The organism is Streptomyces sp. NPDC048389, assembly GCF_040706335.1.
Lineage (GTDB): Bacteria > Actinomycetota > Actinomycetes > Streptomycetales > Streptomycetaceae > Streptomyces.
Genome location: NZ_JBEZKP010000054.1, coordinates 1 through 48,083 on the forward strand (window position 1 = coordinate 1; position 48,083 = coordinate 48,083).

General features: G+C 70.9%; 36 protein-coding genes and 3 pseudogenes. 16 read left to right on the plus strand and 23 right to left on the minus strand.

Annotation, left to right across the window (positions count from 1 at the left end; all coding sequences use genetic code 11):
* The 4 genes from AB0903_RS27805 to rimP form a co-directional block, all read right to left on the minus strand.
* Nucleotides 1-555, minus strand: a 555-nt coding sequence (locus AB0903_RS27805) for a translation initiation factor IF-2 N-terminal domain-containing protein (protein WP_366707391.1), incomplete at its 3' end; no start/stop codon positions are given.
* 150 nt (nucleotides 556-705) lie between these two features.
* On the minus strand, nucleotides 706-984 hold the full coding sequence (locus tag AB0903_RS27810; protein ID WP_366707393.1) for a YlxR family protein: 279 nt from the start codon (nucleotides 982-984) through the stop codon (nucleotides 706-708).
* A gap of 151 nt (nucleotides 985-1,135) precedes the next feature.
* Entirely contained in the window at nucleotides 1,136-2,131 is a 996-nt protein-coding gene (gene nusA, locus AB0903_RS27815; RefSeq protein ID WP_366707395.1) for a transcription termination factor NusA, read from the minus strand.
* A gap of 2 nt (nucleotides 2,132-2,133) precedes the next feature.
* Nucleotides 2,134-2,631 (minus strand): ribosome maturation factor RimP, encoded by a 498-nt coding sequence (rimP, locus tag AB0903_RS27820; protein ID WP_366707397.1) that lies wholly within the window; start codon nucleotides 2,629-2,631, stop codon nucleotides 2,134-2,136.
* Nucleotides 2,632-2,783: 152 nt separating this feature from the next.
* Between rimP and AB0903_RS27825 the strand changes: the two genes are divergently transcribed.
* Genes AB0903_RS27825 through AB0903_RS27835 form a run of 3 tightly spaced genes read left to right on the plus strand, consistent with a single transcriptional unit; the run spans nucleotide 2,784 to nucleotide 4,698 of the window.
* On the plus strand, nucleotides 2,784-3,344 hold the full coding sequence (locus AB0903_RS27825) for a hypothetical protein (protein WP_366707399.1): 561 nt from the start codon (nucleotides 2,784-2,786) through the stop codon (nucleotides 3,342-3,344).
* Nucleotides 3,341-3,802 (plus strand): ferritin-like domain-containing protein, encoded by a 462-nt coding sequence (locus tag AB0903_RS27830; protein WP_366707401.1) that lies wholly within the window; start codon nucleotides 3,341-3,343, stop codon nucleotides 3,800-3,802. The genes AB0903_RS27825 and AB0903_RS27830 overlap by 4 nt, the downstream gene beginning before the upstream one ends.
* Nucleotides 3,803-3,834: 32 nt before the next feature.
* Nucleotides 3,835-4,698, plus strand: coding sequence for an aminoglycoside phosphotransferase family protein (locus AB0903_RS27835; protein WP_366707403.1), 864 nt, complete (start codon nucleotides 3,835-3,837; stop codon nucleotides 4,696-4,698).
* A gap of 623 nt (nucleotides 4,699-5,321) precedes the next feature.
* Here the strand turns inward: AB0903_RS27835 and AB0903_RS27840 are convergent.
* The 7 genes from AB0903_RS27840 to AB0903_RS27870 all read right to left on the minus strand — a co-directional run bounded on the left by AB0903_RS27840 (nucleotide 5,322) and on the right by AB0903_RS27870 (nucleotide 14,833).
* Nucleotides 5,322-7,016 (minus strand): proline--tRNA ligase, encoded by a 1,695-nt coding sequence (locus tag AB0903_RS27840; RefSeq protein WP_366707405.1) that lies wholly within the window; start codon nucleotides 7,014-7,016, stop codon nucleotides 5,322-5,324.
* Nucleotides 7,017-7,081: 65 nt separating this feature from the next.
* Nucleotides 7,082-7,663, minus strand: a complete 582-nt coding sequence (locus AB0903_RS27845) for a GNAT family N-acetyltransferase (RefSeq protein WP_366707406.1) — start codon at nucleotides 7,661-7,663, stop codon at nucleotides 7,082-7,084.
* A gap of 83 nt (nucleotides 7,664-7,746) precedes the next feature.
* Nucleotides 7,747-8,589, minus strand: coding sequence for a GNAT family N-acetyltransferase (locus AB0903_RS27850; RefSeq protein ID WP_366707459.1), 843 nt, complete (start codon nucleotides 8,587-8,589; stop codon nucleotides 7,747-7,749).
* Nucleotides 8,590-8,923: 334 nt separating this feature from the next.
* Nucleotides 8,924-10,093 (minus strand): flavodoxin-dependent (E)-4-hydroxy-3-methylbut-2-enyl-diphosphate synthase, encoded by a 1,170-nt coding sequence (gene ispG, locus AB0903_RS27855; RefSeq protein WP_366707408.1) that lies wholly within the window; start codon nucleotides 10,091-10,093, stop codon nucleotides 8,924-8,926.
* 168 nt (nucleotides 10,094-10,261) lie between these two features.
* Nucleotides 10,262-11,563 carry a site-2 protease family protein gene (locus AB0903_RS27860; protein WP_366707410.1) on the minus strand — a complete coding sequence of 434 codons (1,302 nt, stop codon included), beginning with the start codon at nucleotides 11,561-11,563 and terminating at the stop codon, nucleotides 10,262-10,264.
* Nucleotides 11,560-12,810: a 1-deoxy-D-xylulose-5-phosphate reductoisomerase gene (gene dxr, locus AB0903_RS27865; RefSeq protein ID WP_366707412.1), complete on the minus strand. Its 1,251-nt coding sequence runs from the start codon at nucleotides 12,808-12,810 to the stop codon at nucleotides 11,560-11,562. Before dxr ends, AB0903_RS27860 begins: the two co-directional genes overlap by 4 nt.
* A gap of 64 nt (nucleotides 12,811-12,874) precedes the next feature.
* Nucleotides 12,875-14,833 (minus strand): acyl-CoA dehydrogenase family protein, encoded by a 1,959-nt coding sequence (locus tag AB0903_RS27870; RefSeq protein WP_366707414.1) that lies wholly within the window; start codon nucleotides 14,831-14,833, stop codon nucleotides 12,875-12,877.
* A gap of 473 nt (nucleotides 14,834-15,306) precedes the next feature.
* Between AB0903_RS27870 and AB0903_RS27875 the strand changes: the two genes are divergently transcribed.
* A complete protein-coding gene (locus tag AB0903_RS27875; protein ID WP_366707416.1) occupies nucleotides 15,307-15,603 on the plus strand; it encodes a hypothetical protein in 297 nt (98 codons plus the stop codon).
* A gap of 109 nt (nucleotides 15,604-15,712) precedes the next feature.
* Here the strand turns inward: AB0903_RS27875 and AB0903_RS27880 are convergent, their stop codons facing one another.
* From AB0903_RS27880 to AB0903_RS27890, 3 genes are all read right to left on the minus strand, one after another.
* Nucleotides 15,713-16,408, minus strand: coding sequence for an ester cyclase (locus tag AB0903_RS27880; protein WP_366707418.1), 696 nt, complete (start codon nucleotides 16,406-16,408; stop codon nucleotides 15,713-15,715).
* A gap of 332 nt (nucleotides 16,409-16,740) precedes the next feature.
* On the minus strand, nucleotides 16,741-17,697 hold the full coding sequence (locus AB0903_RS27885; protein ID WP_366707420.1) for an NAD(P)-dependent oxidoreductase: 957 nt from the start codon (nucleotides 17,695-17,697) through the stop codon (nucleotides 16,741-16,743).
* A complete protein-coding gene (locus AB0903_RS27890) occupies nucleotides 17,694-18,365 on the minus strand; it encodes a ScbR family autoregulator-binding transcription factor (RefSeq protein ID WP_366707422.1) in 672 nt (223 codons plus the stop codon). Before AB0903_RS27890 ends, AB0903_RS27885 begins: the two co-directional genes overlap by 4 nt.
* Before the next feature lie 122 nt (nucleotides 18,366-18,487).
* On the opposite strand from AB0903_RS27890, the gene AB0903_RS27895 reads away from it, so the two are divergent.
* Nucleotides 18,488-19,387, plus strand: coding sequence for a ScbA/BarX family gamma-butyrolactone biosynthesis protein (locus AB0903_RS27895; RefSeq protein ID WP_366707424.1), 900 nt, complete (start codon nucleotides 18,488-18,490; stop codon nucleotides 19,385-19,387).
* Nucleotides 19,388-19,922: 535 nt separating this feature from the next.
* On the opposite strand, the gene AB0903_RS27900 is transcribed toward AB0903_RS27895, so the two are convergent.
* A complete protein-coding gene (locus AB0903_RS27900; RefSeq protein ID WP_366707426.1) occupies nucleotides 19,923-21,458 on the minus strand; it encodes an MFS transporter in 1,536 nt (511 codons plus the stop codon).
* Nucleotides 21,459-21,561: 103 nt separating this feature from the next.
* On the opposite strand from AB0903_RS27900, the gene AB0903_RS27905 reads away from it, so the two are divergent.
* From AB0903_RS27905 to AB0903_RS27955, 11 genes and pseudogenes are all read left to right on the plus strand, one after another.
* Complete coding sequence (locus AB0903_RS27905) at nucleotides 21,562-22,428, plus strand: helix-turn-helix transcriptional regulator (RefSeq protein WP_366707428.1); 867 nt, start codon at nucleotides 21,562-21,564, stop codon at nucleotides 22,426-22,428.
* A 415-nt stretch (nucleotides 22,429-22,843) separates the two neighbouring features.
* Nucleotides 22,844-26,251: pseudogene (gene car, locus AB0903_RS27910) on the plus strand (carboxylic acid reductase); the annotation flags it as partial.
* A gap of 106 nt (nucleotides 26,252-26,357) precedes the next feature.
* Nucleotides 26,358-27,071 (plus strand): 4'-phosphopantetheinyl transferase superfamily protein, encoded by a 714-nt coding sequence (locus AB0903_RS27915; protein ID WP_366707430.1) that lies wholly within the window; start codon nucleotides 26,358-26,360, stop codon nucleotides 27,069-27,071.
* 294 nt (nucleotides 27,072-27,365) lie between these two features.
* Nucleotides 27,366-28,538: a 3-deoxy-7-phosphoheptulonate synthase gene (locus tag AB0903_RS27920; protein ID WP_366707432.1), complete on the plus strand. Its 1,173-nt coding sequence runs from the start codon at nucleotides 27,366-27,368 to the stop codon at nucleotides 28,536-28,538.
* A gap of 144 nt (nucleotides 28,539-28,682) precedes the next feature.
* Nucleotides 28,683-29,339 carry an isochorismatase family protein gene (locus AB0903_RS27925; protein ID WP_366707434.1) on the plus strand — a complete coding sequence of 219 codons (657 nt, stop codon included), beginning with the start codon at nucleotides 28,683-28,685 and terminating at the stop codon, nucleotides 29,337-29,339.
* A gap of 28 nt (nucleotides 29,340-29,367) precedes the next feature.
* Nucleotides 29,368-31,251 (plus strand): anthranilate synthase family protein, encoded by a 1,884-nt coding sequence (locus tag AB0903_RS27930; RefSeq protein WP_366707436.1) that lies wholly within the window; start codon nucleotides 29,368-29,370, stop codon nucleotides 31,249-31,251.
* Nucleotides 31,252-31,370: 119 nt separating this feature from the next.
* Entirely contained in the window at nucleotides 31,371-32,675 is a 1,305-nt protein-coding gene (gene aroA, locus AB0903_RS27935) for a 3-phosphoshikimate 1-carboxyvinyltransferase (protein WP_366707438.1), read from the plus strand.
* A 91-nt stretch (nucleotides 32,676-32,766) separates the two neighbouring features.
* Nucleotides 32,767-33,951 carry a chorismate synthase gene (gene aroC, locus AB0903_RS27940; protein WP_366707440.1) on the plus strand — a complete coding sequence of 395 codons (1,185 nt, stop codon included), beginning with the start codon at nucleotides 32,767-32,769 and terminating at the stop codon, nucleotides 33,949-33,951.
* On the plus strand, nucleotides 33,948-34,463 hold the full coding sequence (locus AB0903_RS27945) for a shikimate kinase (RefSeq protein ID WP_366707441.1): 516 nt from the start codon (nucleotides 33,948-33,950) through the stop codon (nucleotides 34,461-34,463). Before aroC ends, AB0903_RS27945 begins: the two co-directional genes overlap by 4 nt.
* A 37-nt stretch (nucleotides 34,464-34,500) precedes the next feature.
* Nucleotides 34,501-34,820, plus strand: a pseudogene (locus tag AB0903_RS27950) (hypothetical protein); the annotation flags it as partial.
* A gap of 299 nt (nucleotides 34,821-35,119) precedes the next feature.
* Complete coding sequence (locus tag AB0903_RS27955) at nucleotides 35,120-36,301, plus strand: transposase (protein WP_366707443.1); 1,182 nt, start codon at nucleotides 35,120-35,122, stop codon at nucleotides 36,299-36,301.
* On the opposite strand, the gene AB0903_RS27960 is transcribed toward AB0903_RS27955, so the two are convergent.
* The 8 genes and pseudogenes from AB0903_RS27960 to AB0903_RS27995 form a co-directional block, all read right to left on the minus strand.
* Nucleotides 36,262-38,235 (minus strand): GAF domain-containing protein, encoded by a 1,974-nt coding sequence (locus AB0903_RS27960; RefSeq protein WP_366707445.1) that lies wholly within the window; start codon nucleotides 38,233-38,235, stop codon nucleotides 36,262-36,264. The genes AB0903_RS27955 and AB0903_RS27960 overlap by 40 nt on opposite strands.
* A 77-nt stretch (nucleotides 38,236-38,312) precedes the next feature.
* Nucleotides 38,313-39,104 carry a BTAD domain-containing putative transcriptional regulator gene (locus AB0903_RS27965; protein WP_366707447.1) on the minus strand — a complete coding sequence of 264 codons (792 nt, stop codon included), beginning with the start codon at nucleotides 39,102-39,104 and terminating at the stop codon, nucleotides 38,313-38,315.
* Nucleotides 39,105-39,508: 404 nt separating this feature from the next.
* Entirely contained in the window at nucleotides 39,509-39,853 is a 345-nt protein-coding gene (locus tag AB0903_RS27970) for a MazG-like family protein (protein ID WP_366707449.1), read from the minus strand.
* Between the two features lie 52 nt (nucleotides 39,854-39,905).
* Nucleotides 39,906-40,019: pseudogene (locus tag AB0903_RS27975) on the minus strand (GNAT family N-acetyltransferase); the annotation flags it as partial.
* Between the two features lie 661 nt (nucleotides 40,020-40,680).
* Entirely contained in the window at nucleotides 40,681-42,126 is a 1,446-nt protein-coding gene (locus tag AB0903_RS27980; RefSeq protein WP_366707451.1) for an aldehyde dehydrogenase family protein, read from the minus strand.
* Nucleotides 42,127-42,299: 173 nt separating this feature from the next.
* Nucleotides 42,300-43,268, minus strand: coding sequence for an EamA family transporter (locus AB0903_RS27985; protein ID WP_366707453.1), 969 nt, complete (start codon nucleotides 43,266-43,268; stop codon nucleotides 42,300-42,302).
* A 143-nt stretch (nucleotides 43,269-43,411) separates the two neighbouring features.
* Nucleotides 43,412-45,007 (minus strand): PucR family transcriptional regulator, encoded by a 1,596-nt coding sequence (locus AB0903_RS27990; RefSeq protein ID WP_366707455.1) that lies wholly within the window; start codon nucleotides 45,005-45,007, stop codon nucleotides 43,412-43,414.
* Nucleotides 45,008-45,180: 173 nt separating this feature from the next.
* Complete coding sequence (locus tag AB0903_RS27995; protein ID WP_366707457.1) at nucleotides 45,181-47,397, minus strand: ATP/GTP-binding protein; 2,217 nt, start codon at nucleotides 47,395-47,397, stop codon at nucleotides 45,181-45,183.
* Nucleotides 47,398-48,083: the final 686 nt, after the last annotated feature.

The window sequence follows — 48,083 nt, forward strand, 5'->3', positions numbered from 1 at the left end:
ACCCCCCTCACGCTGACCCCCCTCACGCTCCCCGCGGTAACGCTGACCCGCGGCCGGCGCCGGACTGCCCGCGCGCGGACCGGGGGTGGCACCCGCGGGACGCGGGGCCTGCGGTGCGGCGGGCTGGGCGGGAGCCGGGGCCGAGAACTCGGCAGCGGGCACCGGGGCCGCCGGGGCGGGCTTGGCCGGTGCGGGCTTGGGACCCGGCGTCGGACGCGGGCCGGAGGCCGGCGTCGAGGGAGGGGTGCTGCTGGCCGGAGCCGGCTTGGGAGCCGGTGCGCCGGGCTTGGGTGCAGCGGGACGTTCCGCCTGCGCCGGGGAGGGCGCTGCGGGCTTCGAGGGCGTCGCCTTGCGGGGCGCGCCAGGCTTTGCTGCGGACTTGCCGGCGTTGCCGCCGGGCCCCTGCAGCGCGTCAGTCAACTTGCGTACAACCGGCGCCTCGATCGTCGAGGACGCCGAACGGACGAATTCACCGAGTTCTTGGAGCTTGGCCATGACGACCTTGCTCTCCACGCCGAACTCCTTGGCGAGTTCGTATACCCGGACCTTAGCCACTTCGCTCCTTTTAGGTCCGGGTTACCGCCGGACCGTCGCTACTTCATGGGCGTACTCATCGCGTACTCATCGAGTGCTCATCGCAATCTCGACCTACTTCCGACTCGCGAGGTACCTGACCGCACGGTTATCCGTGCCGTACTTCTTCTCTTACGGTGCTGCCTGCTCGACATACCGCCGCACCGCGGCGGTCTCCAGCGGTCCCTGGACCCGGAAGGCCCTCGGGAACGCCCGGCGGCGGACCGCCAGGTCGAGACAGACCAAGGCGGGGTGCACGTACGCACCCCGGCCGGGCAGCGTACCGCGATCATCGGGGACGCACTCGCCCTCGATCACCACGATCCGCAGCAGATCGCTCTTGGCCGCTCGCTCCCGACATCCCACGCAGGTTCGCTCAGGGCACACGCGGGCGTGCGTCCGGCCAGACACGGTTAAGTCTACCTCCCCGCACCGACCTCACCCCTTGGGGGCAAAAATCGAACGGTTGTTGTCCTGATCCTGGTGGGCTCTTGGGCGGCACAGGTGAGATCCTGGGTGGCACCCGTCACAGGTGCAACCGGATTCCGCCCCGGGCCATTCCTCAGCCCCGGTCGTCGTCCTGCTCGGTGTCCGGTCGGATGTCGATGCGCCAGCCCGTGAGACGGGCGGCCAGGCGGGCGTTCTGCCCCTCCTTGCCGATCGCCAGGGACAGCTGGTAGTCCGGAACGGTGACCCGGGCCGAGCGGGCGCCGAGGTCGACGACCTCCACCTTGCTGACGCGGGCCGGGGACAGAGCGTTCCCCACCATCTCGGCCGGGTCGTCCGACCAGTCCACGATGTCGATCTTCTCGCCGTGCAGCTCGGCCATCACATTGCGCACCCGGGCGCCCATCGGGCCGATGCAGGCTCCCTTGGCGTTCAGCCCGGAGCGGGTGGAACGGACGGCGATCTTGGTGCGGTGGCCGGCCTCACGGGCGATCGCGGCGATCTCGACACTGCCGTCGGCGATCTCCGGGACCTCGAGCGCGAAGAGCTTCTTCACCAGGTTCGGGTGCGTACGCGAGAGCGTGACGGACGGGCCGCGCACACCCTTGGCCACCCGGACCACATAGGTGCGCAGCCGCAAACCGTGCGTGTACTCCTCGCCCGGCACCTGCTCCTGCACCGGCAGGATCGCCTCGAGCTTGTCGTCCAGCCTGACCAGGACGTTCTTGGGGTCCTTGCCCTGCTGCACCATGCCGGCGACGATGTCGCCCTCACGGCGGGCGTACTCACCGAAAGTGACGTCGTTCTCCGCGTCCCGCAGCCGCTGCTGGATGACCTGACGAGCGGTGGTGGCGGCGATCCGGCCGAAGTCCGACGGGGTGTCGTCGAACTCCTTGGGCTCCTGCCCCTCCTCCAGATCCGCCGGGTCCTCCTTGGCCCACACGGTCACATGACCGGTGTCCCGGCTGAGCACCACCCGGGCGTGGCGGCGGCTGCCCTCGGTGCGGTGGTACGCGATGAGGAGCGCCGACTCGATGGCCTCGACCAGCAGATCGAAAGCGATCTCCTTCTCCTGTGCCAAGCCCTTCAGGAGCTTCACGTCGATGTCCACGGCTACGCCTCCTCTTCCTTCGTGTCCTTGCGGTTGAACTCGATCTCCACGCGCGCCTTGGCGATCTCGTCGAACGCGACCCGGCGGGTGGTGGGTTTGCGCCCCTTCACACCCGGCACCTCGAGATCGAGCCCCTCGTCGTCCACGCCGAGGATGCGGGCGACCAGCTCTCCGCTCTCGTGCAGCTGCAGCTTCACCAGACGGCCGGTGGCACGCACGTAGTGGCGGTGCTCGGTCAGGGGTCGGTCGGCGCCGGGGGAGCTGACTTCGAGGACGTACTCGCCCTCGCCCATCGCGTCCGTCTCGTCGAGCTTCTCGGAGATGGCGCGGCTCAGCTCGGCGCAGGCGTCCAGCTCGACGCCGTCGTCGGAGTCCACGATGATCCTCAGCATGCGACGCCGGCCCGCCCGGGAGACCTCGATCTCTTCCAGATCCAGTTCCGCGGCGCTGACGAGCGGTTCCAGCAGCCCGCGCAGCCTCTCGCTCTGGGTGGTGCTCATCCGGGTGACTCCTCGGCCGCGTGTGCTGTTGTGGGATCGTCGCGTGTCGAAGACAGGGTATCCGGTCGCGGGGGGTGTTGCCGTCCACCCGCGAATGGCCCGCAGGTACGCTCGCCTGCGGCGATGATCACCGCGAACCCGAGGAGACACGCGTGGGGCGCACGGGGACGACACGCAGACGTGCGCTTCTGGCGACGGGGGCGGCAGCGGCGGGCCTGTTGACGGGCTGTTCGAGCGACGCGCCCGCCTCCCGGCGTACGCCGGGGCGCTCCCTCGACGCGGCCCGCGCCGAGGCCGCGCTCCGCGTGCGCCTGGTACGCACGAGCACCGCGCTCCGGGACGAGTACGACGCGGTCATCGCCCGCCATCCCGCACTCGCGGACCGGCTGACGCCGCTGCGTACGGAGGTCGCGGCGCATGTGGCGGCACTGGCGGGGCCGGGGGCGTCCCCCTCGCCTCCGTCCCCGTCCTCGCCGTCGTCCACGGCTTCGCCTTCGCTCTCGCCTTCGGGTGCCGCGACCCCCGCGTCCGCCGCGGCACCCGAGGAGCCCGCCGCCGCGCTGAAGGCGCTGGCGGCCGCCGAGCGCCGCACCTCGGACGGCCACACCGCGGCTCTCGCCGACGCCGAGCCCGAACTCGCCCGGCTGCTGGCCTCCGTCGCCGCGGCGGGCGCCGCACATGCGTACTTGCTGACGAAGGATGACGGCAGATGACCACGGTGGACGCGGACGCGCGCAGCGGTGCGAAGGCCCGGCTGGACGCCCTCCAGGCCGCGCTGGCTGCGGAGCACGCGGCGGTCTACGGCTACGGGGTGGTCGGCGGCCGGGTGGGCGACGACCGGGAGAACGAGGCCGCCGCCGCCCACGCCGCGCACCGGTCACGGCGGGACTCCCTGACGCGTACGGTGCGCGACCTCGGCGGGAAGCCCGCGGTGGCCGCCGTCGGCTACGACCTGCCCTTCCCCGTCCCGGATACCGCCGCCGCGACACGGCTCGCCGCCGTTCTGGAGGAACGCGTGGCCGGCGTCTACTCCGATCTCGTACGGGCCTCGGAGGGGCCCCTGCGTCTGGAAGCCGCCGGTGCGCTGCGCGAGGCGGCGGTCCGCGCCGTGCGCTGGCGCGGCAGCGGCGTAGCCTTTCCTGGGCTCGCCGAGCGGGCCGGCCGGGACTGACGAGGAAAACAGGAAAAGGAAACCACGGACGTATGGCTTTCGAACCGCCGCAGCGGCTGGTCCAGGCACTCGGTGAGAACGACGAGTGGCTGGCCCGGCTGCCCGGGACCGTCCAGGAGACGGTGGCCCGGCGGAAGCTGGACGTCGAACGCGCCGTCGCGCCGGGCGGCCGGAGCAGCCTGGTCCTCCTCGTACGGCAGCATGACGGCACCCCCGCCGCCCTGAAACTCGCCCCACCGGCCGCTGCCCCGGATCTCGAGCGGGCGGCCCTGGAGCAGTGGAACGGCTGGGGCGCGGTAAGGCTGCTGGACGCCACCGATCACGGGCTGCTGCTGGAACGGCTGCACCCCGAGGTCTCGCTCCGGTCGCTGCCGGAGGCCAAGGCGCTGCTGGAGGCGGCGGGCACGGTACGGCGGCTGTGGGTGGAGCCGCCGGCCGGCCACGGTTTCGAGACCGTGACACGGCGCACCGCACGCCAGGCCGACACGATGCGCAAGTCCGGCGAGCCGCTCGTCGCGGCGGCGCTGGCTGCCCGGGACGAACTGATCGCGTTCCCGCCCGAGGAGCTGCTGCTGCACGGCAACTTCCGCCAGGGCAAGGTGCTTTCCGGTGACCGCGTACCGTGGCTGGCGGTGGGCCCGGAGCCGCTGGTCGGCGAACGCGCCTACGACCTGGCGAGGTTGGTACGCGACCGGGTCGAGGACCTCGTCGCGTCTTCCGCGGGCCCGTCGGCGGCGCGCCGCCGCGTCAACAAGCTCGCGGACTCCCTGGAGGTGGACCGGGAGCGGCTGCGCGGCTGGACTCTGTTCCGGGCGGTGGAGTCGGGTACGCGCGCAGTGGCGGCGGGGCGGCGCGCGGAGGGCGAACTGGCGCTGGAGTTCGCGGGCTGGCTGTAGCGCGGCTGCTGCCCGTCCGGGCGGGCCGCTGCGCGGAGCCGGTCCCCGCTCCGCCCCTTCCCGAACCGGGGCAGGCCCCGGACCCCGCTTTACGGGGAGCTCGCCCCCCCGTGCCCCCGCGCCTGGAACTTCCGACGGCGCCGGATGCGCCCTCGCCGGCCAGTCCCATGTCGCGAAGCGCGCCCCGGCCGGCCGGGGCGTTGGTCCGGCGGACCGGTCCGCGGGCTGATGTGCCGCGCCGTGGCCTCCGGCCCGGCCGGCACTCGGGGCCACCGCGCGGAGCGGTACCGGCCGCGTGCGGAGGCCGGGGCGGAGGCCCGGAGCGTGCCGGCACATCCCGCCGGACGGCAGGGCCCGGGGCCCGGCGGCGGGGCCGCCCGAGCGGGTCCGGGCGAAACCCCGGCGCACCCAGCCAGCAGGCAGCACCCAGGGCGCAGCCGGCTCGCCACCAGTCCCCCGAGCCGACACGGCCATCCGGTAGCCACCCAGCCCGGCGCACCCGCAGAGCCGGGGAGCAGGGCCCCGGGGGCGGAGCCACCGAGCGGGCCCTGCGGGGTGCCCACATGCGGTGGAACCGCATGTGGGCACAGCGGAAAGGGGACAGCCCGCGCCGCGAGTCGGCGTCAGGCGCGCAGGCGCGCCACCGCCTCCGCGACCGGCAGCTCCTCGCGCTCGCCCGTCCGCCGGTCCTTCAGTTCCAGCACGCCGTCGGCCGAACGGCGCCCCGCCACCAGGATCTTGGGGACGCCGATCAGCTCCGCGTCCGTGAACTTCACGCCCGGCGAGACTCCGGCGCGGTCGTCGACCAGGACCCGCAGGCCCGCCTCGCCCAGCTGGTTCGCGACGTCGAGGGCGAGCTCGGTCTGGAGCGCCTTGCCCGCGGCGACGACGTGGACGTCGGCCGGGGCGATCTCGGCGGGCCAGCACAGGCCCTGCTCGTCGGCGGTCTGCTCCGCGAGCGCGGCGACCGCGCGCGAGACGCCGACACCGTAGGAGCCCATGGTCACTCGGACCGGCTTGCCGTTCTGGCCGAGGACGTCGAGCTGGAACGCGTCGGCGTACTTGCGGCCGAGCTGGAAGATGTGACCGATCTCGATCGCGCGGTCGAGCTTCAGGCCGGTGCCGCACGACGGGCACGGGTCGCCGTCCTCGACGACCACGACGTCGAGGTACTCGTCGACCTCGAAGTCCCTGCCCGCGACGACGTTCTTCGCGTGCTTGCCCTCCGCGTTGGCGCCGGTGATCCAGGCCGTGCCGGGCGCGACCCTCGGGTCGGCGACGTAGCGGACCTTCTCCAGGCCCTGGGGGCCGACGTAGCCGCGCACCAGGTCCGGGCGGCCGGCGAAGTCCTCCGCGGTGACCAGCTCGACACCGGCCGGGGCCAGGTGGTCGCCCAGCTTGCCGAGGTCGACCTCGCGGTCGCCGGGGACGCCGACCGCGACGATCTCGCCGTCGACCTTGACCAGCAGGTTCTTCAGGGTCGCGGAGGCCGGTACGCCCAGGTGGTCGGCGAGCGTCTCGATGGTCGGGGTGTCCGGGGTGTCCAGCTCCTCGACGGGGCCGTGGTCCGCGCCCTCGGCCGGGGCGAGCGCGAAGGTGACGGCCTCGGTGTTGGCCGCGTAGTCGCAGGAGGGGCAGTGGACGAACGTGTCCTCACCGGCCGGGGCGGGCGCCAGGAACTCCTCGGAGGCCGAGCCGCCCATGGCTCCCGAGACGGCGGAGACGATCTTGTGCTCGAGACCGAGGCGCTCGAAGATCTTGATGTACGCCTCGCGGTGCAGGGCGTACGACTCGGCAAGGCCCTCGTCACTGGTGTCGAAGGAGTAGGAGTCCTTCATCTGGAACTCGCGGCCGCGCAGGATGCCCGAGCGCGGACGCGCCTCGTCGCGGTACTTGGTCTGGATCTGGTAGAGGATCACCGGCAGGTCCTTGTAGGACGTGCACTGGTCCTTGACCAGCTGGGTGAAGATCTCTTCGTGGGTCGGCCCGAGCAGGTAGTCGGCGCCCTTGCGGTCCTTGAGGCGGAACAGCTCGGCGCCGTACTCCTCCCAGCGGCCCGTCGCCTCGTACGGCTCCTTGGGCAGCAGCGCCGGGAGCAGGACCTCCTGCGCGCCGATCGCGTCCATCTCCTCGCGTACGACGCGGGTGACGTTCTCCAGCACGCGCTTGCCGAGCGGCAGCCAGGACCAGATGCCCGCGGCGTTGCGGCGGACGTAACCGGCGCGGACGAGGAGCTTGTGGCTGAGCGTCTCTGCGTCCGCCGGGTCGTCGCGCAATGTCTTGATCATCAGACGGGACATGCGCTGGACCTGGGCCATGGTGAACTCCTGCTCGGAACGTGTGATGTGCAGGAGGTTAGCCGGGGCGTACCGGCAGGCGGAAATCAGTTCCCCGTGCCGCTCTCCCGCCGCAGTGGCAGCGGGGCACCCATCACGGCGTACGGGCTCGGGGCGCTGGGGAACAGGACCTGGCCCGCGAGGTCCTGGTAGCCGAGCTTGCGGTACAGGCCGCGGGCGGGGCTCTCGGTGTCGATCGCGGAGAGGATCGAACGGGGCTGGTCCGCGGCGTCGGTGAGGGCGGTGATCAGTTCGCGTCCTGTGCCGCGCCCCTGGAAGGCCGGATGGACGTGGAGTTCGGTGATGACGAACGAGTCGTCGAGCCAGCCGTCGGTCCCGGTCCTGCGCAGATACGGCTCGACGACGGTGGACCACCAGTGGGTGCGGTCGTTCGGCATGCCGTAGACGAATCCGACGAGCCGGCCGCCGGCCGTCGTGGCGCCGAGCGCGCGGGCTCCGGGGTTCTTCAGGTGGCGCAGCACGATGTACCGCCGGATGTCGATCTCGTCCTCGCTGAGGCCGAAGGCGAGCGCCTGTACGGCGAGCGCCTCGTCGACCCGTGCGGCGAGGTCGAGCGGTCCGACCACGGTGTCGGGGCCGAGGGAGCCGTCCCCGGTGAGTGCTGGCATGGCCGAACCCTACTTGTCGTCCCCGCCGCCGTGTACGGGGCGACGGGGATCGGATCGGCGGGCTCGTGACGGGTCTGCGGGAATCAGAACAGCACACTCATGAACGCGCCGACCTCACGGAAGCCGACCCGCCGGTACGAGGCCCTGGCGGCGGTGTTGTAGTCGTTGACGTACAGGCTGACGACCGGTGACACGTCCGCCAGTGCGTAGCGCAGGACGGCCGCCATGCCGGTCTCCGACAGGCCGCGGCCGCGGTACTCGGGGTCGACCCAGACGCCCTGGATCTGGCAGGCCCGGTCGGTGGCGGCGCCGATCTCGGCCTTGAAGACGACCTTGCCGTCGTCGATACGGGCGAAGGACCGGCCGGTGCCGACGAGTTCGGCGACCCGGGCCTGGTAGAGGAGCCCGCCGTCGCCTGCCATCGGGGAGATGCCGACCTCCTCGGTGAACATGGCCACGCACGCGGGCATGATCACGTCCACCTCGTCCTTGCGGATCCGGCGGACGTGCGGATCCGGCTCGATGTCCGCCGGTATCCGGTCGGTGATCATCAGCGGCTGGTTGGGGCGCACGTCCCTGGCCGGGCCCCAGTTCGGTTCGAGCAGCCGCCACAGCCGGGCGGTGGGCTCCGCGGGGCCGACGATGGACGAGCAGCGGCGCCCTGCCCGGCGGGCGCGGTCGGCGAAGGCGCGCACGGCCTCGGGGGTGGCGCAGATGGGGACGAGGTTGGCGCCGGAGTAGCACAGGGAGCGCAGGTGCCCGTCGGCATACCAGCCCCACATCTCACCGCCGAGTCGCCACGGGTCGAGCCCGGCGACCTGGACGCGGGACGTGACGAAAGCATTCGTCACGGGCTCGCTCTCGAGGATGGCGAGCGCTGCGCCGAGTTCGCCGGGGCCGAGGACCCGGGTGGTGGTCTGCGTCAACACGAGGGCGCCTCATCACACGGTTTGCTGGTCTTGGCACTCTACCCGGCTGGTCCGGGGGGCGGCGCGCGCACGGAAGGACCCCACCGACCGGCAGGGTCGGCGGGGTCCTGGAAAGGCTCCGGGCAGCGGATCAGCCGGGGTCGGGGCAAGCGGTCAGGCGCCGCCCCCGGGAGCGGCAGCCGGTCAGGCGCCTCGCTCGGGGGACGGGCGGATCAGGCGCCGGGTCCCCGACGAGGGCCGGTCAGGCACCGTCCTCGGGAGCGACAGCCGGTCAGGCACCGGGAGCGGGAACGGCAGCCGGTCAAGCGCCGCCCTCCACGGGACGGGCGGATCAGGCGCCGGGTTCGCCCACGGCCACGACGTCCGGCTTGCCGGAGGCGACGCCGTCCTTCTCCATCTGCTCGGCGATCTTCATCGCCTCTTCGATCAGGGTCTCGACGATCTTCGACTCGGGCACGGTCTTGATGACCTCGCCCTTGACGAAGATCTGCCCCTTGCCGTTGCCCGACGCCACACCGAGGTCGGCCTCGCGGGCCTCGCCGGGTCCGTTGACGACGCAGCCCATGACGGCGACCCGGAGGGGCACCTCCATGCCCTCCAGACCGGCGGTGACCTCGTCGGCGAGCTTGTACACGTCGACCTGGGCGCGGCCGCAGGACGGGCAGGAGACGATCTCCAGCCGGCGCTGGCGGAGGTTGAGGGATTCCAGAATCTGGATGCCGACCTTGACCTCCTCGGCCGGCGGCGCCGACAGGGAGACCCGGATGGTGTCGCCGATGCCCTCGGCGAGCAGCGCGCCGAAGGCGACGGCGGACTTGATGGTGCCCTGGAAGGCGGGACCCGCCTCGGTGACGCCGAGGTGCAGCGGGTAGTCGCTCTGCGCGGCGAGCTGGCGGTACGCGTTGACCATGACGACCGGGTCGTTGTGCTTGACCGAGATCTTGATGTCGCGGAAGCCGTGCTCCTCGAAGAGGGACGCCTCCCACAGCGCCGACTCGACGAGCGCCTCCGGCGTCGCCCTGCCGTACTTCTCCAGCAGCCGGCGGTCGAGGGAGCCCGCGTTCACACCGATGCGGATCGGGGTGCCGGCCTCGCCGGCGGCCTTGGCGATCTCCTTGACCTTGTCGTCGAACTGCTTGATGTTGCCCGGGTTGACGCGGACCGCTGCGCAGCCCGCGTCGATCGCCGCGAAGACGTACTTCGGCTGGAAGTGGATGTCCGCGATCACGGGGATCTGCGACTTCTTGGCGATGGTGGCCAGGGCGTCCGCGTCGTCCTGGGTCGGGCAGGCGACCCGCACGATCTGGCAGCCGGACGCCGTGAGCTCCGCGATCTGCTGCAGCGTGGCGCCGATGTCGGACGTCCTGGTCGTCGTCATCGACTGCACGGAGACAGGCGCGTCACCGCCGACGGCGACCGAACCGACCTGGATCTTCCGGCTGACCCTGCGGTCGGCGAGCTTCGTCGGAACGGACGGAATTCCGAGAGAAATTGCAGTCATCTGCTGTGCAACCCCAAGATGTGGATCGAGGTCCCGAGATCGGCGGGCTCCAGCACCCGAGATTACGGCACTGGCGTTCGGCCGGGCACATCGCGCACCGGAGTCCCACCGAAGGTGACGGCCGGACACAAAGGATGTCCGGCCGTCGGGGGTCGCGCGAAGGAGGTCTCAGCTGATCTTCACCGGGTTGACGATGTCCGCCACCAGTACCAGCAGGGTGAAGCAGATGAAGATGCCCGCCACCACATAGGCGACCGGCATGAGCTTCGCCACGTCGAACGGTCCCGGGTCGGGGCGCCGGAAGACCTTGGCGACGTTGCGCCGCACGGACTCCCACAGCGCTCCCGCGATGTGACCGCCGTCCAGCGGCAGCAGCGGCAGCATGTTGAAGAGGAACAGCGAGAGATTGAAGCCGGCGAGCAGCATCAGGAAGGTCGCGACGATGTTGGTCGTCGGCACGTCGAGGTTGAGGACCTCACCGCTGAGGCGTGCGGCGCCGACCACCCCGACCGGGGAGTCGTCCTTGCGCTCGCCGTCGCCGAAGGCTGCGTCCCACAGGTCGGGGACCTTGGAGGGCAGTGCGACGACCGCCTCCGCGCCGTTCTCGATCATTCCGCCCATACGGTCGACGGAGTCGACGAACGACAGCGGGAGGATCTCCGTCCTCGCGGCGAAACCGAGGTATCCGGCCGGGACGAACTCCTCCGGGACGACCTCACCGTCCTCGTCCTTCTTCGCCACCGTGTTCTCGATGAGCGTGGCCTGCAAGACCTGCTCCGTGCCGCCGCGCTCGACGGTGATGGTGGCGGGGCCGATCGTCTCCCGGATACGGGTCGACAGCGTGGCCCAGTCCTCGACGGGCGTGCCGTTGAACGCGACGATCTTGTCGCCCTCGCGCAGCCCGGCGGCGGACGCCGGCGACTGCGGGTCGCTCTTCGCGCAGGTGTCGCGCTTCTCGCTCTGGGCGATGACGCACTGCTGCACGCCGGCGACCTCGGTGGTCTGCGTCGGCGAGCCGAAGGTCATCATCACGCCGAGGAAGATCGCCACCGCGAGGATCAGGTTCATGAACGGACCCGCGAACATCACGATGACGCGCTTCCACGGCTTGCGTGTGTAGAAGAGGCGCGTCTCGTCGCCCGGCTTCAGCTCCTCGTAGGCGGCGGAGCGGGCGTCTTCGATCATGCCGCGCCACGGAGAGGTGGAGCGGGCCTCGATCCTGCCGTCCTGACCGGGCGGGAACATCCCGATCATGCGGATGTAGCCGCCCATGGGGATGGCCTTGATGCCGTACTCGGTCTCGCCCTTGTGCCGTGACCAGAGGGTGGGGCCGAAGCCGACCATGTACTGGGGCACCCGGATACCGAAGAGCTTGGCCGTGGACAGGTGGCCGAGCTCGTGCCAGGCGATGGAGAAGAGCAGCCCGACCGCGAAGAGCGCGATGCCCAGAAAGGTCAAAAGAATCGTCATGCGCGAGCCTCCGCCGTCGCCTTCGCCGCCGTCTCACGGGCCCTGGCCCTGGCCCAGGTCTCCGCTTCCAGGACGTCCGCCACCGTCAGGGAAGTTCCCGGGGGCGGGGTCCCGTGCTCGGCGACCACCTCGGTGACCGTATCCATGATGGCGTTGAACGGCAGCCGTCCGGCGAGGAACGCCTCGACACACTCCTCGTTCGCGGCATTGAACACGGCCGGGGCCGTGCCGCCCAGCTCGCCCACGTGCCGGGCGAGCCCCACGGACGGGAACGCCTCGTCGTCCAGCGGGAAGAACTCCCACGTGGACGCCGTGGACCAGTCGAAGGCGGGGGCCGCGTCCGGCACCCGCTCGGGCCAGCCGACGCCGATGGCGATCGGGCCGCGCATGTCGGGCGGGGTGGCCTGGGCGAGCGTGGAGCCGTCCATGAACTCCACCATCGAGTGCACGTACGACTGGGGGTGGACGACGACCTCGATGCGGTCGAAGGGGATGTCGTAGAGCAGATGCGCCTCGATCACCTCGAGCCCCTTGTTGACCAGGGTCGCGCTGTTGACCGTGATCACCGGGCCCATGGCCCAGGTGGGGTGGGCGAGGGCGTCCTCACGGGTGACGTGCGCCAGCTCGGCCCTGCTGCGGCCGCGGAAGGGACCGCCGGAGGCCGTCACGACCAGCTTGCGGACGTCGGCGCGGGTGCCTGCGGCGAGCGCCTGGAAGAGCGCGGCGTGTTCGGAGTCGATGGGGATGATCTGCCCGGGCTTGGCGAGCGCCTTGACCAGCGGCCCGCCGACGATGAGCGACTCCTTGTTGGCCAGCGCGAGTGTGCGGCCGGCTTCGAGGGCGGCGAGCGTGGGGGCGAGGCCGATGGAGCCCGTGATGCCGTTGAGCACCGTGTGGCACGGGGAGGCGGCGAGCTCGGTCGCGGCGTCCGGACCGGCCAGGATCCGGGGCGGCGGCTCGGTTCCGTACTGCCCGGCGAGCGCCTCGCGCAGCGCGGGCACGGCGTCCTCGCGGGCCACCGCGACCGTGCCCGCGCGCAGCCGGTACGCCTGCTCGGCGAGCAGGCCGACCCGCCCGCCCGCGGCGGACAGGGCGGTGACACGGAAACGGTCGGGGTTGCGCAGGACCAGGTCGATGGCCTGCGTACCGATGGACCCGGTGGAGCCGAGGACGACGATGTCCCGGCGGCCTTCGGCGGCGTCGAAGACGAGATGCGGGTCTGCGAGGGGTGATGGGCTGTCGCTCATCCCTCCATTGTGGCCGTACTCCCTGTCCGCTCGGACAGGGAGTACCCGCGCCGCAGCGCCGCCGTCAGCGGATCGGGCGGTGGACGTTCTCCTTCACCGTCGGGCCGGGGGTGGCATCGGCGATCCAGGGGCCTTCGCCACTCGCGTCGATCACACCTTCCTCCAGCCAGGTGTACGTGCCCGACAGGACGCCCTTGACGACCTTGCGGTCGAGGTCGTCGGTGTTCGACCAGAGGCGGTCGAACAGCTCCTCGACACGGATCCTCGCCTGGTGGCAGAAGGCGTCGGCGAGCTGGTACGCCTCCCGGCCGTGCTCCCCGGACGCCCGGAGCATGTCGGCGCGGACACAGGCGGCGCTCATCGCGAACAACTCGGCGCCGATGTCGACGATCCGGCCCAGGAAGCCCTGCTTCGTCTCCATGCGGCCCTGCCAGCGGGACATGGCGTAGAAGGTGGAGCGGGCCAGCCTGCGCGAGTTCCGTTCCACGTACCGCAGATGGGTGGAGAGGTCGCGGTGGCCGGCGGGGTTGAACTCCGCGTAGGTGCGGGGCAGCTGACCGGGCCCGGTGACGAGCTTGGGCAGCCAGCGGGCGTAGAAGGCGGCCGCGCCCACGCCGGCCTTGGCCTTGGCGGACATCGGCTTGTCCGGGTCGATGATGTCGCCGGCGACGGCGAGGTGCGCGTCGACCGCCTCGCGGGCGATGAGCAGGTGCATGATCTCGGTAGAGCCCTCGAAGATGCGGTTGATCCGCAGGTCGCGCAGCAACTGCTCGGCGGGTACGGCCCGTTCGCCCCGGGCCGCCAGCGAATCGGCCGTCTCGAAACCGCGGCCGCCGCGGATCTGGACCAGCTCGTCGGCCATCAGACAGCCCATCTCGGAGCCGTACAGCTTGGCGAGCGCGGCCTCGATACGGATGTCGTTGCGGTCCTCGTCGGCCATCTGGGACGCCAGGTCGACAACGGCCTCCAGGGCGAAGGTGGTCGCGGCGATGAAGGAGATCTTGGCGCCGACGGCCTCGTGCTTCGCGACGGGCTTGCCCCACTGCTCGCGTACCTCGGACCACTCCCGGGCGATCTTCAGGCACCACTTGCCGGCGCCGACGCACATCGCGGGCAGCGAGAGCCGGCCGGTGTTGAGCGTGGTCAGCGCGATTTTCAGACCCGCGCCCTCGGGCCCGATGCGGTTCTCCGCCGGGACTCGTACCCCATGGAAGCGGGTGACGCCGTTCTCGAGGCCGCGCAGGCCCATGAAGGCGTTGCGGTTCTCGACGGTGATGCCCTCGCTGTCCGCCTCGACGACGAACGCGGTGATGCCGCCCTTGTGCCCCTCCGACTTCGGTACGCGGGCCATGACGACGAGGAGGTCGGCGACGACGCCGTTGGTGGTCCACAGCTTGACGCCGTCCAGGACGTAGTCGTCGCCGTCCGGCACCGCCGTGGTGGCGAGGCGGGCCGGGTCGGAGCCGACGTCGGGCTCGGTGAGCAGAAAGGCGGAGATGTCGCTGCGGGCCAGCCGTGGCAGGTACTTCTGCTTCTGCTCGTCGGTGCCGAACTGCTTCAGCGGCTGCGGCACACCGATCGACTGGTGCGCGGACAGCAGCGCGCCGATCGCCGGGTTCGCCGAGCCGACGAGGGCGAGCGCCTTGTTGTAGTACACCTGGGTGAGGCCGAGGCCCCCGTACTTGGGGTCGATCTTCATGCCGAGCGCGCCGAGGTCGCGCAGGCCGTTGATCACCTCGTCCGGGATCCGGGCCTCCCGCTCGATGAGCGCGCCGTCGATCTTCGTCTCGCAGAACTCGCGCAGCTTCGCGAGAAACTCCTCACCGCGCCGGGTGGCCTCGCCGGTCGGCATCGGATGCGGGTGGATCAGGTCGAGCCGGAAACGTCCGAGGAACAGCTCCTTGGCGAAACTGGGCTTGCGCCAGTCCTGTTCGCGCGCCGCCTCCGCGACCTCGCGCGCCTCGCGCTCACTGATCTTCGGGGGTTGGGGCTTGTGCAGGGGCTTGTCCGTGGAAGCGGACATGAGGCTCACCTCGCCGCGAATCGGGGGCCGCCCAGGGCGTGTACCGGACGGTGCTACTCGTTCGTAGTACCCGATTCGGGGCACCTCCACCAGCCCGCGTACGACAGCCGGAGCCGTGGGGCCGCCGCCGCGCACGGCAACGAGAGCGACAAAGACCCGTCGCCGCAGGCGGCAGCAGGAGCGACGGAGGCGGCCCCGCACACGACAGCAGGAGCGAAACGAGGGCTTCCCCGCGCACGACAGCGGGAGCGACGGAGGCGGTTTCGCGCACGACAGCGGGAGCGACGGAGGCGGTTTCGCGCACGGCCGGCCGCCTGCGCCGACGACCCTCGCGGGCCCGACACCGGACCGGGCCGGACACCCCCGGCCGACCGGGGCGGCCGTACCCGCCCGGCTCAGCCCGACGCGCAGGCTGCTCGCCACGGTGGTCGACTGGCCGGACGGATCTGCACCACTTCGCAAGGGAACTCAGCATGGCGATCATCGTGGTTCTCGATATGCCGGGAATGACCCAGGCCCAGTACGAGCAGAGCGCGGAGAAAGTGGCCGGCCGGCCCGGCCCGGTCACGAGCCCCGCCGACTGGCCGGTGGCCGGTCTCATCTCGCACACCGCCGCCCCCACCGACGACGGCTGGCTCGTCGTGGACGTCTGGGAGTCCGAGGAGGCATTCCGGCAGTTCGGCGAAAGCCTGGTCCCGATCCTGCGGGAACTCGGTATCCCGGACCTTCAGCCGCGGGTCCACCCGGTTTTCAACGTGGTCACCCGGTAGGTGTTCCGCTGCGACCACGGGCGGGAGCGCCCCGGGCAGACGGTGGGCCCGGCAGTGGTCTGCCGGGCCCACCGTCGTTCAGCCCATCCGGGTGCGACGTCGATGTTGATCAGACGTCGACCGCACCGAGCTGCTTCAGGAGGCCGAGGTCGTCGAAGTTCCACCAGCTCTCCGCGATCTTTCCGCCCTCGCACCGGAAGGTTGCGTGGCCGGTTCCCGAGATCTCGCGGTCGGTGGCCTCCATGCCCTGGTACGTGCCTACGTGCCGCCCCTTGAACGACACCCGCACGCACACCGTGTCGCCCTCGGCCACCAGGCTCTCGATGGTGGCCACAGGTTCGAACGCCTCGATGATTTCCCTGTTCTCGGTCTTGGCCTGCGCGAGCCCCAGATCGTACGAGGACAGGGACGGGTCGTGCTCCCGGTAGTCCTCTGTGCAGATGGCGTCCGCCGCGTCGACGTTCTTCGCGTTGATCACGTTCTCGAAGAAGCTGCGGACCACGATCTTGTTCAGCTGCTGGTCCCGCATCACGTCGAGGTCCGTGAACGACGGCTCCTCTTCGCACAGGGCCACCATCTCCCGGAAGATCCGGTCCGTCTCCGGCAGCTGCGAGTTCTTCATCGCCTCCTCGTACGAGGGGAACTCCACGATCTCGACCACATGAGTCGAGTCGGCGCGATCACGCCCCACGATCGAGTGGGTGGCCGTCCGCTTGCCCTGCGTCGACTCGATCCAGGAGTCCATCAAGCTGTTCAACTCGTCGGCTCTGCTCGTCCTGCAGTCGATGACCTGCATGAATGTCATGACTTCTCCCATCGATCGGAGAGCTGGAGACATCTCCAGGCTATGTCCGTCCCCGAACGCATGCCATGTCGGCCGACGCCCTCTCGCCCGGGGCCGGGCAGATACTCGGGCACGGCCGGATGACGTCGAAGACCGAACCGCGCAGGGCCAACCCCGACGCGGCGGACAACGCGGAGCCGCACGAAAGGCACGTCCTGGCCGACGAGGGCTCGCCTCCTTGGCGAAGAGGCCGGGCCCCGCGAGGAGACCGGGTTCGGCCGGCGGGAAGGAACCGGCCCGGATCGAGACCGCCGTGCCTCGCCACGTGACCGGCCGCTGCCGCCGTCGCTCCCCTACCGCTGTGCGAGGAACGAGCGGTACCAGGGCGCTGCGGCCGCGAGGCGCGACAGAGGGCCCGGGCCCGGCAGGCAGGACGTGGCCTGCCAGATCTCCTCGCTCGCGTACCAGTGGTCCTGCGCGAGCAGCGAGAACTGACGCTCGCTCGTGCGGCCGGGAGTGCTCCGCACGCGGTCGAGGCAGGCTTCCCAGGGCCAGTCGTCCTCGGCGGCGGGCAGCACGTCCAGCGCCGCCAGCTCCGCCATCAGATCACCGTTGCTGACGGGGCGGGGATGGCCGGCGTGGTACACGCCGGGCGCCGGTGCGTCGGGAGCCGTCGCGACGGTGGTGATCAAGCGGGCCAGGTCGTTCACGTCCGTCAGGGACAGCAGTCCGCGGCCACCGTCCCACCGGGCCGGAACCCGCTCCAGCAGCTCCGCGAGGGCGGGCACCACCCAGCGGTCGCCCGCGCCCAGGACCAGTCCGGGGCGCAGCACGATCCCGCCCGCGGTCAGCACCGGGGTCTCGCCGGCCAGCCGGGTGCGGCTGGCGGGTGAGACCGGTGCGGGAGTGATCTCGTTCACCGTGATCCCGCGGTGCGGGCCCGGCCCGTAGACCGCGGCGGTGGACAGGTGGACGATGCGCTGCACGCCCCAGTGGGCCGCCTCGTCGACCAGGGCCGCCGTGCCCTCGACGTTGACCGCCGCGCACTGGGCCTCGTCGCCGGAGACGCGTGAGGCGAGGTGGATGAGGACGTCCGCTCCGCTCGCCGCCGTCCGCAGCGACCCCCGGTCCGTCAGGTCCACGGCCGTCCACGTCACGCCCGGCGGGGCGGAGGCGGGCGCGGAACGGCCGAGCGCGTGTATCGAGATCTCGCGACCGGTCCGGCGAGCGGACGCGGCCAGTGTGTGCAGGACCCGTGAGCCGACGAAGCCCGTGGCCCCGGTCAGTACGGCCCGAAGGGGACGGCTCACTCGACGCCGTCCGGGTCGGCCGAGGGGATCCGCAGGCCGGAGACGACGTCGGCAGGGGCCAGTGCCGGCAGGAGGCAGCGCCACATGTCGGTGATACGGCGCGGCAGGTCGGCACGGCCGGTGGAGATCTGGGACATGACTTGCGTGCCGGTGTAGGCGGCGACCAGGAGCTGGGCGAAGGCGGCCTCGTCCACGCCGTCGATCAGCTGTCCCTTCTGCCGCGCGACGACGAGATCCTGGTGGAAACGATCGGCCCACCACTCGTAGATCGAGTACTCCTGCTTGCCCACCACCCCTTGCTCGACCGCCAGCCGGACGCCGGCCCGCAGCAGGGTGTTGCGCTGCATCTCGACCGCCAGGTACCCGGTCATGTCCAGGAGCTGCTGGAGGCCGCCCTCCCCCTCGGGGAACTTCAGATCCGCAGCCTGTTCGAGGATGACCGCGCGAGCCAGCCCCTCCTTCGACCGGAAGTGGAAGTACACGGCACCCGCCGTGACGCCCGCCCGCTCCAGGATCTTGGTGATGCTCGCGCCGAGGTACCCGACTTCGTCGAACACTTCCGCTGCGGCCCGGAGCACCGACTCCCTTGTGCGGATTGCCCGTTCCTGCCTGTGTTCCGCCACTCGCCCGTACCTCGTACTACTTCGACAAAGAAAAAGAATGACCACTATCTTATATGCGCGGACAGTCGAGACACCAGTGCTCGGACCCCGCGAATATTGTGGACAGTCAGGGGAGAACTGTTGTGCCTCCGATAGACCTCACGCGAGACCGGGCGACCACCGGTCCCGTGCCTGTGCCTATGTCGTACACCCACAAGACGAATCCTGCCGAAGTGCTCCTCTCGAGCTGGCACCGGACGGGGGACCACACCTTCACCGTCACCGCCCGATGGCCGCGTGAGCACGCTTTCTACCTGGAACGGTTCGGCAGGCACGACCCCCTCTTCCTGGCGGAGACGGTACGCCAGACGCTGCCGCTGCTGTCCCATGCCGCGTACGACGTGCCCTTCGGGCACCAGTTGCTGTGGAAGGACTTCGACTGGGACGTCGACCCCGACGTACTGCGGGTCGAGGGCGGCGCCGACGCCGAGCTCGAACTCCACATCACCTCCTCGGACGTGAAGTACCGCAAGGAACGGGCGACGGCCGTCACGCTCTCCGTCGAGGCCGAGCACGCGGGCCGCGGACTGGCCACCGCCAGGACCGGTTTCACGATCCAGGACCGGGCGGTCTACGAGCGGCTGCGCGGACGGTACGCCGACATCGAGAGCGCGAACGCCCGGGTCCTGCCGCTGCCGCCGCCCTCGCCCACACAGCAGACGGGCCGCGACCGCTTCCAGGACGTCGTGCTCTCGTGCACCGAAGTCCCCCTGCGTTGGCAGCTACGGACGGACACCTCGCACCCCGTCCTGTTCGACCACCCCGTCGACCACGCCCCGGGCATGCTGCTCCTCGAAGCCGCGCGCCAGGCCGCGCAGGCGGCGTCCCACCCGCGGCAGACGCTGGTCGTCGGCATGCGGTGCGTCTTCAGCCGGTACGCCGAGCTCGACGCGCCGTGCTGGGTCACGGCCAAGGCCCTGCCCGGCGAACTGGACGGGCGGCCTCGCATGCTGGTCGCTGCGGAGCAGAACGACAAGGTGATCTTCACGTCGGTCGTCGCACTGCACGAGGTGCCGGCGGACCGCTGACGGCACTGTTACCCGCACTCGGTGGGCCCGGACGGCAGCTGCCTGTCCGGGCCCCAGCCGTCCCACGTTTCGACCGAGGCCACCGACGGCTTCACCAAGCTCGGCCCGTCCTGCTCACCGTGGCCGCCGCCACCTGCGGCGTCTTCACCTTCCCCATGGCGCTGAGGACCTGCGACGCCGGCGGGAGTCGCTCCGTGTGGGCCGGTATCGGCGGCGTCGCCACAGTCATCCGGAGCGTGATCATCTGGAGAGCGAGGATCACACTCCCCGGCTGCTCTCCTTCGCCTCCCTCATCGGCCGCGCCTCGTGCTCCGCCTGACCGCCGTCCGATCGGCGTCGCGTTTCGGGACGCCCGGGCCCGCCGGGGCGAGTCCTTCGGCGCCGCGTGCGGTATTGACGGCGGCATCAGGCCCGAGGTGACCGCGCCCCGGTCCGCAGGGGGGACTTTTGCGGACCGGGGCACGGCCGTTCATGGGGTGCGCCCGGCGATCAGGGAGCCGGGGGCAGCAGAGCCCCCGCCGCCGGGACGGTGCCGTCAACGAGGCGTGCTCTCCACTCGATCGGCCTTCTCCTCGTTCTCCTCGAGCAGAGGATCGGGGGTCTGCTGCGCGGTCGCGGTCCTGGGCAGCCAGCGCAGCGCCAGGATGCCGAGGGCGACGTGCAGGAGGCTGGCCACCGCTGCAGCCGCGTGCAGGCCGGTGACGAAGGCCGACTTCGCGTCGGTGACCACCGCGGACAGAAGACCGGGCAACTGCAGCGTCTCGTCGAGCGTCGGAGCGAGGTCGGGCCCCTGGAGCCGGAAGAGCAGCGCGGCGAGGGAGCCGATGAGCGCGATGCCGAGGGCATTGCCGATCTCGTTGCTGGTCTCGGCGATGGCGCCGGCCGACCCGGCTCGTTCGGCGGGCACCGCGCCGACCGCGGTGTCGGCGACGACGCTGAAGGAGATGCCGTAGCCAAGTCCTGCGATGGAGGTGGACGCGATGTACCAGCCGACCCCGCCGGTGACGGTGGTGGGGAGCAGGAACAGCAGTCCCGCCGCGATGGAGAAGTGGCAGATGATGAGAATCGCCCGCTTGCCGACGCGGTCGACCACCATGGGCGTGACGACGCAGGTGACGGTGAGGACCACCGCGCCGGGAAGTGCCAGGAGCGCTGCCTGCAGGACGGGAAGGTCCAGGACGGACTGGAGGTAGACGCCTGACAGGTAGGCGGCTGCCGACCAGGCTGCCAGCGGCAGCAGGCCCGTGATGATCGCGACGGTGAAGACCCGGTCGCGGAAGAGGGAGAAGTCCATCAGCGGGTACTCGAGGTGCCGCTGCCGGCGCACGAACAAGGCCAGCAGCACAAGGCCGCCCAGTCCCACGAGAACGGAGAGCGGCGAGAATCCCTCGGCGGCCGCGTGCTTGAGGCCGTACACGACGCCCAGGAGGCCGGCCGAGGAGGCCACGACGCTGAAGCCGTCGATGCGGCCGGGGCGGGTCGTACTCACTTCACGCAGCAGGATGGGCGCGAAGATGAGGAACAGGGCGATGACGGGCAGGTTGATCAGGAAGACCGAGCCCCACCAGAAGCGTTCCAGCAGGACGCCACCTGCGACGGGACCGATGGCGAACCCCGCCGCGAAGGCCGCGGCGAAGATGCCGATGGCCTGCGCCCGCCGCCTCGGGTCGCTGAACAGTTCGCTCAGTACAGCCAGTGCCGACGGCAGAAGAGTCGCACCGGCCACACCCATCAGAGCGCGGGACGCGATGAGAAGCTCAGCGTTGGGCGCGAAGGCGGATCCGGCGGACGCGAGACCGAAGACGGTCGCTCCGATCATCAGCAACTTCAGCCGACCGTACCGGTCCCCGATGTTGCCGAACGCGATCAGCAGCGAGCCGACCGCGAAGCCGTAGATGTCCAGGGTCCACAGGGCCTGATCGGCCGTGGGTGTGAGGTCCTGACTGACCCGGGGCATCGCCAGGTACAGGATCGACCCGTCCATGGAGACCAGCAGGACGGGCCCCAGTACGACCAGCAGTCCCAGCCACGCACGCAGGCCGGGTGAGTTGTGTGTGTGCTGTTCCGACATGCCTCGACCGTCGGCCATAGCCATGTCGACTGCCATCCCCCTGCTGGGGGTACACCCGACAGGTATACCCAGCGGTGCGCACGTTCGGCTTACGCTTGCCTTCGTGGAGAGCCTCGGAACGTTCTTGAAGAGCCGCCGCGACCGGATCACCCCGGACGAGATCGGGCTGCGCACACACGGCACAGGGCGCCGTGTTCCCGGGCTGCGACGGGAAGAGCTCGCCCAGCTCGCCGGAGTGAGCGCCGGCTACTACACGCGGCTGGAACAAGGGCAGGCCGAGACGGCGTCGGAGCAGGTACTCGACGCGCTCGCCCGGGCGCTGCAGCTCGACTCGACCGAGACCGTGCACCTGCACAATCTTGCCCGGCACTCGGCGACGCCGCGGCTTGCCGAACCCCCGGCGGAAAAACCCCACCAGCGCGTCCTCGCGCTCCTGGAGTCCCTCGGCGAGGCCACGCCGGCGATCGTCCTGGGCCGCCGCGGAGACGTGCTCGCGTGGAACCGCAGCGGGCACGCGCTTCTCGCCGAGCACATCGCCTTCGGGACACCGGACGAGCTGGAACGTCGCCCGTCGATTCCTCGCATGTTCTTCCTCGATCCGGTCACACGTGACCTGTACAGCAACTGGCACACGCTCGCCCGCGCTCACGTCGCGTACCTCCGGCTGACCGCCGGCCGCTATCCCACCGATGCGCGCCTGGCCGGGCTGATCGGTGAACTCACCATGCGCAGCGATGACTTCTCGGCCCTGTGGGCGAACCGGGACGTCGCGGACTGCACCACGGGAACCATGCACATACAGCACACGACCGTGGGCGCCGTGAGTGTCGACTACCAGGTCTGGTTGCAGCCGGACAGCCCTGACCATCGCCTTGAGGTCTACACGCCCAACGACTCGAGCTCCGCCGACGCCTTGCAGGTCCTGTCCCACCAGAGCCACCGTTGCACCGACTCCCTGCGAGACGGCTGACCGACGGGCTCACCATCACCGCCGAAGGGCGCGGCGGGTCTGCTGAAGCAGGGCCGCCGCGTTTCCGTGCTCGGTGAGCGCGCCGGCACCGGGCCCGCTTTACGATGTCGGCGCGTTCACGCGTGCCCGCGATCCCACGACTGTCAGGGCACACGATTCGCCAAGCGGTCACCCTCGCGCGACGGACATGACATAGACGGTCGCCGGCTTAGCCATGGGGTGCTCAAGTAGGTAGCGTCGTGTCGCGAGTAGGGGTGGCGCATCGGGTTCTTCACACCTGTGCGCCAGTACATCGTGTTTCCGATTTCGATGATCCCCTTCCCGTTCGAAGCGGGACGGCGCCGCCGGAAGGTCACCGGCCGCCAATCCCTCTCGCTGTCAGCCGAGATCAGGCCCGTACACGACGCGGAGACCAAGAATGCGACTTGCGCAAGTGATGGAAAACGTAATGGTGCGCCACGCCGATCGGCCGGCTATCGGTGAACGGGCCAAGGAATTTGTGCAAGATCCTACGACCGGCCGTGTTTCGTACCGTCTGCTCCCCCGGTACGAGCAGACCAGTTTCGGCGAGCTGTGGGCGCGTGTACGTGCGGTGGCAAATGAATGGCACAGTGGCGCGCACCGTCGGCTGGAGCAGGGCGACCGGGTCGCCCTGCTCGGTTTCGCCAGCGGCGATTACACCATCATTGATCTGGCTTGCACGTATCTAGGGTTCGTCAGCGTTCCGCTCCAGACCAGTTCACCCGCGTCACAGCAGAGGACGATCATCGACGAGACGGAGTCCCGCCTTGTCGCCGCGAGTGTCGAACGCCTGGACAGGGCGGTCGATCTCGCTCTCGAGAGCCCGTCGGTCGAGCGCATCCTGGTATTCGATTTCCACGCGGAAGTCAGTGACCACGTCGACGCGCTGGACGAAGCGCGCAGCCGCGTCAGGACTGCCGGCCGTTCCGTGAGCGTCGATTCCCTTCCCGAGGTACTCCGGCGGGGGGCCGGCCTCCCCGAAGCGCCGTTGTTCGTCCCGGGCGACGACGACGACCCGTTGGCGATGCTCATCTACACCTCGGGGAGCACAGGAACGCCCAAGGGCGCCATGTACACCGATCGTCTGACCAGCGCGATGTGGGGCGGTGCGTGGTCGAAGCTCTTCTCCGAGGGCGAGACGGTCACCTTCAGCTACATGCCCATGAGCCACGTCGCCGGCCACTCCTCACTGAAGAACACCCTGGCGCGCGGCGGCATCACGTACTTCACGGCCAAGAGTGATCTGTCGACCTTCTTCGAGGACATCGCGCTGGCGCGCCCGACGGAACTCTCGCTGATACCGCGAATCTGCGAGTTGATCTTCCAGAAGTACCAGAGCGAACTCGATCGCCGGACAACGACGAGCGCCGCCGACCGTGCCGCTCTTGAAGAACAGGTCAGGGCGGACATGCGGGTGAAACTGCTCGGCGGCCAGGTCGCCTGGGCCGGCTGTGCGTCCGCTCCGCTGTCCGCCGAGCTGACGGCCTTCATGGAGTCCCTCCTCGGCCTCGAACTGCACAACATCTACGGCTCCACCGAAGCCGCGGCCGTCTCGGTCGACGGAGAGATGCTGAGTCCGCCGGTCATCGACTACAAGCTCGTCGATGTTCCCGAACTCGGCTACTTCCTCACCGATTCACCGCATCCGCGCGGAGAACTGCTACTCAAGACCGACGCCCTCATACCCGGTTACTTCAACCACCCGGAACTGACGGCCGAACTCCTCGACGAGGACGGCTACTACAAGACGGGTGACATCGTCGCCGAACTCACGCCGGGACGACATGCCATCATCGACCGCCGCAAGAGTGTGCTGAAACTGTCTCAGGGTGAATTCGTGGCGACCGCACGCCTGGAGGCCATCTTCGCCTACAGCCCCCTGATCCGCCAGGTATTCGTGTACGGGAACAGTGAACGGTCCTATCTGCTTGCCGTTGTCGTCCCTTCCGAGGATGCCCTCACCCGCTTCGAGGGCCGGAGGGAAGAACTGCAGCAGCAGCTCAGTGAGTCCTTCGCCCAGGTCGCGAAGGAGGAAGGGCTGAATTCCTACGAGATCCCGCGCGAGTTCCTGATCGAGACCGAGCCGTTCAGCCAGGACAACGGCCTGCTCTCGGATCACCGGAAGCTTCTGCGCCCCCGCCTGCTGGAGCGGTACCGGGAGCGTCTGGAAGAGCTGTACGTGGACATCGCCGCGCGCGAGAACGAGGAGTTGCTGGACGTTCGTCGCGGTGCCGCGGAACGCTCCGTGCTGGAGACGCTCCAGCGCGCGGCCCGGGCGCTGCTTGCGGGCTCGGGGGTCGAGGTGAGCCCCACGGCGCACTTCAGGGATCTGGGTGGCGACTCGCTCACCGCGGTGGCGTTCTCCGACCTGCTCGATGACATCTTCGCGGTCCGCGTCCCCGTGGACATGATCATCAGTGCGGCCACCGACCTCCAGCAGATGGCCGACCACATCGAGGCCAAGCGCGAGGCCGGACTGAACCAGCCCGGCTTCGCGTCGGTGCACGGACGGGGAAGCGTCGAAGTCCACGCTGCGGACCTCACCCTGGAGAAGTTCATCGATCCGCAGACGCTCGCCGAGGCCAAGCGACTGCCTCTTCCTGCCGAGTCGCCTCGGACGGTCCTGTTGACCGGGGCGAGTGGGTATCTCGGGCGCTTCCTGTGCATGGAGTGGCTGGAACAGCTGGAGAAGTCCGACGGCCGGCTGGTCTGCCTCGTCCGTGGAAAGGACGTGGCGGCTGCCAGGAAGCGCCTCGATGAGTCGTTCGCCGGCGGCGACGGGCAGCTGGCGCATCGATTCCGCGCCTTGGCCGCCGACCGGCTGGAGGTCGTGGCGGGTGATATGGCGGAACCGCAGCTGGGGTTGAGCGACCGCACCTGGGAGAGGCTGTCCGAGGAGGTGGACGTGATTGTCCACGCCGGAGCTCTGGTCAACCATGTGCTGCCGTACAACCACCTGTTCGAAGCCAATGTGGTGGGCACCGCCGAGCTGGTCCGCCTGGCGCTCACCGGGCGGATGAAGCCGTTCACCTACATGTCCAGCGTGGCCGTCGCCACCTCACAGAACCCCCCTCTGGGTGAAGACCCCGACGTGAGGCAGGCGCTCCCCGTTCAGCCGGTCGACGCGGGCTACGCCAGCGGCTACGCGACGAGCAAGTGGGCGGGAGAGGTTCTGCTGCGTGAGGCTCACGACCTGTGTGGTCTCCCGGTCACCGTGTTCCGGTCGAACATGATTCTCGCTCACAGCCGATACGGCGGACAGCTCAATGTCCCTGACATGTTCTCCCGACTTCTCTTCAGTGTGCTCGCGACTGGCATCGCGCCGTCGTCCTTCTACCGCAACGCGGGTGAAGGAAAGCGCCCAAGGGCTCACTACGACGGACTGCCCGTGGACTTCACCGCCGCGGCTGTCGTCTCGTTGGGCGGACAGGTCACCGGCGAATACCGGACGTTCAGTCTGGTGAACCCGCACGACGACGGAATCTCGCTCGACACCTTCATCGACTGGCTGAGGGATTCAGGTCATCGTATCGAGCGGATCGCCGACTATGCGGACTGGCTCGATCGGTTCGAGACGGCCATGCGGTCACTTCCCGAAGATCAGCGGCAGCACTCGTCGTTGCCGCTCATTCACGGATTCAAGGACCCGGAGACCCCTCTTCGTGGATCCGACATACCATCCGAGCGATTCCGTGCGGCCGTGCAGGCCGTGAAGGTCGGGGCCGAAGAGGACATCCCGCACATCTCCCCCTCGCTCATCGAGAAATACGCGCGGGACCTGACGTCGCTCATGTCTGCGTGAATCGCTGATCGCACGGGTCCGACGACAGGCACGCACGCCACTCCGGCAGGAATGGTCAATATCCTGCCGGGGCGGCGAGCCTTCTCTTCACAGGACCGGGGTTACGTTGATCGAAACTTTGCTGCCCGCCCCGATGGTCTCTGCAGAGCAGTTCAAAGACGTCTCGGGTGACACGCTCTTCCCTTCCGAGCGTCAGGTGATCGCCAAGGCGGGCATCGCACGACGCCGGGAATTCACCACCGTCCGGGCCTGCGCTCGCACAGCCCTCGCGCGACTGGGTATTCCCGCAGCGCCGATCCTGCCCGATGGCGAGGGCGCTCCGCAGTGGCCGACCGGTGTCGTCGGATCCATGACCCACTGCGCGGGCTACCGCGCCGCGGCCGTGGCGCGCACGTTCGACGTCGCGACGGTCGGCATCGACGCCGAACCGGACGCGCCGATCCCCACCAGCGGCGCCCGCGCGCTCGTCACGGTGGCTGAGGAGCGCGCCCACATAGCCGAATTGAGTGCGCGCCGGCCCGGCGTCAGCTGGGATCGGTTGATTTTCAGCGCAAAAGAGAGTGTCTACAAGGCGTGGTATCCGCTGACCGGCCGGTGGCTGGACTTCGACCAGGTAATGGTCACCGTCTCTCCGGACGAGGGCACGTTCTCCGCCCGCCTGCTCGTACCGGGTCCCAGAATCGGCGGAAGAAGAATGCGCGGCTTCACGGGGGGCTGGAAACAGTTTCAGGGGCTTCTTCTCACGGCCGTCGTCGTCACCTCGGCGGCTCCTTCCCTCTGCTCCGCCGCCGCCTCGGAAGCCGCATCCGAGCGCACTTGACGTACTCCTGGGGCGGTCGTTGCGCGTCACTTTCCGTCGCCCGATAGTAGAGCTCGACGGATCAGTGCAAGCGCTGGAATGAAGCGCCGACGTGCTCGGCCACCGAGAGGAGCACGCCCACGGCGCACGGCACTCTCCGGAATTGTTCACGGCCTGCTGCAACCCGTCCGTGAACCGCTGAATACCGCGTTGGCCGAATGCATTCGGTCGACGCGCAGCTATCCGTGCCCCACTGCGAATTGACCACGTCCGCTCCTGCCCGGAATCGCTCCGGCATGCTCGCTGAGGGAATCGATGATCGACATTCAGTCATACCTCCGGTCCATACCCGCGCTGCAGCAGCCCGACTGGGAAGGCCACGCATCCCTGGAGGAGGTCCGTACGGATCTCGGACGGATGCCGGCTCTCGTGGACCCCGAAGCCGTGCGCCGTCTGCGAGCGCTGCTGATGGAAGCAGCCGCAGGGCATCTGCAAGTGATCCAGACCGGCGATTGCGCCGAGGACCCCGCCGAGGCCACACCCGAGGACGTCACGCGCAAGGCCGCGCTGCTCGACGTGCTGGCCGGAACGATGAAGCTCGCCTCGGGCAAGCCCGTCATCAGGGTGGGAAGGATCGCCGGGCAGTACGGCAAGCCCCGCTCCTCCCCGACCGAAACCGTCAACGGCACCCGACTGCCCGTCTACCGCGGGCACATGGTCAACCGGCCGGAGCCGGACGCGGTGCTGCGCCGACCCGACCCCCGTCACCTGCTGAGCGGCTATCGGGCCGCGAGCGACACGATGCACTACCTCGGCTGGCGCGGCACCGCCCCTCGGTCCGAGCTCGAGGTGCCCGTGTGGACCAGCCACGAGGCGCTGCTACTGGACTACGAGTTGCCACTGCTGCGTCGTGAACCGGACGGCTCGCTGCTGCTGACGTCCACGCACTGGCCGTGGGTGGGTGAGCGGACCCGACAGCTGGACGGTGCTCACATCGGGCTCCTGGCCGCGGTCTCCAACCCGGTCGCGGTCAAGGTGGGCCCGACCATGACGCCCGACGAGTTGCTCGCCCTGTGCGAGCGCCTGGACGCCCAGCGGCATCCCGGGCGGCTGACGCTGATCGCGCGCATGGGTGCCGACAACGCCGGCGAGCGGCTGCCCGCACTGGTCGAGGCGGTTACCCGGGCCGGTCACCCGGTGCTGTGGCTGTCGGACCCGATGCACGGGAACACGGTCTCCAGCCCCGAAGGGCTCAAGACCCGCATGGTGCGGACGGTCGTTCGCGAGATCGAGAACTTCCAGGCCGCTGTGGGCCAGAACGGCGGCGTCGCGGCGGGCCTGCACCTGGAGACGACCCCGGACACCGTCACCGAGTGCGTCACGGACGAGGCCGGCCTCGACCGCCTGGGCGACAAGTACCTCAGCTTCTGCGATCCCCGCCTCAATCCTCAGCAGGCCATCGACGTCGTCTCGGCCTGGCGGGGTTGAACCCGGCGCCGTACGACGGCGCGCACGCACCAGTACCCGTGGATCTCCTTCCGTCCGACCGGTCGAGACACGTCACCCCGCACGAACCGACCGTGGACGGTGTTGCCACGTTCGGCGCCCAACGAAGAGAGGACCGACCGGCCCATGTCCGGGATTCCCCCGATCGAGCCCTATCCGATGCCCCAGGAGGGCGAGCTGCCGGAGAACACCGTGAGCTGGCCCGTGGACCCCCGGCGGGCCGTCCTGCTGCTGCACGACATGCAGGAGTACTTCCTCAAGCCGTTCCCGCGCTCCGAGGCGCCCGGCGACGCCCTGGTCGGCAACTCCGCGCTGCTGCGCAAGCGGTGTGCCGAGCTCGGCATCCCCATCGCCTACACGGCACAGCCCGGCGGCATGACGCCCGAACAGCGCGGACTTCTGAAGGACTTCTGGGGGCCGGGGATGAAGCCCACGCCCGAGCACCGCAAGGTGGTCGAGCCCCTCGAACCCGGCCCCGGCGACTGGACGTTCACGAAGTGGCGCTACAGCGCCTTCTTCAAGTCCGACTTGCTGGAGCGGATGCGGTTCCACCAGCGCGACCAGCTGATCATCTGCGGTGTGTACGCGCATGTGGGGGTCCTGATGACGGCGGTCGATGCCTTCACCAACGACATCCGGCCCTTCCTGGTGGCCGACGCCGTGGCCGACTTCTCGGCCGACCACCACCGGCTCGCCCTCGACTACGCGGCACAGCGCGCGGCCCGCGTCGTGTCCGCCAAGACCGTGCTGAGCGAACTCGACGCGGGCGGCGCGGCGCTCTGACCGCGCCCCATCGCCGAAAGGAATCCCCATGGCAAGGCAGGACAGCGCGCACGACCTCCTCGCACGCATACTCGACGGCTCGGTCGGCGCGTTCGCGCTGATGCACCGGCCCGAGTCGGTGGACCCCGACACCCTGGAACTGCTGGCCGGCGACGTGGCGGAAATCCCGTCCCTCGCCGACCTCGACCTGCCGCCGCAGGAAGGGCCGGGCGCACAGACGGAACTGCTCACTCTCATCCCCTACCGCCAACTCGCCGAGCGGGGCTTCGCGGCTCCCGACGACGGCGCGCCGCTGCTGGCCATGACGGTGCGCGAGCAGGCGACGATGCCGCTGCGCTCGACGCTTCCGCTGCTGCCGGACGAGCCGGTGAAGGTGACCGACGGCCACTTCGACGTGGACGACGCGGCCTACGCGGACATCGTGCGGCGGGTCGTCGCGGACGAGATCGGCACCGGTGAGGGCGCCAACTTCGTGATGCGGCGCTCGTTCACCGCCCGGCTGCCCGGGTTCGGCCTGCCCGCGGCGCTGTCGTTCTTCCGACGCCTGGTGCAGCGGGAGGCCGGTGCGTACTGGACGTTCCTCGTGCACACCGGCGAGCGGACGTTGGTGGGCGCCACCCCGGAGCGCCACATCAGTGTCCACGACGGCACGGCCGTGATGAACCCGATCAGCGGCACCTACCGCTATCCGGCGGGCGGGCCGGACCTGGACGGCGTCATGGAGTTCCTCGCCGACTCCAAGGAGGCCGACGAGCTGTACATGGTCGTCGACGAGGAGCTGAAGATGATGGCCCGGATCTGCCCGGCGGGCGGCCGGGTGGTGGGCCCCTATCTCAAGGAGATGGCCCGACTGGCACACACCGAGTACTTCATCGAGGGCCGTACCGACCGCGATGTGCGGGACATCCTGCGCGAGACGCTGTTCGCGCCGACCGTGACCGGTTCCCCGCTGGAGAGCGCGGCGCGGGTCATCAGCCGCTACGAGCCGCAGGGCCGCGGTTACTACAGCGGTGTGGCCGCCCTGATCGGCCGCGACGCCGCGGGCGGCCGCACCCTGGACTCGTCGATCCTGATCCGTACCGCCGACATCGACAACGAGGGCATGATGCGGATCGGGGTGGGCGCCACCCTGGTGCGCCACTCCGACCCGGACTCGGAGACGCAGGAGACGCGGGCCAAGGCGGCCGGGCTGCTCGCCGCGCTCGGCGACCCGGAGCCGATCCGGTTCGGGGCGCACCCCGCGGTCCGCGCGGCCCTCGACGAACGCAACGAGCGCATCGCCGACTTCTGGCTGAAGGACGAGGGGACGCGGACCGGCACAACCGGACCGCTGTCCGGCCGACGGGTGCTGGTGATAGACGCCGAGGACACCTTCACGGAGATGATCGCCCACCAGATCCGTTCGCTCGGCGGCCAGGTGAGCGTACGGCGCTTCGACGAGCGCTACAGCTTCGACGAGCACGACCTGGTCGTGATGGGTCCGGGACCGGGCGACCCGCGCGAGACGCACGACCCCAAGATCGCGCACCTGCGGTCGGCGGTCGCCCAACTCCTCGAGGAGCAACGGCCGTTCATGGCGGTCTGCCTGAGCCACCAGGTGCTGAGCACCCTGGTCGGACTCGACCTGGTGCGCCGGCCGGCGCCCAACCAGGGTGCTCAGCAGGAGATCGACCTCTTCGGCAGGCGTGAGCGGGTGGGCTTCTACAACACCTTCGCCGCGCACTCTGCGGAGGACTCCTTCGAGCACCCGGTGCACGGACGCGTCGAGGTCAGCCGCGATCCGGAGACGGGAGAGGTGCACGGCCTGCGGGCGGCCGGCTTCGTGTCCATGCAGTTCCACGCCGAGTCCGTGCTGACCGTCGACGGGCCCCGGATCATCAGCACGCTGCTCGCGGAGGTGGCCGGCGGCTGATCGGGCGGCCTTTCGCTCCTCGGCCGCACAGGGCGAGACGGCCGTCGGGGCACTCGGGGCGTGCGGCGCTCTCTCCCGGACCGCCGCACACGCGGCGGCCGTACTCGCAAAGGACAGCCATGACCATCGCCGTACCGGCGACCCCCACCCTGCACGCCCGGATACCGGGGTCGAAGTCGCTCACCAACAGGGCGCTGCTGCTCGCGGCGGCCGCCGACTCGACGAGCGCCCTCGGCGCTCCGCTGGTGAGCGACGACACCACGGCCTTCCGTGAGGCCCTCAGCGGGCTCGGCGTCCGCATCGACCCCTCCGACGGCGACGGTGTCTGGAACGTGACCGGCCTGGGCCGGGGCCCGGTCGGCACGGGGACCGCCTGGTGCGCCGACGCCGGTACGGCGGCCCGCTTCCTGCCGCCCTTCGCCGCCACGGGCCACGGCGACTTCGGCTTCGAGGGCTCCGACCAGCTCACCGCCCGCCCGGTGGCTCCCCTCGCCGACGCCCTGCGGCGGCTGGGGGCCGAGGTCGCCACGGGACCCGGCGGGCGCCTGCCGCTGCGGGTGCGCTCCCAGGGTCTCGACGGCGGCGCGCTGACCGTGGACTCCACGCTCAGCAGCCAGTTCCTGACCGGGCTGCTGATGGCGGGCCCGCTGATGCGCCGGCCGCTGGCGCTGACCGTGCCGGAGCTCGTCAGCCGGCCGTACATCGACATGACGATCGCCCTGATGCGGCGCTTCGGCGCCGAGGTCGAGGAGGCCGCCCCCGGCGAGTTCACCGTCCGGCCGACGGGCTACCGGGGGGCCGACATGCCGATCGAACCCGACGCCTCCACGGCCTCGTACGTCTTCGCCGCCGCGGCGATCACCGGAACGAGCGTGCGCGTGCCCGGTCTCGGCCGCGACAGCCTCCAGGGCGACCTGCGCTTCACAGAGGTCCTCGCGCGTACCGGCGCCCGGGTGGAGACCACCGACGAGGCGACCACCGTCACCGGCACCGGCGAGCTCAGGGGAGGGTTCACGGTCGACATGGGCGAGATCTCGGACACCTTCATGACGCTCGCCGCGATCGCGCCCCTGGCCGACGCCCCGATCACCGTCAACGGCATCGGGCACGCGCGCCTGAAGGAGTCGGACCGGATCGCCGCCGTCGAGGGCAACCTGCGCGCGCTGGGCATCCGGACAGAGGCAGGCGGCGACTGGATCACGGTGCACCCCGGCGCCCCCGCGCCGGCCCGGATCGTCTGCCACCGCGACCATCGCATCGCGATGGCGTTCTCCGTCCTCGGTCTGCGCGCCGAGGGGATCACGCTCGACGACCCGGGCTGCGTCGCGAAGACCTTCCCGGGCTTCCACGAGGAGTTGCACCGGCTCTTCCCCCGCCACTGTGTACCGTCGGCCGGCTCGACCCGGCCGACGACAGGGATCTGAGGAAAGACATGACTCACGTAAGGACCGCCGGTGACGGCATCGGGGGGCTCGCCACGGCGCTGCCGCTCAACGCCCACGAAGGAGAGCTCCGTTGAGCAGGTTGCGCTGGCTGACGGCCGGAGAGTCGCACGGGCCCGCGCTGGTCGCGACGCTGGAGGGTCTTCCCGCCGGTGTCCCGGTCACCACGGAGCTGGTGGCGGACCACCTTGCGCGGCGGCGCCTCGGCCACGGGCGCGGCGCGCGGATGACGTTCGAGCAGGACGAGGTCACGTTCCTGGGTGGTGTCCGGCACGGCGTTTCGCAGGGTTCGCCGGTCGCGGTGATGGTGGGGAACACGGAGTGGCCGAAGTGGGAGAAGGTGATGTCGGCCGATCCGGTCGACCCTTCGGAGCTGAAGGAGACGGGGCGTAACGCGCCGTTGACCCGGCCGCGTCCTGGTCACGCCGATCTGGCGGGTATGCAGAAGTACGGTTTCGACGAGGCGAGGCCGATCCTGGAGCGGGCCAGCGCCCGTGAGACGGCCGCTCGTGTCGCGCTCGGTGCGGTGGCCCGGTCGTTCCTGAAGGAGGCGGCCGGGATCGGGATCGTGTCGCATGTGGTGGAGCTGGCTTCCGCGAAGGCTCCGTACGGTGTCTACCCTCAGCCGTCCGATGTCGGGAGGCTCGATGCCGATCCGGTGCGGTGCCTGGACGCGCATGCGTCGAAGGCGATGGTCGCGGAGATCGACCAGGCCCACAAGGACGGCGACACCCTGGGTGGTGTGGTCGAGGTGCTGGCCTACGGAGTGCCGGTCGGGCTCGGCTCGCATGTGCACTGGGACCGGCGTCTGGACGCGCGGCTGGCTGCTGCGCTGATGGGGATCCAGGCGATCAAGGGTGTCGAGGTCGGTGACGGTTTCGAACTGGCACGGGTGCCGGGTTCGCAGGCACACGACGAGATCGTGAAGACCGAGGACGGCATCAGGCGCACCTCGGGCCGCTCGGGCGGCACCGAGGGCGGCCTGACGACCGGTGAGTTGCTGCGTGTACGGGCGGCGATGAAGCCGATCGCGACGGTTCCGCGTGCGCTGGCGACGGTGGACGTGGTGACGGGTGAGGCCACGCAGGCTCATCATCAGCGGTCGGACGTGTGCGCGGTGCCGGCTGCGGGGATCGTGGCCGAGGCCATGGTGGCGCTGGTTCTCGCGGACGCGGTGGTGGAGAAGTTCGGCGGCGACAGCGTCCCGGAGACCCGCCGTAACGTGCGGTCGTACCTCGACAACCTCCAGATCCGGTGACCGCACCCCTGGTCGTCCTGGTCGGGCCGATGGGGGTGGGCAAGTCGACCGTGGGCGCGCTGCTCGCAAAGAGGCTGCGCTGCGCGTTCCGGGACACGGACGACGTCATCGTCGCCGCCGAGGGGCGGTCTGTCGCGGACATCTTCGTCGACGAGGGCGAGGAGCACTTCCGGGCGTTGGAGAAGGATGCCGTCGCCACCGCGCTCGCCGAGCACGACGGTGTGCTGGCTCTCGGCGGCGGCGCGGTCCTGGACGCCGGAACCCGGCGCCTGCTGGCCGCCCACACGGCGGTGGTCCACCTGTCGATGGGCGTCGAGGAGGCGGTCCGCCGTGCGGGGTTGACCATGGCGCGTCCCCTGCTGACGGGCGATCCGCGGGAGCGCTGGCAGGAGTTGGCGGAGGCCCGCGCCCCTCTGTACGCCGAAGTCGCCCGGGTGGTCGTGGCCGCCGACGGTCGCACACCCGAAGAGGTCGCGGAGGCGGTCCTCGACGCCCTGGAGTCGAAGCGATGACGGCTGAATCCACTCGGATCCAGGTCTGGCGGCCCGCGCCGCCGTCTCCGTGGGCTCGGTCATCGCCGCCGGACTCGGCCGCTTGGTGCGGCGGTTGGGCGACGCCACCGCCGACCGGCACGTGAGAGTCCTCGAACCCGTGGGCCTGCCGCTCACCTGCCGCGGCGACCAGTGGCCCAAGCTGCTCGAGACCATGAGGGTCGTCAAGAAGTCCCGCCGCGACGGGCTGCGCTTCATCACCCGCGACGGCCTCGGCAGGCCCACCGCCCTGGAGGGCCCGACCCGGCCGCCCTGCTCGCCGCGCACGGCGAGGTCTCCGCCTCCGACGAGACCGTTCGGATCTCAGGCGGTGTGTGACCGCGCACTCGTCGGGCCCGCATGGTGGTCCGGCCACACCCCGCCGGAGCCCTGTCGGCCGTCGCCTCCCCGGGCTCGTCGGATGGCCGAATCACCAGTGGTCCAGCACCCATGAGCGACGGGAGACGGGTGCCGTGGACACCTCGTCCGCGGTAGCACCGCGGAGCGATCGTGGGAGGGCAACAGAGCAGGCCGCCCACCATGGTTGGAGTGTCGTGAACACAACTGTCATCAGGCCACGAGACCAGGTCCGACCCCTGACGGTGCCTCACCGAAACCGGCGGCCCGCCGGCCCGGTCATGTCCGACGACACCGTCCTCGAACTCTGCGCCACGCTGTTCTCCTCGTTCCCCAGGAAGGACCAGCGGCAGCGCGGAGAGCAGTACCTGCGCGGGCTGCTCACCACCGAGGGACGCAAGACGGCGCGCAACATCGCGGCCCATCTCGGCGCGCCTGCCACGGAACAGACGCTGCATCACTTCATCGCCGACTCCACCTGGAACTGGCAGCCGCTGCGCGCCGCGCTGGCCGCCCACCTGGAGCGGAAGACGGCCGTCCATGCCTGGGTGGTGCGCCGGATGTCGATACCGAAAACCGGTGAGCACTCGGTCGGTGTCGACCGAGGGTTCGTCCCGCACCTGCGCCAGACGTTCCGCGGGCAGCAAGCCTTCGGCGTGTGGCTCGCCTCCCGGGAAATGAGCGCGCCCGTCGACTGGCGTCTGGTCCTGCCGGATCAGTGGGTCCACGACCGCAGGCTGCGCGACCGGGCGGGCGTTCCGGAGGAAGCGGGGGCCGAGAGACCGGAGGAGTGCGCCGTCGCCGTCGCCCTGGAGGCCGCACGCCGCTGGGGGCCGCGCAGACCGGTCCTGATCGACCTGCGGGACGGCGGCGTGTCCGCTGCGGTGACCCTGCTCTCGGCTGCTGGGGTCCCCTTCCTCCTCCGGATCAGCGGCACCCAGCGGCTGTCCGGCGCGGACCGTGCCATGCCCGGCTTCCGGGGCGGTCCGCTGCCTGCCCAGCGGATCCTGCAGCTCGTCAAGGGGGTCCGCCGGCCGGTGCCCTGGCAGGACACGGCCGCCGGACCCGCCCCGAGCACGTCGCTCGCCGCGCTGGTCCCGGTGGCGCTGCCGGACTCTTCCGGTGCGACGCCGGAGCTGTCCCTGCTCGGTGAGTGGACCGACCCGTCACGTCCGCCGTCCGCGCTGTGGCTGACGGGTATGACGCGGCAGGGCCCCGGTCCGCTGTTGCGCCTCACCAAGCTCACCCGCCGGGTGGACGCGGACTTCGCGCGCGTCGGCGAGGAGACCGGGCTACGGGACTACGTGGGCCGTTCCTTCCGCGGCTGGCACCGGCACATGACGCTCGCCTCCGCCGCCCACGCGGCCGTCATGCTGTCCGGCGGCGGCTCCGGAGGCGGCTCCGGCGACGAATACGACGGCGACTACGAGAGGGGCCGCCCGGCCGAGCTCGCCTCCGCCTGAGCGTCCGTGGCCGCCCGGCGCTGTCGGCGCAGGACCTCACGGGAGCGGTGCAGCAGCAGCGCCAGCTGCACTTCCATCGTTCTGCCCGGCTGCTGCCACGCGTCGCCGAGGAGGTCGGTGACCCGGTCGAGCCGTCGGGACACCGTGTTGGGGTGGACGTTCAGCACGTCGGCCGCGCCGGCCTGGCTGCCGCCCGAGGCGAAGTACGACTCCAGGGTGCCGGTCAGGTCGGTGAGTCGGTCGCGGTCGTAGTCGAGGACCGGGCCGATCGCGCACTGGATGTAGCCGTCCACGTCGTGGTCGTCGGAGAGCAGCAGGCCGAGGAAGCCGAGGTCCTTCACCGAGGCCGTGCCGCCCGCGCCGTCGAGTGCGATCAGCGCGTCCAGGCAGCGCATGGCCTCCTTGTACATCCGGCCGATGTCGGCGGCGCCCCGGCCCGGTCCGGCAGCCCCCACCGACACCGGGTGGCCGAGCAGCGGTGACAGCTCGTCCGCCATGGCGCGGGCCGCGGCCGAGGCGTCCGTCCCCGGCAGGAGCAGCACGATGTCGCCTCTGTGAACCGTCTTGAGCCCGGTCATCCGGTGCGCGTAGGAGGAGGCCCACACCACGGCTCGTCCCTGCTCGCCGCCCTCGGGATGGGCGACGAGCAGGACGTGGGGCGCCTCCAGGTCGATCCCGAGACGCCGCGCACGCTGCACGAGGTGGTGCGTCTGGTGCCCGCCGCGGGTGCCGGCCGCGAGGAGTTCGTCGAACAGGCCGTCTCGTACGGGCCCTTCGGCGACGGCGGTACTGCGCCGCAGGAGGAGCTGGATCGCGAAGGTCTGCGCGGTCAGTCGGAGCAGCCCCTCGTCCTCCCCCACCAGCGCCGTGGTCGGGCGCAGCACCAGCACGCCCAGGTCCTCCGCGCCCGCGGTCACCGGGGCGACCCAGGTGCCCCGGGCGGTGACGACGGGCCTCAGCCGGGCATGCGCGTCCAGGGCCGCCTCGGCCACGGCCGACTCGTCCAGATCGCCGAGGTCACCGCTGGCGGCGAGCGGCCGCCCGGCGGGGTCGCGCAGCTGCAACGCAGAGTCCAGCGCGTCACCGGCCGCCTTCGCCACGGTCGTGAGGTCGGCACCGGCAAGCAGCAGGCCGAGGGTGTGGCTGTGCGCCTCGTTGAGCTGTTGCAGCCGGACCAGGCTCGTACGTGTGCGGAAACCGTCCAGTTCCAGGCGGCCGACCTCGCCGTGGGCCTGTTCGACACTGCCGGCCCGCTCTATGGCGACGGCGGCGAGCTCCGCCAGTGAGCAGACCAGACCGATCTCGTCCGGACTGAAGTGGCGTACGGAGCGTGCGGCGCCGTAGAGCACCCCGACGATCTGCTCGCCGTCGCACATCGGCACGGCCATCATGGCGCGCAGTCCCTCAGCCCGTACGACCTCGTCGGCACTCTCGTCGTGCGCGAGCGTGTCGTCGTCGAGGTAGTCGGCCGTCCACAGCGGCGCTCTGGCCGCCAGCGTCGGGTGGCCCAGGCCGTAGGGGGCCGGGATCGTGTGGCCGGTGGCGAGCGCGGTGGTCGAGCCGTCGGAGACGTACAACCGAAGGTCGCCCCCCGGCTCCAGGAGGGCGATGGACGTCATGTCGAAGTTGAGGAGCCGCTTGACCCTCCGAGTGATCACCTGGAGCACGGAGTCGACGTCCTGTGGAGACGTCAGATCCCTCGCGGTGTCCACCAGATCGGCCAGGCCCTCCTCACGCCGGCGGCGCTGCCCCTGCCGTGCCTGCACGCCACGGGCCAGATGCACGGCCCGCTCCAGGCGGGCCAGCTGCTGATCCGTGGCGCCGTCGCGGCGGGCACGCTGCAGCACCTCGTCGAACCGGTCCGGCGGAGCCTGTTCGGAGAGCAGTTCGAGGACGGCCATCAGGCCGGTGTCGTTGGTCTGTGGAACCGTCATGATGTGCGAGCCCCCCAGCCCGTCGTACACGCTTCGCCCGTTGTCTGCCCGAAATCAGTTGGACGGGAAGCTCGCGGTCAACCGGCCACGGGCTGGCGGCGGCGTGCGGGCAGCGTGCCCCGCGCCGAGTGCAGAACCGTCCCGAAGCGGACCGCCGCGGCCTCCCGGTAGGGCCGCACCACACCCCCGTGGTACGCACCGCGTTCCAGCTCCGCGACCATCGCCGCGTACCTGGGCGGCGAGCTGCGGAACCGCGAGAGGAAGACGGACAGACCGGTGTAGAGCTCGTGCCGGCGGCCGAGCCTGCGCTGTGCCTCGACCCACTGGTCGAGGGCTCGCAGCCGGGACTGTTCGAGGCGGGCGATGTGCGTCCGCAGATGCGGTCCGATCGCGACTCCGGTGTACGCGTCGGTGGTCCACAACTCGAGCGCCGCACCGAGACGTTCGGCCGCCGTCGCGTAGTCCTCCAGCTCCATGGCCCGGTAGCCGGCGCCGGCCGCGCGCCGGAACCTGCGCAGGTCGGAGGTGCCGCCTCCGGTGCCGAGCCGGTAACCGCCGGACAGCGAGACGAGGACATCGCGCGCCGTACGGCGCCCGGACGCGGCGGGTGCGCCCCCCACCTCCTCGCGGCGGACGCCCAGCGCGGCGTCGATCAGCTCCCGCAGCTGCCGGACGTGTGTCTCGATCCTGGCGTGCGTGTGCTGTGGCGCGTCTTCGGGCCAGAGTTCCTGCGTCAGGACGGTTGTCGGCACGAGGTGATCGGCATGGGCCGCGAGCAGTGCGAGCAGCTGGCGGGCCGGTGCAGAGGGGGGAACGATCGGCTTCCCGCCCTCCCGCACATCGAGCAAGCCCAGCACCTTCAGATCCATAGCGCCCCCTCCATGGTTCACATCTTGCCACTAAGATAATAATGATCACTTCTTTTCTTGAGTAGTACACATCTTGACGCCCAGGAGACAATCGGCGGACAGAAGTGGGCAGGGCCGGGCGGGATCGAGTTGGGCGAGGAACCGGCGGTTCACCGGCCCCCGCCCGGTCCGGCGTCGGGGCGAGCCCGCAGGCTCCAGGCGCGGCGGCCGAGGAGCACGCCGGGGGCGGGCGCCTGGGCCCGGGCGATGCCGGCACCCGGCGCGAGGCCGTGCGGACACCGTGAACGTCGAGCCCGGGGCGGGGGACCCGACCGTGATCAGTCGCGAGGCGGAGGCCCATGTGCTCAAAACAACCAGCCCTCCCCAATGGCGCCACGCGCACGACCGAGGCAGGGCCGGTATCCCTACTGGCCTCTGGCCGGCGGCATCACGCGGTCCACGAGGTGCTGGAGCCGGGCGTCGAACTTCTTGTCCCCCTCGGGGTCGATCGTCGCCAGGGCGACGAGCGTCGTGACCGCGACGTCCACGAGCTCCTTGGTCACGTCATCCCAGGAGTGCGACTGCCCCTTCCTGGGGTTCGCGCCGAGAGCCCCGTGCAGGGCCTCCGACACCTCGCCGAACTCCTCGCCGGTCTTCAGCACGCACATCATGACGCGCTCCCGCTCGGTCAGCTTGCCGGCGTTCTCGTCCAGCCACCCACGGATTTCGGTGACCCGGCCCCACGTGTCACCGTGCATCTCGCCGTTCATCTCTCTCCCACTGGTCGTACGGATCAGAACGCACGAAACGTCCGGGGCCGAGTCACGCCGACCTGGTGCAGACGAACCCGAGGGACGTCAGGCCCTCGCCCTGACAGAGCCGGTCGGACGCACCGCCGACCTCGGTCTGGAGCAACTGGTAGGCGGCCCCGCTCGTGATGAGCGGGACTCCTCCGTCTGGTCCGAACCGGCAGCACAGCTTCTATGGACATCCTCACGGTACGACCCGGGTCCGGCATTCCCCAGGCGCGGGCGAGCCCGGCCGCGCTCGGGGGAGGAAAGCGGCCGGGCTCGTCCGGGGTACCGCAGGGGATGCGGTCCGCGCTACGACCAGTGGGGAGGGGTAGCGCGAGGTTCCGGATGGGCTGGCGCTTGCAGTAGTCGCCGGCAGTACGGTTCGCGATCGACCGCCGGGCCCAGTTCTCGAAGTCGATACAGTGATTCGTCGGAGGCTTCCGAGTCGATGTACCCCCTTGCCCTTGATCCAGCCGGGGGCCAGTTCTGCCCGACCTCGTCGACTGCGTGCTTGAAGACCTTTGCCTCGTCCTCATCGAGGAAGCGCTCGGTCTGCCAGTCGCCAGACGCCCGACCGCCGTCACGCCACTTCACCCGGTAGCTGGTGATCTCACCAGCCTTGTTCTTCGCGGATCTACGCTCGCCATGCGCGGAGAGTGGCCCCATGTGTTCCCAAGGTGTTCCCACGCCCCTGTGGGAACCGGCCAAGATCGGCCCGTCCCCGCAGGTCACTACCGGGATACGAGGAGACGGCCGGAGCCCCCGCACAGTGGGCTCCGGCCGTCGGTCGTGGCGTACGGGCGTTACAGCGCCAGGCCGGTGAGCACCAGCACCCGCTCGTACGTGTAGTCGTCCATCGCGTACGCGACACCCTCGCGTCCGACGCCGGACTGCTTGGCGCCGCCGTAGGGCATCTGGTCGGCACGGTAGGACGGGACGTCGCCGACGATCACGCCGCCGACCTCGAGCGCGCGGTGGGCGCGGAAGGCGGTCTGGACGTCGCGGGTGAACACTCCGGCCTGGAGGCCGTACTTGGAGTCGTTGACCGCCGCGAAGGCCTCGGCCTCGCCGTCGACCCTGGTCACGGTCAGGACCGGGCCGAAGACCTCCTCGCAGGCGAGGGTGGTGTCGGCGGGGACGTCGGTCAGGACGGTGGGCGCGTAGGCGGCGCCGTCGCGCTTGCCGCCGGTGAGCAGCTTCGCGCCGCCCCGGACCGCCTCTTCGACCCAGGACTCCACCCGCTTCGCGGCGTCCTCGCTGACCAGCGGGCCGACGTCGGTGGCGGAGTCGGACGGGTCGCCGGTGACCTGGGCGTCGACGGCGGCGACGATCTTCGGCAGCAGCCGGTCGTACACCGTCGCGTCGGCGATCACGCGCTGCACGGAGATGCAGGACTGGCCGCCCTGGTAGTTGGAGAAGGTGGCGATACGGGTCGCCGCCCAGTCCAGGTCCTGCTCGGAGGCGAAGTCGGCGAGGACGACGGCCGCGCCGTTGCCGCCGAGCTCCAGGGTGCAGTGCTTGCGCGGCACCGAGTCCATGATCGCGTAGCCGACCTTGTCCGAGCCGGTGAAGGAGATGACCGGCAGGCGCTCGTCCTTGACGAGGGCGGGCATCTGCTCGTTCGGGACCGTCAGCACGGACCAGGAGCCAGCGGGCAGCTCGGTCTCGGCGAGCAGTTCGCCGAGGATCAGACCGGACAGCGGGGTCGCCGGGGCCGGCTTCAGGATGATCGGCGCGCCGACGGCGATGGCCGGAGCGATCTTGTGGGCGCAGAGGTTGAGCGGGAAGTTGAACGGCGCGATGCCGAGCACGACGCCCTTGGGGAAGCGGCGGGTCAGGGCGAGCCGCCCCTGGCCGCCGGCGTCGGTGTCGAGGCGCTGCGCCTCGCCGCCGTTGAAGCGGCGGGCCTCCTCTGCGGCGAACCGGAAGACGGAGACGGCGCGGCCGACCTCGCCGCGGGCCCACTTGATCGGCTTGCCGTTCTCGGCGGAGATCAGCTGCGCGAGCTCTTCGGTGCGCTCGACCAGGCGCTTCGACACGTGGTCGAGCGCGGCCGCGCGGACGTGGGCGGGCGTCGCGGCGAACTCGTCGCGCACGGCGTACGCGGCGGCGACGGCCTCCTCCACCTGGGCCTCGGTCGGTACGGAGACCCGGCCGACGAGGCGGCCGTCCCACGGGGAGGTGACGTCGAAGGCGGTCTCGCCGGTGGCCTGGCGGCCGGCGAGCCAGAAGGCGTGGGTGGAAGTCATGCGGGTCCCGGCCCTTCCGAAGTAGTGGGGTTTGCTCTCGGTCGTTCTCTCCACACGGTAGGGCCGCCGGTCCGTCCGGTCGTTTGTCCGGCGTGGAGTAGTCGCGTGTCCCGCCTGGCCTCTTTGGCGCGTCGACGGTCGTGGGCCGGCGGAGGCGGCCGCGCGGGAGGCGGTCAGCGGCGGCGTTCGGTGGACACGATCAGGCAGACACCGGCCACGACCACGGTGCCGCCGACCGCGATCGGCCAGGTCAGCCGCTCGTCGAGAACCAGTGCGCCGAGCAGCACGGCGACCACCGGGTTGACGTACGCGTACGTGGCGACGAGTGAGAGCGGCGCGGTGTGCAGCAGCCAGGCGTACGCGGTGAACGCGAGCAGGGAGCCGAAGACGACAAGATAGGCGAGCGCGACCCAGGAACGGGTGGAGACGTCACCGAGAGCGAAGCCGTGGTGCTCGCCCCGGCCGAGAGCGACGAGGGCGCAGCCGATGCCGCCGGCCACCATCTCGTAGGCGCTGGCTGCGAAGGGGTCGGTCGGCATCGGGATGCGCGACGACGAGAACGAGCCCACCGACCACATCACGGTGGCCGCGATCACGGTGAGGACCCCCGCGATGCGTACGTCGCCGCTGAGACCCGGCAGGGTCAGCACGGCCAGGCCGGCCAGGCCCAGTGCGACGCCCGCGTAGGCGCCGAGGGCGGGGCGCTCGCCGGAGACCCGACGCAGGACGACGACCCAGGCGGGGACCACGGCGATCAGCAGCGCGGCGAGCCCGGACGGGATGGACGTCTCGGCCAGTACGACCAGGCCGTTGCCGCCGAGGAGCAGCAGCAGGCCGACGACGGCAGCGGAAGCGAGCTGCTGCGCCGTGGCCTTGAGCGCCGAGAGGCCGCGGCGCCAGGCGACGAGGGCTCCGAGGATCAGACCGGCGACGACGAACCGGACCGCCGCCGAGGCGAACGGCGGCATCGTCTCGACGACGATACGGATGCCGAGGTAGGTGGAGCCCCAGACGACGTAGACGATGGCGAGCGCGGCCCAGACGGCACCGGAGATCCGGCGGCGGGCGGGGACCGAGGGGGCCGGGAGGACCGGCGCGGGAACGCGTTTGCCGGGTGTCGACTCGGCGGCAGGGCTTGTCATGCGCAGGAGATTAGGCATTCCGAAGCGGAGTTACCAACAATCCTGCCCGACTCCGGGCAGGATCCCGGACTTCCGGTGGAGGCGCCGAACTCGCAAGGCATGACCGTCACAGGTCATGAACGCCCTCAGCGTGAGCAGCCCAGTCAGGCGCCCGGTCGGGCCTGTGCCGGCGGCTCGCCCGTCGCCTTGAGCGCGAGCCACAGCTCCATGCGCACGTCCGGGTCGTCGAGCGAACGTCCGAGGATCTCCTCCACCCGGCGCATCCGGTAGCGCAGCGTGTGGCGATGGACGCCGAGGTCCGCCGCTGCCGCGTCCCACTGGCCGTGGCGGGACAGCCAGGCCCGCAGCGAGGCCACCAGGTCGCCGCGGCCGGTCGCGTCGTGTTCGCGCAGCGCCCGCAACATGCCGTCCGCGAACGCGCGTACCGCGTCGTCGCCGAGCAGCGGCACGATCGACCCGGCCGCCAGCTCCTCGTGCTCGACGAGGGCGCGCCCGCGCCGGCGGGCCACCGAGAGCGCCTGCTCCGCCTGCTTGTACGCTCCGGCGGCCGCGGTCGGGCCGGTCGGCGCGGAGAGCCCGACGAAGAGCTCTGCCTCTTCCGCGTCCCCGGCCCCGTAGGTGTCCACGCACGCGGCGGCGACCGCGCCGCCGTCCACGGCGAGCACCACCATGCGGTCGTCGGCCCCGTCGGGCACCGCGAGAACGGTCTCCCCGGCCCGCGCGGCCGCCGACTCGACCGACTCGACGAAGGCGCTCAACGCGGCGGGGCGGCCGCCCACGGCCGGGTCGGGCTCGCGTCCGGCTTCGGCGATCAGCAGCCGGAACGGGGCGTCGAGCACCCCGCCGTACAGATCGCCGGCGACGGCCCGCGCGTGGTCGGGCTGCCCGGACAGCAGCATGCGCAGCACCGCGGCACCCAGGCGCTGCTCGGCGGCCTGCATCGCCCGGGACCGCTCCGTCGACAGGGTCAGCAGGGCGACCGCGGAGTGCACGGCGTAGCGCTCCGCGGTGCCCAGAGAGGCGCCCGTGCCGACCGCGAGCGCGCCACGGACCCGGCGCCCCGTGCCGAGCGACTGGAGCTCGACCCGGTCGTCGTCCTCCGTGCCGCCCACTACGGCGCTCGCGGGCGCGGCGCGTTCACGCAGCCGCTCGACGTCGGCGGTGAGCCGGGCCGCGCGCCGGGCGGCCCACTCGGGCGCCGCGGCGACGACCGCGCCGGACGTGTCGTACAGCGCCGCCCAGCCGTCGACGTGCGCGGCGAGCCGGGCGACGACGGCATCCGGCCCTTCGGTGAGCGCGGCCCGCGTCAGCTCCCGCTGGACCTCGAACCCGGCGGTCACGGCCCGGTACTGGTCGGCGGCGATCGCAGCGGAGACGGCCTTGCTGATCGCGATGAACGGCGTACGGCGCGGTACGGCGAGCAGCGGCAGCCCCTCCTGCCTGGCCGCCTCGACGAGCGCTTCGGGAATGTCGTCGTAGTACACACCGACGGCGAAGCCCAGACCGACCACTCCGGCGCCCACCAGTCTGCGTACGTAGCGGCGCATGGCCTCGTGGTCCTCGGCGTCCAGCTTCATGGCCGTGACCAGCAGAAGCTCACCGCCCTCCATATACGGCACGGGGTCGGTGAGCTCGCTGACGTGGGCCCACCGCACGGGCGTCTCGAGCCGGTCCTCCCCGGCCCGCACGGTGAGCTTGAGCGCCGAGTGCTGGACGAGCGAGGCAAGAGTGGGCGGCATGGGACCAGTGCCCTTCGAGGCAGGGGGCGGCGGATGGGATTGCGCCGTCCCGTATGAACGGCATACCTCGATTCTGCCAGAGTGTCGCAGTTCGAATCCCCGCGGCTCAGCCCCCGGCTCGGGCCCCCGCGTTTCAGGTCCCGGCTCAGGCCCCGGGCTCGGGTCCCCGCGCCTCAGGTCCGCAGATCGACCAGCAGGGGCGGCGCGTGTTCGCCCCGTACGGTCGTCAGCGACAGCACCGCGTGACCGGCGGGCACCGCGTGGGCGAGGTCCGACGCCGACCAGCGGGCGCGTTCCACCTCGCGGACGGTGACGGCCTCCGCGGTGGGCGCCCGGCCGGTGACCAGGCGGCGCATCATGTGCAGGGCCTTGGTCAGCGGCTCGTCCGCGATGATCTGCCGGTTGGTGACGTCGCGGGTCTGGACCCACTCGGTGCCCCAGGTCTCCGCGAACCGGCCGCCGTCCGACGACGCGAGCCCCGCGAACGCCATCCGGCAGCCGACCGAGCCGAGCAGCGGACCACGCAGCGGCTCCGGCACGTCCTCGAGGGTGCGCAACGCGAGGACGACTCCGGCATGGGCGGAACGCAGCCGCTGCATCGCGCGCACCGACTCGGCGGTCACCGTGCTCGTCGCGTCGTCGAGCACCAGGCAGGCGAAGAGCGAGCGGTCCGAGCGGGTCAGCGCGGCCTCGGTGAACTGGGCCAGCACCAGCCGGGCGATGATGCGCGACGCCTCGGCGTGACCACGCTCGGGAAGATCGACGCGGACCCTCATCGGGTGCTCAATGGCCCGCAGGGAGAACGTCCGCCCATCGCCGTCGGTACGGAAGAACCCTGCGAACGCGGGCCGGTCGAGGAAGGCGATCCGTTCCGCGAGCAGCACCCCGATGTCGTCGCCGCGTGCCGACTGCCGCTCCCTGGCGTCCAGTTCCCGCAGCTGCGACGCCTCGCCCGACTCCTCCAGGGCGCTCCGCAGCGCGCCGAGCGCGGCGGGCGCGCCACCGAGCAGTTCCCGCAGCTCCGGGACCGGCGGGAAGTGCCCGTGCACACACCGGTAGGGCCCGATCAGCTGGGCCAGCGCGGTCGCCGCCCGCCGGCTGTCCCCGCCGGGCAGCCCGGCGCAGAGGTCCCCCACGAGCGCCTCCGCGAGCATCCGCGCGGCCTCGTCGGGGTCCTCCGCGCCGCCGTACAGGTCGAGGTCGTGCGTGGTCCCCGGCTGCCCGACGGAGACCACCAGGTCGAAGTCGCCGTCGGGGACGACGGCGTTGCCGTGGGCGGTCACGGCGACGACGGCGGCGCGGTTGGCGAGCGCCAGCAGACACAGGGACTCGATCACCGGCCGCACGAGCCGCACGCTCTTGCCCGAACCGGACGGACCGACAGCCAGCATCGAGGTGCCCAGCAGAGCCGGTTCCAGAGCGACACCCGTGGTGCGGCGGGCATACGGATTGCGCCGGTCGTCGACGACGGTGCCGATCCTGACCTGCCCGGTGGCCAGGTCGTGCGTCGCGGTGCGTACCGGCAGGTCCCGCAGCCCCGAAGGGTGCGCGCAGGCGGCGGGTCCGTGCCGGCGCACGGTTTCGGCGAAAGCGGTGAGCCGCTCGGGCCGGGCATGCACGCCCTGCCAGGCGCGCCGGATCCGCGCGTAGTCCACATCGCCGAGGCTCCCGGCCCGGGTCGCCTCCGCGAGCCGCCCGGCCGCCTCGACGAGCCCCGCGGCGCGCAGCTCGGGCCAGTCGACGGGGTCCTGCGGCGGCGGGTCACCGGCTGCTGGTTCTGCCCCCGCGCGCCTGCGCTGCACAATCGGCCAGGTACCGGCCCGCCCCACCACAGCGACGACCGTCGCCGCGAGGAGCACGTAATAGAGGTTCGAGAACCAGGTGAGGTAGGTGACGGTCCGTGGCATTTCACGCCAGACGCCCGGCAGGAACACGAACAACGGCCACAACGGCACTCCGTATCGCCGCCACACCTCCTGCCAATTCCCCACCCGGCCGAAACCAGTGGCAAGCAGCCCGAGCACAAGGCCGTAGTAGACGTAGCTGACCATGACGTACATCTCGAAGTCCGGATGTGAAGGCAGCCACGAGTTCTCGGGGACCAGCCAGAGCATTGGCAGCAGCCACCAGTCGTCGACGAAGAACCACCATCCCCCGAGGTAGCCGTTCCACAGCAGGGACCACAGCAGCCAGCCGCACAGGTAGGCGATGAAGGCTCCGCTGAAGAGCTGCCGGGCCGGGACGAGTTGGGGCTCCACATCGGGGCGGTCGATGTGGCCCAGCCGCCAGACTCCCGGTGCCGCCGTCGGGCGGGGTACGCGAAGCCACTCCACGAGCCGGGGCCGGGTGATCGGTGCGTGCCCCGGCAGGGCCGGGGCACCTGGCGGCACGGACGGCGGCTCCTTCGGCGGACCGGCCGGACGTGGCACGGGAGTGGAGTGTGTGCCGCGCGCGTCGAATGTGCCTTCGGATTCCATGAAACCGCTGCCCCCTGACCGACCAGGCCCCGCATCTGTGTACGGTCAATCTAGTGCGTAAGCCCTTGGACGGGCGGCAGACCGGGTTCACGTTTCCGGGCGTGGCCCGGCCCCGGCTACGACCCCGGTCACGGGCCGGTCCCCGTCCCGCCCCTGAGCATCACCCGGTCCAGGTCGCCGGGCGTCCCACGTGCTGCGCCTCCGGGCGGGGCCCGGTGGGTCCGGGATACGTGGTCGGGCTTGGCCCGGCCCGGTGTGCTGGGTGGCCCGGTCGGGTGCGCTCGGCGCCCGGGTCCCGTGGCGCCGGCTGTGGCCCGGTCCTGTCCGCCTGGCGTCCGGGTGCCGCGCGTCCGGGCGGGGCCCGGTGGGTCCGGGTGGCGCCCCTCGGGCGAGGCCCGGTCCCGGGTGCGCCTTCGGGGCTTGGCCCGGTCCTGTGCGGGTGGCGTCCGGGTGCCGCTCCGGTGGTCGTGTCCGGGACTGCTTTCCTCACCGCGCTTCGCGCGTGTTGCGACGCTTTACGTCCCGGACACGACCCCCTGCGCGTCCCCCTCCCCCGACGCGACGGTTTCGCCCCCGCCCGTGGACAAGTGCGGGCAGGG

What these genes read in the sequence shown, in the direction of transcription:
- rimP (WP_366707397.1), bottom strand. Translation starts at nt 2,631, where the DNA reads ATGAGCACCACCCAGAGCGAGAGGCTGCGCGGGCTGCTGGAACCGCTC.
- AB0903_RS27830 (WP_366707401.1), top strand. Translation starts at nt 3,341, where the DNA reads ATGACCACGGTGGACGCGGACGCGCGCAGCGGTGCGAAGGCCCGGCTG.
- AB0903_RS27835 (WP_366707403.1), top strand. Translation starts at nt 3,835, where the DNA reads ATGGCTTTCGAACCGCCGCAGCGGCTGGTCCAGGCACTCGGTGAGAAC.
- AB0903_RS27840 (WP_366707405.1), bottom strand. Translation starts at nt 7,016, where the DNA reads ATGGCCCAGGTCCAGCGCATGTCCCGTCTGATGATCAAGACATTGCGC.
- AB0903_RS27845 (WP_366707406.1), bottom strand. Translation starts at nt 7,663, where the DNA reads ATGCCAGCACTCACCGGGGACGGCTCCCTCGGCCCCGACACCGTGGTC.
- ispG (WP_366707408.1), bottom strand. Translation starts at nt 10,093, where the DNA reads ATGACTGCAATTTCTCTCGGAATTCCGTCCGTTCCGACGAAGCTCGCC.
- AB0903_RS27860 (WP_366707410.1), bottom strand. Translation starts at nt 11,563, where the DNA reads ATGACGATTCTTTTGACCTTTCTGGGCATCGCGCTCTTCGCGGTCGGG.
- dxr (WP_366707412.1), bottom strand. Translation starts at nt 12,810, where the DNA reads ATGAGCGACAGCCCATCACCCCTCGCAGACCCGCATCTCGTCTTCGAC.
- AB0903_RS27870 (WP_366707414.1), bottom strand. Translation starts at nt 14,833, where the DNA reads ATGTCCGCTTCCACGGACAAGCCCCTGCACAAGCCCCAACCCCCGAAG.
- AB0903_RS27875 (WP_366707416.1), top strand. Translation starts at nt 15,307, where the DNA reads ATGGCGATCATCGTGGTTCTCGATATGCCGGGAATGACCCAGGCCCAG.
- AB0903_RS27880 (WP_366707418.1), bottom strand. Translation starts at nt 16,408, where the DNA reads ATGACATTCATGCAGGTCATCGACTGCAGGACGAGCAGAGCCGACGAG.
- AB0903_RS27900 (WP_366707426.1), bottom strand. Translation starts at nt 21,458, where the DNA reads ATGTCGGAACAGCACACACACAACTCACCCGGCCTGCGTGCGTGGCTG.
- AB0903_RS27920 (WP_366707432.1), top strand. Translation starts at nt 27,366, where the DNA reads ATGATCGACATTCAGTCATACCTCCGGTCCATACCCGCGCTGCAGCAG.
- AB0903_RS27925 (WP_366707434.1), top strand. Translation starts at nt 28,683, where the DNA reads ATGTCCGGGATTCCCCCGATCGAGCCCTATCCGATGCCCCAGGAGGGC.
- AB0903_RS27930 (WP_366707436.1), top strand. Translation starts at nt 29,368, where the DNA reads ATGGCAAGGCAGGACAGCGCGCACGACCTCCTCGCACGCATACTCGAC.
- aroA (WP_366707438.1), top strand. Translation starts at nt 31,371, where the DNA reads ATGACCATCGCCGTACCGGCGACCCCCACCCTGCACGCCCGGATACCG.
- AB0903_RS27955 (WP_366707443.1), top strand. Translation starts at nt 35,120, where the DNA reads ATGTCCGACGACACCGTCCTCGAACTCTGCGCCACGCTGTTCTCCTCG.
- AB0903_RS27960 (WP_366707445.1), bottom strand. Translation starts at nt 38,235, where the DNA reads ATGACGGTTCCACAGACCAACGACACCGGCCTGATGGCCGTCCTCGAA.
- AB0903_RS27965 (WP_366707447.1), bottom strand. Translation starts at nt 39,104, where the DNA reads ATGGATCTGAAGGTGCTGGGCTTGCTCGATGTGCGGGAGGGCGGGAAG.
- AB0903_RS27970 (WP_366707449.1), bottom strand. Translation starts at nt 39,853, where the DNA reads ATGAACGGCGAGATGCACGGTGACACGTGGGGCCGGGTCACCGAAATC.
- AB0903_RS27980 (WP_366707451.1), bottom strand. Translation starts at nt 42,126, where the DNA reads ATGACTTCCACCCACGCCTTCTGGCTCGCCGGCCGCCAGGCCACCGGC.
- AB0903_RS27985 (WP_366707453.1), bottom strand. Translation starts at nt 43,268, where the DNA reads ATGACAAGCCCTGCCGCCGAGTCGACACCCGGCAAACGCGTTCCCGCG.
- AB0903_RS27990 (WP_366707455.1), bottom strand. Translation starts at nt 45,007, where the DNA reads ATGCCGCCCACTCTTGCCTCGCTCGTCCAGCACTCGGCGCTCAAGCTC.